Source organism: Rhodopseudomonas sp. G2_2311, assembly GCF_047501505.1.
GTDB lineage: Bacteria > Pseudomonadota > Alphaproteobacteria > Rhizobiales > Xanthobacteraceae > Rhodopseudomonas > Rhodopseudomonas palustris_H.
Map to the genome: position 1 here is coordinate 114,523 of NZ_JAZDRK010000008.1, position 56,349 is coordinate 170,871.

General features: G+C 64.4%; 51 protein-coding genes (2 of these 51 cut by a window edge). 20 read left to right on the forward strand and 31 right to left on the reverse strand.

Going from position 1 to position 56,349, the window contains the following annotated elements; translation table 11 throughout:
- The 5 genes in view from VRZ08_RS13335 to VRZ08_RS13355 are tightly spaced (at most 30 nt apart) and all read right to left on the reverse strand, a layout consistent with a single transcriptional unit that may run on beyond the window.
- Positions 1–19, reverse strand: partial view of a branched-chain amino acid ABC transporter permease gene (locus VRZ08_RS13335; RefSeq protein ID WP_107345466.1) — the start only. Its footprint begins 1,001 nt before the window's first position; 19 of the gene's 1,020 nt are visible here — the first part of the coding sequence; the start codon lies at positions 17–19; its stop codon lies off the left edge, out of view.
- 2 nt (positions 20–21) lie between these two features.
- Positions 22–900 (reverse strand): branched-chain amino acid ABC transporter permease, encoded by an 879-nt coding sequence (locus tag VRZ08_RS13340; protein ID WP_414532832.1) that lies wholly within the window; start codon positions 898–900, stop codon positions 22–24.
- Positions 901–910: 10 nt separating this feature from the next.
- Positions 911–1,624, reverse strand: a complete 714-nt coding sequence (locus VRZ08_RS13345; protein ID WP_012497117.1) for an ABC transporter ATP-binding protein — start codon at positions 1,622–1,624, stop codon at positions 911–913.
- Entirely contained in the window at positions 1,621–2,421 is an 801-nt protein-coding gene (locus VRZ08_RS13350) for an ABC transporter ATP-binding protein (RefSeq protein ID WP_107356485.1), read from the reverse strand. Before VRZ08_RS13350 ends, VRZ08_RS13345 begins: the two co-directional genes overlap by 4 nt.
- A gap of 30 nt (positions 2,422–2,451) precedes the next feature.
- Positions 2,452–3,318 carry an IclR family transcriptional regulator gene (locus VRZ08_RS13355; protein ID WP_011159256.1) on the reverse strand — a complete coding sequence of 289 codons (867 nt, stop codon included), beginning with the start codon at positions 3,316–3,318 and terminating at the stop codon, positions 2,452–2,454.
- A 132-nt stretch (positions 3,319–3,450) separates the two neighbouring features.
- Here VRZ08_RS13355 and VRZ08_RS13360 point away from each other — a divergent pair, with 132 nt between their 5' ends.
- The 6 genes from VRZ08_RS13360 (at position 3,451) to VRZ08_RS13385 (ending at position 12,316) form a co-directional block, all read left to right on the forward strand.
- The gene (locus VRZ08_RS13360) at positions 3,451–5,550 is read left to right on the forward strand and encodes a 3-hydroxyacyl-CoA dehydrogenase NAD-binding domain-containing protein (protein ID WP_264053032.1); all 2,100 of its coding nucleotides are present in this window, start codon (positions 3,451–3,453) and stop codon (positions 5,548–5,550) included.
- A 180-nt stretch (positions 5,551–5,730) separates the two neighbouring features.
- Positions 5,731–7,389 (forward strand): dicarboxylate--CoA ligase PimA, encoded by a 1,659-nt coding sequence (gene pimA, locus VRZ08_RS13365; RefSeq protein WP_107356483.1) that lies wholly within the window; start codon positions 5,731–5,733, stop codon positions 7,387–7,389.
- A 31-nt stretch (positions 7,390–7,420) separates the two neighbouring features.
- The gene (locus VRZ08_RS13370; RefSeq protein WP_264074259.1) at positions 7,421–8,608 is read left to right on the forward strand and encodes an acetyl-CoA C-acyltransferase; all 1,188 of its coding nucleotides are present in this window, start codon (positions 7,421–7,423) and stop codon (positions 8,606–8,608) included.
- 162 nt (positions 8,609–8,770) lie between these two features.
- A complete protein-coding gene (gene pimC, locus VRZ08_RS13375; RefSeq protein WP_011159252.1) occupies positions 8,771–9,961 on the forward strand; it encodes a pimeloyl-CoA dehydrogenase large subunit in 1,191 nt (396 codons plus the stop codon).
- Between the two features lie 168 nt (positions 9,962–10,129).
- Entirely contained in the window at positions 10,130–11,272 is a 1,143-nt protein-coding gene (gene pimD / locus VRZ08_RS13380; protein ID WP_414532834.1) for a pimeloyl-CoA dehydrogenase small subunit, read from the forward strand.
- A gap of 270 nt (positions 11,273–11,542) precedes the next feature.
- Entirely contained in the window at positions 11,543–12,316 is a 774-nt protein-coding gene (locus VRZ08_RS13385) for an SDR family NAD(P)-dependent oxidoreductase (protein WP_414532835.1), read from the forward strand.
- A gap of 179 nt (positions 12,317–12,495) precedes the next feature.
- On the opposite strand, the gene VRZ08_RS13390 is transcribed toward VRZ08_RS13385, so the two are convergent.
- The 6 genes from VRZ08_RS13390 to VRZ08_RS13415 form a co-directional block, all read right to left on the reverse strand.
- The gene (locus VRZ08_RS13390; protein ID WP_414532836.1) at positions 12,496–14,115 is read right to left on the reverse strand and encodes a sulfite reductase subunit alpha; all 1,620 of its coding nucleotides are present in this window, start codon (positions 14,113–14,115) and stop codon (positions 12,496–12,498) included.
- Positions 14,112–15,884, reverse strand: a complete 1,773-nt coding sequence (locus VRZ08_RS13395) for a NirA family protein (protein WP_414532837.1) — start codon at positions 15,882–15,884, stop codon at positions 14,112–14,114. Before VRZ08_RS13395 ends, VRZ08_RS13390 begins: the two co-directional genes overlap by 4 nt.
- Positions 15,885–15,926: 42 nt before the next feature.
- Positions 15,927–16,349, reverse strand: coding sequence for a globin family protein (locus tag VRZ08_RS13400; protein WP_264053026.1), 423 nt, complete (start codon positions 16,347–16,349; stop codon positions 15,927–15,929).
- Positions 16,350–16,706: 357 nt separating this feature from the next.
- Complete coding sequence (locus tag VRZ08_RS13405) at positions 16,707–17,147, reverse strand: globin domain-containing protein (RefSeq protein WP_012497109.1); 441 nt, start codon at positions 17,145–17,147, stop codon at positions 16,707–16,709.
- Between the two features lie 20 nt (positions 17,148–17,167).
- Positions 17,168–18,328, reverse strand: coding sequence for a CmpA/NrtA family ABC transporter substrate-binding protein (locus VRZ08_RS13410; protein WP_414532838.1), 1,161 nt, complete (start codon positions 18,326–18,328; stop codon positions 17,168–17,170).
- Positions 18,325–18,909: an ANTAR domain-containing response regulator gene (locus VRZ08_RS13415; RefSeq protein WP_047310094.1), complete on the reverse strand. Its 585-nt coding sequence runs from the start codon at positions 18,907–18,909 to the stop codon at positions 18,325–18,327. The genes VRZ08_RS13410 and VRZ08_RS13415 overlap by 4 nt, the downstream gene beginning before the upstream one ends.
- Positions 18,910–19,117: 208 nt before the next feature.
- On the opposite strand from VRZ08_RS13415, the gene glpK reads away from it, so the two are divergent.
- Positions 19,118–20,626, forward strand: a complete 1,509-nt coding sequence (gene glpK / locus VRZ08_RS13420; RefSeq protein WP_414532839.1) for a glycerol kinase GlpK — start codon at positions 19,118–19,120, stop codon at positions 20,624–20,626.
- Between the two features lie 308 nt (positions 20,627–20,934).
- Here glpK and VRZ08_RS13425 read toward each other — a convergent pair whose 3' ends face one another.
- From VRZ08_RS13425 to metF, 4 genes are all read right to left on the reverse strand, one after another.
- A complete protein-coding gene (locus VRZ08_RS13425) occupies positions 20,935–21,222 on the reverse strand; it encodes a GIY-YIG nuclease family protein (protein ID WP_414532840.1) in 288 nt (95 codons plus the stop codon).
- Positions 21,223–22,320: 1,098 nt separating this feature from the next.
- Entirely contained in the window at positions 22,321–26,202 is a 3,882-nt protein-coding gene (metH, locus tag VRZ08_RS13430) for a methionine synthase (protein WP_414532841.1), read from the reverse strand.
- A gap of 11 nt (positions 26,203–26,213) precedes the next feature.
- Positions 26,214–26,615, reverse strand: a complete 402-nt coding sequence (locus tag VRZ08_RS13435) for an endonuclease domain-containing protein (RefSeq protein ID WP_414532842.1) — start codon at positions 26,613–26,615, stop codon at positions 26,214–26,216.
- Between the two features lie 82 nt (positions 26,616–26,697).
- On the reverse strand, positions 26,698–27,585 hold the full coding sequence (metF, locus tag VRZ08_RS13440) for a methylenetetrahydrofolate reductase [NAD(P)H] (RefSeq protein ID WP_414532843.1): 888 nt from the start codon (positions 27,583–27,585) through the stop codon (positions 26,698–26,700).
- A 410-nt stretch (positions 27,586–27,995) separates the two neighbouring features.
- Between metF and VRZ08_RS13445 the strand changes: the two genes are divergently transcribed.
- Complete coding sequence (locus tag VRZ08_RS13445; protein WP_107345452.1) at positions 27,996–29,012, forward strand: LLM class flavin-dependent oxidoreductase; 1,017 nt, start codon at positions 27,996–27,998, stop codon at positions 29,010–29,012.
- A 115-nt stretch (positions 29,013–29,127) separates the two neighbouring features.
- Here VRZ08_RS13445 and VRZ08_RS13450 read toward each other — a convergent pair whose 3' ends face one another.
- Together VRZ08_RS13450 and VRZ08_RS13455 are read right to left on the reverse strand one after the other, a co-directional pair.
- Positions 29,128–29,970 (reverse strand): prephenate dehydratase, encoded by an 843-nt coding sequence (locus VRZ08_RS13450; RefSeq protein WP_107345451.1) that lies wholly within the window; start codon positions 29,968–29,970, stop codon positions 29,128–29,130.
- A 69-nt stretch (positions 29,971–30,039) separates the two neighbouring features.
- Positions 30,040–30,777, reverse strand: coding sequence for a 3-deoxy-manno-octulosonate cytidylyltransferase (locus VRZ08_RS13455; protein WP_414532844.1), 738 nt, complete (start codon positions 30,775–30,777; stop codon positions 30,040–30,042).
- A 199-nt stretch (positions 30,778–30,976) separates the two neighbouring features.
- On the opposite strand from VRZ08_RS13455, the gene VRZ08_RS13460 reads away from it, so the two are divergent.
- The 9 genes from VRZ08_RS13460 (at position 30,977) to VRZ08_RS13500 (ending at position 40,796) form a co-directional block, all read left to right on the forward strand.
- Positions 30,977–31,531, forward strand: coding sequence for a c-type cytochrome (locus VRZ08_RS13460; RefSeq protein ID WP_107356467.1), 555 nt, complete (start codon positions 30,977–30,979; stop codon positions 31,529–31,531).
- Between the two features lie 212 nt (positions 31,532–31,743).
- A complete protein-coding gene (locus tag VRZ08_RS13465; protein WP_414532845.1) occupies positions 31,744–33,639 on the forward strand; it encodes an extracellular solute-binding protein in 1,896 nt (631 codons plus the stop codon).
- A 14-nt stretch (positions 33,640–33,653) separates the two neighbouring features.
- A complete protein-coding gene (locus VRZ08_RS13470) occupies positions 33,654–35,522 on the forward strand; it encodes an extracellular solute-binding protein (RefSeq protein WP_414532846.1) in 1,869 nt (622 codons plus the stop codon).
- A gap of 1 nt (position 35,523) precedes the next feature.
- On the forward strand, positions 35,524–36,633 hold the full coding sequence (locus VRZ08_RS13475; RefSeq protein WP_414532847.1) for a microcin C ABC transporter permease YejB: 1,110 nt from the start codon (positions 35,524–35,526) through the stop codon (positions 36,631–36,633).
- Entirely contained in the window at positions 36,633–37,811 is a 1,179-nt protein-coding gene (locus VRZ08_RS13480; RefSeq protein ID WP_414532848.1) for an ABC transporter permease, read from the forward strand. Before VRZ08_RS13475 ends, VRZ08_RS13480 begins: the two co-directional genes overlap by 1 nt.
- A gap of 32 nt (positions 37,812–37,843) precedes the next feature.
- Complete coding sequence (locus tag VRZ08_RS13485; protein WP_263989236.1) at positions 37,844–38,071, forward strand: hypothetical protein; 228 nt, start codon at positions 37,844–37,846, stop codon at positions 38,069–38,071.
- A complete protein-coding gene (locus VRZ08_RS13490; protein WP_414532849.1) occupies positions 38,031–38,513 on the forward strand; it encodes a type II toxin-antitoxin system VapC family toxin in 483 nt (160 codons plus the stop codon). Before VRZ08_RS13485 ends, VRZ08_RS13490 begins: the two co-directional genes overlap by 41 nt.
- Entirely contained in the window at positions 38,513–40,150 is a 1,638-nt protein-coding gene (locus tag VRZ08_RS13495) for an ABC transporter ATP-binding protein (RefSeq protein WP_414532850.1), read from the forward strand. The genes VRZ08_RS13490 and VRZ08_RS13495 overlap by 1 nt, the downstream gene beginning before the upstream one ends.
- A gap of 7 nt (positions 40,151–40,157) precedes the next feature.
- Positions 40,158–40,796 carry an NUDIX domain-containing protein gene (locus VRZ08_RS13500; RefSeq protein ID WP_414532851.1) on the forward strand — a complete coding sequence of 213 codons (639 nt, stop codon included), beginning with the start codon at positions 40,158–40,160 and terminating at the stop codon, positions 40,794–40,796.
- Here VRZ08_RS13500 and VRZ08_RS13505 read toward each other — a convergent pair.
- Together VRZ08_RS13505 and VRZ08_RS13510 are read right to left on the reverse strand one after the other, a co-directional pair.
- Entirely contained in the window at positions 40,780–41,625 is an 846-nt protein-coding gene (locus VRZ08_RS13505; RefSeq protein ID WP_414532852.1) for a C40 family peptidase, read from the reverse strand. The two genes, VRZ08_RS13500 and VRZ08_RS13505, sit on opposite strands and share 17 nt — an antisense overlap.
- Positions 41,618–43,000: a leucyl aminopeptidase family protein gene (locus VRZ08_RS13510; RefSeq protein WP_414532853.1), complete on the reverse strand. Its 1,383-nt coding sequence runs from the start codon at positions 42,998–43,000 to the stop codon at positions 41,618–41,620. Before VRZ08_RS13510 ends, VRZ08_RS13505 begins: the two co-directional genes overlap by 8 nt.
- Before the next feature lie 115 nt (positions 43,001–43,115).
- Between VRZ08_RS13510 and VRZ08_RS13515 the strand changes: the two genes are divergently transcribed.
- Positions 43,116–43,910 (forward strand): tetratricopeptide repeat protein, encoded by a 795-nt coding sequence (locus VRZ08_RS13515; protein WP_414532854.1) that lies wholly within the window; start codon positions 43,116–43,118, stop codon positions 43,908–43,910.
- Positions 43,911–43,933: 23 nt separating this feature from the next.
- Here the strand turns inward: VRZ08_RS13515 and VRZ08_RS13520 are convergent, their stop codons facing one another.
- From VRZ08_RS13520 to VRZ08_RS13560, 9 genes are all read right to left on the reverse strand, one after another.
- Complete coding sequence (locus VRZ08_RS13520; protein WP_107345437.1) at positions 43,934–44,908, reverse strand: type II secretion system F family protein; 975 nt, start codon at positions 44,906–44,908, stop codon at positions 43,934–43,936.
- 8 nt (positions 44,909–44,916) lie between these two features.
- Entirely contained in the window at positions 44,917–45,891 is a 975-nt protein-coding gene (locus VRZ08_RS13525; RefSeq protein ID WP_346297528.1) for a type II secretion system F family protein, read from the reverse strand.
- A gap of 12 nt (positions 45,892–45,903) precedes the next feature.
- Entirely contained in the window at positions 45,904–47,358 is a 1,455-nt protein-coding gene (locus VRZ08_RS13530; RefSeq protein WP_414532855.1) for a CpaF family protein, read from the reverse strand.
- A gap of 18 nt (positions 47,359–47,376) precedes the next feature.
- Positions 47,377–48,648 carry an AAA family ATPase gene (locus VRZ08_RS13535; RefSeq protein WP_107345434.1) on the reverse strand — a complete coding sequence of 424 codons (1,272 nt, stop codon included), beginning with the start codon at positions 48,646–48,648 and terminating at the stop codon, positions 47,377–47,379.
- Positions 48,645–49,373 (reverse strand): CpaD family pilus assembly protein, encoded by a 729-nt coding sequence (locus tag VRZ08_RS13540; protein WP_107345433.1) that lies wholly within the window; start codon positions 49,371–49,373, stop codon positions 48,645–48,647. The genes VRZ08_RS13535 and VRZ08_RS13540 overlap by 4 nt, the downstream gene beginning before the upstream one ends.
- Positions 49,374–49,392: 19 nt before the next feature.
- A complete protein-coding gene (locus tag VRZ08_RS13545) occupies positions 49,393–50,835 on the reverse strand; it encodes a type II and III secretion system protein family protein (RefSeq protein ID WP_414532856.1) in 1,443 nt (480 codons plus the stop codon).
- A gap of 14 nt (positions 50,836–50,849) precedes the next feature.
- Entirely contained in the window at positions 50,850–51,419 is a 570-nt protein-coding gene (gene cpaB, locus VRZ08_RS13550) for a Flp pilus assembly protein CpaB (protein ID WP_414532857.1), read from the reverse strand.
- 124 nt (positions 51,420–51,543) lie between these two features.
- On the reverse strand, positions 51,544–52,071 hold the full coding sequence (locus VRZ08_RS13555) for a prepilin peptidase (RefSeq protein ID WP_414532858.1): 528 nt from the start codon (positions 52,069–52,071) through the stop codon (positions 51,544–51,546).
- 304 nt (positions 52,072–52,375) lie between these two features.
- Complete coding sequence (locus tag VRZ08_RS13560) at positions 52,376–52,561, reverse strand: Flp family type IVb pilin (protein ID WP_414532859.1); 186 nt, start codon at positions 52,559–52,561, stop codon at positions 52,376–52,378.
- A 784-nt stretch (positions 52,562–53,345) separates the two neighbouring features.
- On the opposite strand from VRZ08_RS13560, the gene VRZ08_RS13565 reads away from it, so the two are divergent.
- Complete coding sequence (locus VRZ08_RS13565; protein WP_414532860.1) at positions 53,346–53,879, forward strand: TadE/TadG family type IV pilus assembly protein; 534 nt, start codon at positions 53,346–53,348, stop codon at positions 53,877–53,879.
- A gap of 12 nt (positions 53,880–53,891) precedes the next feature.
- Positions 53,892–54,518 (forward strand): TadE/TadG family type IV pilus assembly protein, encoded by a 627-nt coding sequence (locus tag VRZ08_RS13570; RefSeq protein WP_414532861.1) that lies wholly within the window; start codon positions 53,892–53,894, stop codon positions 54,516–54,518.
- Positions 54,519–54,628: 110 nt separating this feature from the next.
- Here VRZ08_RS13570 and VRZ08_RS13575 read toward each other — a convergent pair whose 3' ends face one another.
- From VRZ08_RS13575 to VRZ08_RS13585, 3 genes are all read right to left on the reverse strand, one after another.
- On the reverse strand, positions 54,629–54,841 hold the full coding sequence (locus tag VRZ08_RS13575) for a cold-shock protein (RefSeq protein ID WP_011440687.1): 213 nt from the start codon (positions 54,839–54,841) through the stop codon (positions 54,629–54,631).
- A gap of 280 nt (positions 54,842–55,121) precedes the next feature.
- Entirely contained in the window at positions 55,122–55,400 is a 279-nt protein-coding gene (gene infA / locus VRZ08_RS13580) for a translation initiation factor IF-1 (RefSeq protein ID WP_011159210.1), read from the reverse strand.
- A 24-nt stretch (positions 55,401–55,424) separates the two neighbouring features.
- Positions 55,425–56,349, reverse strand: partial view of a DEAD/DEAH box helicase gene (locus VRZ08_RS13585; RefSeq protein WP_414532865.1) — the 3' portion only. It continues 497 nt past the right edge of the window; only the last 925 of its 1,422 coding nucleotides appear in the window; its start codon lies beyond the right edge, outside the window — the gene reads right to left on this strand; the stop codon is at positions 55,425–55,427.

A 56,349-nucleotide genomic window follows, 5' to 3' on the forward strand; every position in this document is an offset into this window, starting at 1 on the left:
TTTCCTGGAGTGCGCTCATGTTCAGACTCGCTTGACGATGGTGCGGCCGAACAGGCCAGTGGGTTTCACGACGAGCACGGTGACGATCAGCGCCAGGGCGATCGGCAGTTTGAGTTCGTTGCCGACACCCGGGATGTAGGTGCCCGCGAGGTTCTCGAACACGCCGACCAGGAAGCCGCCGACCACTGCGCCGAACGGACTGGACAGACCGCCGAGCACCGCTGCGGCAAACCCGTAGATCAGCACGCCGCCCATCATATTGGGCTCGAGGAACACCACCGGAGCGATCAGCATGCCGGCGATCGAACCGATCGCGGCCGCCATGCCCCAGCCGAGTGCGATCATCCACGAGGTGTTGATGCCGACCAGCCGCGCCGATTCAGGCTGCGCCGCCGCCGCCCGCATCGCCAGACCGATCCTGGTGTACTGGAAGAACAGGAACAGCAGGATCAGCAGCACGATGGTGACGCCGATCATCCCGGCCTGGTGGGTCGAGATCAGCTGGCTGCCGAGGAACGGCGAGGAGCCGAACGGCGACGGGAACTGCTTGATGGTGAAGTCCCAGGTCAAGCCCGCGACCGAGTTGATGATCGCGAACAGGGCGATGAAGCCCGCGACGTGGGTCAGCACCGGCGCGTTGCCGAGCGGCTTGAACAGCGCCCGCTCGATGATCACGCCGCCCGCGAACGAGAATGCCAGCGTCAGCACGAACGCGCCCCAATACGGCACGCCCCACTGCATCAGCTGCCAGGCGACGAAGGTCGAGAACATCGCCATTTCGCCCTGGGCGAAGTTGAGGTGGTCGATCGCCTGGTAGATCATCACCACGGCGAGCGCCATACAGGCATAGATCGCACCGGTGGCGATGCCAGCCAGGATTTGGTTCAGAAACAGATCCATGGCCGTCTCCTCAGTAGCCCAGATAAGATTTGCGGACGTCTTCGTTGCTGGCGATTTCCGCCGCATTGCCAGACATCACGATCCGCCCGGTCTCGATCACATACGCCTTGTCGGCGAGTTCGAGCGCGAGCTGGGCGTTCTGTTCGACCACCAGGATGGTGACCTTGTCCTCGCGGTTGATCTTGCCGAGGATCTTGAACAGATCCCGCACGATCAGCGGCGCGAGGCCGAACGAGGGCTCGTCCAGCAGCATCAGCCGCGGCCGCAGCATCAGCGCGCGGGCGACCGCGAGCATCTGCTGCTCACCGCCGGACAACGTGCCGGCCTGTTGGGTGTGGCGCTGCTTGAGCACCGGGAAGTGCGCGTACATCCGCTCGATGTCCGAGGCGATCGCCTTGGTATCCTTGCGGGTCATCGCGCCGAGCTGCAGATTCTCCTCCACCGTCATCGTGGTGAAGGTGCCGCGGCCCTGAGGCACATGGGCAATGCCGAGCTTGACGATGGATTCCGTCGAGCTTCGGTTGATGGCCTTGCCTTCGAACTCGATCGTGCCGGTCGAGCGCACCATGTTGCAGATCGCCCGCAGCGTGGTGGTCTTGCCCGCGCCGTTGGCGCCGAGCAGGGTGGTGAGGCTGCCTTCGTGCAGGTCGAATTCGAGCCCGTGCAGCGCTTGGACCTGGCCGTAATAGGCGCGCAGGTCGCGAACGTTGAGCATCGCGGTCATTGTTCGTCTTTGCTCCCCAGATAGGCCTTGATCACATCCGGGTCGTTCTGCACCTGGGTCGGCGTCCCCTCTGCGAGCTTGCGTCCGAAATTGAGCGCGACCACGTAGTCGGCTGTGGACATCACCATGCCCATGTGGTGTTCGACCAGCAGCACGGTGATGCCGCGGTCGTCGCGAATGCGGCGGATCAGGTCGCCGAGGATATAGACTTCCTCGTGATTGAGACCGCCGGCCGGCTCGTCGAGCAGCAGGATCTTCGGTTCAGCGGCGAGCGCGCGCGCCAGCTCGACGCGCTTCTGGGTGCCGAACGGCAGGCCCGACACCGTGGTGTGGCCGACGCTGCGCAGATCGAGATAGCCGAGGATATCGTCGACCTTCTTGTTCAGCGCCTTCTCGGTGCTGCGGATCCACGGCATGCGCAGCGAATCCGAAACGATGTCGCTGCTCGTGCGGCAATGCGCGCCGACGCGCACGTTGTCGATCACCGACATGTTCGGGAACAGCGCGACGTTCTGGAACGTGCGGCCGATGCCGATCTCCGCGATGCGGTGCGGCGGCCGCGTCAGAATGCTCTCGCCTTCGAGCAGGATGTCACCCTTGCTCGGCTGATACAGCCGCGACAGGCAGTTGAACAACGTGGTCTTGCCGGCGCCGTTCGGGCCGATCAGTCCGAGGATCTGGCCCTTTTGCATGTTGAAAGAAATGCCGTTCAGGGCGACGATGCCACCGAACACGACGCTGACGTCGCGCACCGCGAGAAGCGGCGACGCGGAAGAAGAAGACTGAGCCTGCATCATTTGCAGTGGCCCGGTCGAGGCAGCGTTTTGCTACCTGATCCCCTCGACGACACGCGCAACTTTCCCTCCTTTTGTTCTTTTGTTATCGGATTTTCTTGGTTGCGGCGCAGCTACTCCCCCGAGCGCCGCTTCGATTTTCCTTACCATCGCGACAAGGCGAGGTCCAATGTCGTTGATCAGCCGCTCTTCCGTGAAACGGAAAGCCGGCGCGCCACAGTTGAATGCGTAGGGGCCGGTACCATCGTTGAGTGTGAGTGCAACGCCCGCGGCGTGCACGTCGTCCTGCCACTCGCCGACCGAGATCGCAAAGCCGTGCTTGGCGACCATCTCCTCGGAGCGTTCGATGCCTTCTTTGATGCGCGGCCAGCGGCTGCCGTAGTATTCGCGCATTTCCTTCATTAAAACCGCGCGTTCTTCGCTTTGCAGCGCACACAAGTAAGCGCGGCCCATCGCGGTGGTGGCGATCGGGATTCGCGAGCCGACGTCGAGTTGCACGCCGACGGTGAGGCTCGATCGCGCCTGGCCGACATAGATCATGCTGATCCGGTCGCGCGCGCCGACCGCCACCGCGCCGCCGGTCTGCTGCATCAATTCGTCGCGGTAGGGCTGTGACAAATGCCGGACGCCGAGATTGGCGAGCGCCGCATAGCCGAGCGACATCGCGGCCGGCGCGAGTTGATACTTTTCGAAGCGCGGAACCTGCGTGAGATAGCCGAGCTTGGTGAGGGTGTAGGTCAGCCGCGAAATCGTCGGCTTGGGCAATTTGGTGCGTGCCGCCAATTCCTGGTTGCCGAGCAGCCCGTCATTGGGGCCGAATGCGCGAAGCACTTCCAGGCCGCGGGACAGAGCCACCACGAAACTGCGGTCGGTTGCGGGTTTCTTCGGTGGACGCTTCATCCCTGCACGGCTTTTGGTTTTATGGACGTCGTTGACAATCGACGCTCTTCAAAATAACCCTCGCTGTCAAGATGTGGAATTAATTTTCGCAGTGCGAAACAAACTAAGAAACGCAAACCCAAGGAGAACGGCATGAGCGAAGTAGTCACACGCGCAACGCAGGATCAGGTCGCGATCGTCACGGTCGACAGTCCGCCGGTCAATGCGCTCAGTGCGGCTGTTCGCCGCGGCATTCTGGAAAACGTCAACGCCGCCGTTGCCGATCCCGCCGTGCAGGCGATCGTGCTGGTGTGCGCGGGCCGCACCTTCATCGCCGGCGCCGACATCACCGAATTCGGCAAGCCGGCGCAGCCGCCGGCGCTCAACGACGTCATCGCCGCGCTGGAGAATTCGCCGAAGCCGACGATCGCTGCGATCCATGGCACCGCGCTCGGCGGCGGTCTCGAAGTCGCGCTCGGCTGCCATTTCCGCGTCGCCGTCAAGGAAGCCAAGCTCGGTCTGCCGGAAGTCAAGCTCGGCCTGCTGCCGGGCGCCGGCGGTACGCAGCGCCTGCCGCGCGCGGTCGGTCCGGAGCTCGCCGTGCAGATGATCGTCGGCGGCAGCCCGATCGGCGCCGCTGAAGCGCTCAAGCATGGCCTGGTCGAAGAGATCGTCGAGAATCTGGTTGCGGGCGCGGTGGCGTTCGCCAAGAAGGTACTGGCCGAGAAGCGCCCGCTGCGCCGGCTGCGCGACGATGATTCCAAGCTCGCGGCTGCCAAGGCCGATCGCTCGATCTTCACCAATGCGGTTGCGGCGATGACCAAGAAGGCGCGCGGCCTCGAAGCGCCGTTCGCCTGCGCCGACGCGATCGGTGCCGCGATCGATCTGCCGTTCGAAGAGGGGCTGAAGAAGGAGCGCGAGGGCTTCATGAAGCTCGTCGTGTCCGATCAGTCGAAGGCGCAGCGCTACGCATTCTTCGCCGAGCGTGAAGCCGCCAAGGTCGACGGCGTGCCGGACGGCACCAAGCCGCGCCCGGTGTCGCGCGTCGCGATCATCGGTGCAGGCACCATGGGCGGCGGCATCGCGATGTCGTTCGCCAATGCGGGCATCCCGGTGACGCTGATCGAGACCGGCGAGGAGCAGCTCAAGCGCGGCATGGGCATCATGCAGAAGAACTACGAAGCCACCGCAGCGCGCGGCGGCATTCCGGCGGACGCGCCCGCCAAGCGGATGGGCCTGATCACCGGCGTGGTCGGCCTGGAGAACGTCAAGGATGCCGACCTGATCATCGAGGCGGTGTTCGAAACCATGGCGGTGAAGAAGGAAGTGTTCACCGCGATCGACGCCCACGCCAAGCCGGGCGCGGTGCTGGCGTCGAACACCTCGTATCTGTCGATCGACGAAATCGCCGCCACCACCAAGCGTCCGCAGGACGTGCTCGGCATGCACTTCTTCTCGCCGGCCAACGTGATGAAGCTGTGCGAAATCGTGCGCGGCGCCAAGACCGCACCGGACGCGCTGCTCACCGCGGTGTCGATCGCCAAGAAGATCGCCAAGGTGCCGGTCGTGGTCGGGGTCTGCGACGGCTTTGTCGGCAACCGCATGCTCGCGGCCCGCTCCAAGCAGTCCGAGAAGCTGTTGTTCGAAGGCGCACTGCCGCAGCAGGTCGACGCCGTCGTCACCAAGTTCGGCATGCCGATGGGCCCGTTCGCGATGGGCGATCTCGCCGGCCTCGACATCGGCTGGCGCTCGCGCAAGGACCGCGGCATCAAGTCGGAGATCGCCGACGCGCTGTGTGAAGCCGGCCGCTTCGGCCAGAAGACCGGCAAGGGCTACTACAAGTACGAAGCCGGCTCGCGCGCCCCGATGCCCGATCCGGAAGTCGAGACGCTGATCAACGACACGCTCGCCAAGCTCGGCCTCAAGCGCCGCGACATCACCGACGAGGAGATTCTCGAGCGGATGGTGTACCCGATGATCAACGAGGGCGCCCGCATCCTCGAAGAGAAGATCGCGGCGCGTCCGAGCGATATCGACGTGGTCTGGCTGTACGGCTACGGCTGGCCGATCTATCGCGGCGGCCCGATGCACTACGCCGACAGCGTCGGCCTCAAGCACATCGCCGAGCGGCTGTCGGCGTACGCCAAGGCCACCAACGATCCGTCGCTGGAGCCCGCGCCGCTGCTCGCCCGCCTCGCTGCCGAAGGCAAGACCTTCGCCTCGCTGACGCAGCCGTCCAAGGCCGCGGCGTGATCGCTCCTCTCCCTCTCCCGCTTGCGGGAGAGGGCCGGGGTGAGGGCGCCTCGGGCATAGTGCCCGGGGCCCTCCACCCCCGACCTCTCCCCGCAAGGGGGGAGGGGAGAAATGACGTAATGCAATTCCTGCCAGAAACGAAGAGCCGTTAATTCACCCCCAAATCGCGAAGTGGCCCGCATGTCCCATCCCGGTGAGCAGTACTATCCGCCTGGCGTTCGCTGGGATGCGCCAATCGCGAGGGGGACGTTGCCGGATCTGCTGGCGCAGGCCGCGAAGGACTATGCGTCGCGGCCGGCGCTGGAGTTTCGTGATCGGCAGATCACCTACACCAAGCTCGAAGCGATGGCCGAGACCGCGGCGGCCGCGCTGCTCGCCGCAGGCTATGGCCGCGACTCCTCGGTCGCGCTGTATATCGGCAACACCCCGGACCATCCGATCAATTTCTTCGGCGCGCTGAAGGCCGGCGCCCGCGTGGTGCATCTGTCGCCGCTCGATGGCGAGCGGGCGCTGTCGCACAAGCTCAGCGACTCCGGCGCACGGGTGCTGATCACCACCGATTCCGCCGCGCTGTTGCCGATGGCCGAGAGGTTTCTCGCCAAGGGGCTGCTCGACCGCCTGATCGTATGCAGCGATGCGAGCTGGGGCGAGTCGGCCACGCCGCTGGCGCCGCTGCCCAGCGATCCGCGGGTGATTACTTACGCCGACTTCATCAAGGGCGCCTCCAAGCCCATGGCCTGGCCGGCGATTGTGCCGGACGATATCGCGCTGTTGCAGTACACCGGCGGCACCACCGGCCTGCCGAAGGGCGCGATGCTCACCCATTCCAACCTGACCTCGGCGGTGTCGATCTACGACGTCTGGGGTTTGGTGCGCGCCAATAGTGGCGGCATTCATCGCGTGATCTGCGTGTTGCCGCTGTTCCACATCTACGCGCTCACCGTGATCCTGCTGCGCTGCCTGAAGCAGGGCGATCTGATCTCGCTGCATCAGCGCTTCGACGTCGCCGCGGTGTTCCGCGACATCGAGGAGAAGCGCGCCACCGTGTTCCCGGGCGTGCCGACGATGTGGATCGCGCTCGCCAACGATCCGTCGCTGGAGAAGCGCGATCTGTCGTCGCTGACGATGGCCGGCTCCGGCGGCGCGCCGCTGCCGGTCGAGGTTGCGCGGCTGTTCGAGCGCAAGACCAATCTGAAGCTGAAGAGCGGCTGGGGCATGACCGAGACCTGCTCGCCCGGCACCGGCCATCCGCCGGAAGGGCCGGATAAGCCGGGCTCGATCGGCCTGATGCTGCCGGGCATCGAACTCGATGTCGTCGCGCTCGACGATCCGAAGCGCGTGCTGCCGCCGGGCGAAGTCGGCGAGCTTCGCGTCCGCGGCCCGAACGTCACCAAGGGCTATTGGAACCGGCCGGAGGAGTCCGCTCACAGTTTCGTCGGCGACCGTTTTCTCACCGGCGACATCGGCTATATGGACCAGGATGGCTACTTCTTCCTGGTCGACCGCAAGAAGGACATGATCATCTCCGGCGGCTTCAACGTCTATCCGCAGATGATCGAGCAGGCGATCTACGAACACCCCGCGGTGCAGGAAGTGATCGTGATCGGCGTGCCGGACGATTACCGCGGCGAGGCGGCAAAAGCCTTTGTCAAGCTGCGTGACGGGGCGCAGCCGTTCAGCATCGACGAGCTGCGTGCCTTCCTCACCGGCAAGCTCGGCAAACACGAACTGCCGACCGCCGTGGAGTTTCTCGACGAACTGCCGCGTACCACGGTGGGAAAACTGTCCCGCCACGAACTGCGCAGCCAGCAGACCACCACCAAGACACAGACCAAGTAATTCGTAACAGCAACCCCGCAGGAGCCTGCATATGACCGAGGCCGTTATCGTTTCAACCGCGCGCACGCCGATCGGCAAGGCGTATCGCGGCGCCCTCAACGCCACCGAGGGCGCCACGCTGCTCGGCCACGCCATCGAGCACGCGGTGAAGCGCGCCGGCATCGACCCGAAGGAGGTCGAGGACGTGGTGATGGGCGCGGCGCTGCAGCAGGGCGCCACCGGCGGCAACATCGCCCGCAAGGCGCTGCTGCGCGCCGGCCTGCCGGTGACCACCGCCGGCACCACCATCGACCGTCAGTGCGCGTCCGGCCTGCAGGCGATCGCGCTGGCCGCCCGCTCGGTGATCTTCGACGGCGTCGAGATCGCGGTCGGCGGCGGCGGCGAGTCGATCTCGCTGGTGCAGAACGACAAGATGAACAGCTTCCACGCTGTCGATCCGGCGCTCGAGGCGATGAAGGGCGACGTCTACATGGCGATGCTCGACACCGCCGAAACCGTGGCCAAGCGCTACAACATCTCGCGCGAGCGCCAGGACGAGTATTCGCTGGAAAGCCAGCGCCGCACCGCGGCGGCGCAGCAGGGCGGCAAGTTCAACGACGAGATCGCGCCGATCTCGACCAAAATGGGCGTCGTCGACAAGGCCACCGGTGCGGTGTCGTTCAAGGACATCACCCTGTCGCAGGACGAAGGTCCGCGGCCGGATACCTCCGCCGAAGGCCTTGCCGGTCTGAAGGCCGTGCGCGGCGAAGGCTTCACCATCACCGCCGGCAATGCCAGCCAGCTGTCGGACGGCGCCTCGGCCACGGTGATCATGAGCGACAAGACCGCGGCCGCGAAGGGCCTCAAGCCGCTCGGCATCTTCCGCGGTATGGTCTCCTACGGCTGCGAGCCGGACGAGATGGGCATCGGGCCGGTATTCGCGGTGCCGCGCCTGCTGAAGCGCCACGGCCTCAGCGTCGACGACATCGGCCTGTGGGAGCTGAACGAAGCCTTCGCGGTGCAGGTGCTGTATTGCCGCGACAAGCTCGGCATCGATCCGGAGAAGCTGAACGTCAACGGCGGCGCGATTTCGGTCGGCCATCCCTACGGCATGTCGGGCGCGCGCCTGGCCGGCCACGCGCTGATTGAAGGCCGCCGCCGCAAGGTGAAGTATGCAGTGGTGACGATGTGCGTCGGCGGCGGCATGGGCTCCGCCGGCCTGTTCGAGATCGTGCAGTAAGCCTCACGGGAGTCATTCCGGGGCGCGAGCGCAGCTCGCGAACCCGGAATCCCGATGTTGCTGCGGCACCACTCAACAGCTCGAGATTCCGGGTTCGCGCTTCGCGCGCCCCGGAATGACGAATGATAGTTTCGTAGACGAATTCGACCCAAGGAGGATCCGATGGATCTGAATTTCAGCAAAGAAGAGATCGCGTTCCGCGACGAGGTGCGGCAGTTCTTCAAGGACAATGTGCCGGCCAAGACGCGGCAGAAACTGATCGAAGGCCGCCACAACACCAAGGAAGAAATGGTCGAGTGGTACCGCATTCTCAACAAGAAGGGCTGGGCGGTGACGCACTGGCCGAAGGAATACGGCGGCACCGGCTGGAGCAGCGTGCAGCACTACATCTTCAATGAGGAGCTGCAGGCCGCGCCCGCGCCGCAGCCGCTCGCCTTCGGCGTGTCGATGGTCGGCCCGGTGATCTACACCTTCGGCAGCGAGGAGCAGAAGAAGCGCTTCCTGCCGCGCATCGCCAATGTCGATGATTGGTGGTGCCAGGGCTTCTCCGAGCCGGGCTCGGGCTCTGACCTCGCGTCGCTGAAGACGAAGGCGGAGAAGAAGGGCGACAAGTGGATCATCAACGGCCAGAAGACCTGGACCACGCTGGCGCAGCACGCCGACTGGATCTTCTGCCTGTGCCGCACCGATCCGGCCGCCAAGAAGCAGGAAGGCATCTCCTTCATCCTGGTCGACATGAAGACCAAGGGCATCACCGTCCGTCCGATCCAGACCATCGACGGCGGCCATGAAGTCAACGAAGTGTTCTTCGATGACGTCGAAGTGCCGCTGGAGAACCTGGTCGGCCAGGAGAACAAGGGCTGGGACTACGCCAAGTTCCTGCTCGGCAACGAGCGCACCGGCATCGCCCGCGTCGGCATGTCGAAGGAGCGCATCCGCCGCATCAAGCAGCTCGCCGCCCAGGTCGAGTCCGGCGGCAAGCCGGTGATCGAGGATCCCAAGTTCCGCGACAAGCTGGCGGCGGTCGAGATCGAGCTGAAGGCGCTCGAGCTCACCCAGCTCCGCGTCGTCGCCGATGAAGGCAAGCACGGCAAGGGCAAACCGAACCCGGCGTCCTCGGTGCTGAAGATCAAGGGCTCCGAGATCCAGCAGGCGACCACCGAGCTGCTGATGGAAGTGATCGGCCCGTTCGCCGCGCCCTACGACGTCCATGGCGACGACGATTCGAACGAGACGATGGATTGGACCGCCCAGATCGCCCCCGGTTACTTCAACAACCGCAAGGTCTCGATCTACGGCGGCTCCAACGAGATCCAGCGCAACATCATCTGCAAGGCGGTGCTCGGGCTGTAAGGCCCCGCCGCTGTCATTCCGGGGCGCTCACGAAGTGAGCGAGCCCGGAATCCATAACCCCTGCCGGGAGTATGGATTCCGGGCCTGCGCCCAAGAGGGCGCATCCCGGAATGACGAAAGGTGCGCGTTTCGCTCAGGATTACTTTCGGACTTCAAGGAAGCATCACGATGGATTTTGATTTGTCGGAGGAGCAGCGCCTCCTCAAGGAAAGCGTGGAAGGCCTGCTGAAGGGATCTTACGATTTCGACAGCCGCAAGAAGTACGCCAAGGAGAAGGGTGGCTGGAGCCGCGCGGTGTGGGGCAAGTTCGCCGAGCAGGGCCTGCTCGGCCTGCCGTTCGCCGAGGAAGACGGCGGCTTCGGCGCCGGCGCGGTCGAGACCATGATCGTCATGGAAGCGCTCGGCCACGCGCTGGTGCTCGAACCCTATCTGCCGACCGTGGTGATCGGCGGCGGCTTCCTGCGCCGCGCCGGTTCGGCCGCACAGAAGGCGGCGCATCTGCCCGGCATCATCGACGGCTCCAAGACCTTCGCGTTCGCCCAGCTCGAAAAGAACTCGCGCTGGGATCTCGGCGACGTCTCCACCACCGCCAAGAAGAACGGCGACGGCTGGGTGATCGACGGCGAGAAGTTCGTGGTGCTGAACGGCGAAGCCGCCGACACCCTGATCGTCACCGCCCGCACCAAGGGCGGCCAGCGTGACCGCGCCGGCATCGGCGTGTTCCTGGTGCCGGCCGATGCCAAGGGCATCACCCGCAAGGGCTATCCGACCCAGGACGGGCTGCACGCCGCCGACATCACCTTCACCGGCGTTCAGGTCGGTGCCGATGCGGCGATCGGCGATCCGGAGAACGCGCTCGAGCTGATCGAAGCGGTGGTCGACGACGCCCGCACCGCGCTGTGCGCCGAAGCGGTCGGCCTGATGGATGAATCGCTCACCACCACGGTCGAGTACATCAAGACCCGCAAGCAGTTCGGCGTGCCGATCGGCTCTTTCCAGGTGCTGCAGCATCGCGCCGCCGACATGTTCGTCGCCACCGAACAGGCCCGCTCGATGGCGATGTTCGCCACCATGGCGGCCGAGTTCGACGACGCCAAGGAACGCGCCGGCGCGATCGCGGCCGCGAAGGTGCAGATCGGCAAGTCCGGCAAGTTCGTCGGCCAGCAGTCGATCCAGCTCCACGGCGGCATCGGCATGACGATGGAAGCCAAGATCGGCCACTACTTCAAGCGGCTGACCATGATCGAGCAGACCTTCGGCGACACCGATCACCACCTCGCCCGCGTCAGCGCCGGCGGCGGGCTGATCTGAGGAAGGTCTCTCAACGGGTCATTCCGGGGCGTTCACCACAGTGAGCGAACCCGGAATCTCGGCCGCACAAACAACCTCGGGATTCCGGGTTCGCGGGCTTCCGCTCGCGCCCCGGAATGACGACAACATCCTCGTCATTGCCGGGCTCGACCCGGCAATCCATCCCAAGACGATGGATGCGCGGGTCAAGCCCGCGCATGACGTGGTCACGCGGGGCTGCCGCGTTCCGCCATAAGTAACAATCAACAACAAGTCCCAGGGAGCCTCGCCATGACCCTCAATCCGTTCGATCTCACCGGCAAGGTCGCCGTCGTCACCGGCTCGTCGCGGGGCATCGGGCGGGCGTCGGCGGAGCTGCTGGCCAAGCTCGGCGCCAAGGTGGTGATCTCGAGCCGCAAGGCTGACGCCTGCGAGGAAGTGGCTGACGGCATCCGCAGGGAGGGCGGCGATGCGCACGTCATCGCCTGCAACATCTCGCGCAAGGCCGAGGTCGAGGGGCTGATCGACGGCGCTACCGCCAAATACGGCAAGGTCGACATCCTGGTCTGCAACGCCGCGGTCAACCCGTATTACGGCCCGCTGCTCGATATCGCCGACGAGGCGTTCGACAAGATCATGGCCTCGAACGTCAAGAGCAACATCTGGCTGTGCGCCCGCGCGATTCCGCAGATGGCCGAGCGCGGCAGCGGCTCGGTGGTGATTATCTCGTCGATCGGCGGCTTGCGCGGCTCCACCGTGATCGGCGCCTACGGCATTTCGAAAGCCGCCGACTTCGCGCTGTGCCGCAGCTTGGCCGGCGAATGGGGCCCGAAGGGCGTCCGCGTCAACGCCATCGCGCCGGGCCTGGTCAAGACCGACTTCGCCCGCGCGCTGTGGGAAGACGAAGCTAACCTGAAGCGCCGCACCGCCGGCACCCCGCTGCGCCGGATCGGCGAGCCGCACGAAATCGCCGGCGCCGTCGCCTATCTGGGCTCCGACGCCTCGACCTTCATGACCGGCCAGACCATCGTGATCGACGGCGGCGTAACGACCGCGTCGGTGTAGGCCTTTCCATCGTCATTCCGGGGCGCTCACGAAGTGAGCGAACCCGGAATCCATAACCGCCGACGTTGCTGTGAAGCACAGCATTGCGATGCTGTGCGTGACGACGTGTTTCAGGGGTTATGGATTCCGGACTTGCGAGCTGCGCTCACAATCCGGAATGACGGGTGGACCGGCTGCGCCTAATACACATCCTGCTGATAGCGCCCCTGCTTCTTGAGTTCGGACACGAACGCCGTCGCCTCTGCCGCCGAGCGGGCGCCATGTTGGGCGACGATGTCGACCAGCGCGCGTTCGACGTCCTTGGCCATGCGCTTGGCGTCGCCGCAGACGTAGAGGCTCGCGCCTTCGGTGAGCCAGCCCCACAGGTCGCGGCCGACTTCGCGCATCCGGTCCTGGACATAGATCTTCTCGCCGCTGTCGCGCGACCATGCCAGCGTCAGCCGGGTCAAATGGCCGGCGTTTTTCATCGCCTTCAATTCGTCCTCGTAGAAGAAGTCCGAGGCCGAACGCTGATGACCGAAGAACAGCCAGTTCTTGCCGGGAGCTTGGATCGCGCGGCGCTCGTGCAGAAAGGCGCGGAATGGTGCGACGCCGGTGCCCGGGCCGATCATGATGATCGGCCGGCTGGAATCCGACGGCAACGCGAAATTGTGGGCCTTCTGCACATAGGCGCGCAGCGTCTCGCCCGGCTGCACCCGCTCGGCGAGGCCGGTGGAGCAGACCCCGAGCCGCTGCCGCTTGCCGATCTGGTAGCGTACGCAATCGACCGTCAGCGACAGCCGGCCGGGCGTGGTCTTCGGCGACGACGAGATCGAGTACAGCCGCGGCTGCAGCGGATCGAGCGCTTCGATGAAGGCTTCCGGATCGGGACGGAGGCCGGGGAATTTCTCCAGCGCGGCGAGCACGTCGAGCGTTGCGGCATCGCCGTCCGGATCCTCGCCGCTGGCGAGCGCGCGCGCCTTCTTCCGCTTGTCGCCGCCGGTGATGTAGCTGATCAGCTGGAACAGCATGTCGGGCGCGGGGGACAGAGAAACACTGTCGAGCAGCGTCTGCCGCAGCGTCGATTGCGCAATCGGAAATTCCGCCGGCGCACCGAGCGCGTGCAGGACGGCGTCGACCAGCGCCGGATCATTGGTCGGAAACAGCCCGAAGGAATCGCCGGCCTCGTAGCTCAGGCAATCCTCCAGCTCGAACTCGACGTGCCAGGTCTCCTTCTCCGAGCCCGGCGTGTTGAGCCGGCGTCGTGACAGCACCTTCGCGGTTGCCGGATTGTCGCGCGAGGTGCCGCGCGGCGGCAGCGCCGCGACCGGGGCTGCATCGGCGGCAAGTGAGGGGGCGCTATCCAGCGTCGGCGCGGTGCCGATCTGTTCGGCCAGCGTCTTCACCATCCGTGCGGTGTCCTTGCCGCCGGGGGCGCACAGGTTCAGCCGCGTCTCCTTGCCGTCGAAGATCGCGCCCGAATAGTTGCGGCAGTCGTAGCCGCATTGGCCGCAATCCTGCTGCGCCATCGCGGCCATCAGCTTCCAGCGCAGCGGCTTGCCCTCCGCAAGCTGCATCCGTTCGCCAATCGGCAGGCTCTGGTCGTGCCATGGCGCGCCGCCGTCGTCGTCTTCGGCTGCAGGCGCCGGCCCGCCGGCGAGCAATGCTGCGGCCTGATCGGCGGACAGGGCGGTGACGCCTTGCCCATCGAGCGATACCAGGCCGGCGAAGAAGCCGTTGAGCCAGGCGCGTTGCTCCTCGGAGAACGGCGCGGTCTCCGGCACCAGGAGCGGGATCGGCGGCGGCAGGTTCTGGCTCATGCCACGGTCTCCGGTGATGGCTCATAGGCGAACAGTTGCTGCAGCGCCGCCGCATCGTGGCAGCGGACGAAGGCCAGGAAGGTTTCGGCAGGCGACGCGCGCCGCGCCAGGTAGGTCTTCAGCATCCCCGCGATCACGCGTGGGACATCGTCCTGCTTGACGTCGCGCAGCACCTCGGTGCCGATCGCCGCATCAACGCCGAAGCCGCCGCCGACATGGATATGAAAGCCTTCGACGCTGTCTTCATCCGAGATCGCCACCTTGGCGCCGATCAGGCCGATGTCGCTGATGAAGTGCTGGGCGCAGGAGTTATGACAGCCGGTGAGATGGATGTTGATCGGCGTGTCGAGCGGCACGCGCGGCTCGCAATATTGCGCGATCGCTTCCGCGGTTTCCTTGGTATGCGCGGCGGCGAAGCGGCAGCCGCTGGCGCCGGTGCAGGCGATCAGTCCGGCGCGCAGCGGCGAGGCGGTGACCGCCAGTCCCAGTGCCTCGATCGCCGTGGTGGCCTCAGCCACACGCGCATCCGCCACGCCGGCGATCAAGAGGTTCTGCCACACTGTCAGCCGCAGATCGCCGTCGCCGAAGCTGCGCGCGACCTCGGCGAGCCCGCGCATCTGTGCTGACGTGAGATGACCGGTGGCGAGCCGGACGCCGATCCAGTTCAGCCCTTCCTGCTTTTGCGGATGCACGCCGAGATGCGCGGCGCGATCCTGCGCCGGGCGCGGGGATGCAGCTTCGGTGGGCACTCGAATCAGCTTGCGGCCGAGTTTCTCCTCGACAAGCTCCAAGTACTTGTCGAAGCCGAACGCATCGAGCACGTATTTCAGCCGCGCCTTGTTGCGGTCGGTGCGATCTCCGTGCTCGATGAACACCCGCACGATCGCGTCTGCCACCTCGGTCGCCTCGTCGGGCGCCACGATCACGCCGGTGTCGCGGGCGAAGTCCTTGTGGCCGGTGATGCCGCCGAGCGCGAGGCGAAACCAGATGCCGGGCGCGACGCCGTGACCGTCCGCGATCTGCACCGCCTGGAACGCGATGTCGTTGGTGTCCTCCAGCGTCGGGATCAGTCCGCCGCCGTCGAACGCGACGTTGAACTTGCGCGGCAGCCCGAACAGCGCGCGCTCGTTGAGGATGTGGAAATGCCAGTCGCGGGCGTAGGGTCGCGTATCGATCAGTTCTTGCGGATCGATGCCGGCGGTCGCCGAGCCGGTGACGTTGCGGATGTTGTCGGCGCCGGAGCCGCGCGCCCACAGCCCGAGGCTTTCGATGCCCTGCAGGAGCAGCACGGCGTTCTTCGGCGCGATCTCGCGCATCTGCAAATTGGCGCGCGTCGTGACATGCGCGTAGCCGCCGGCGAGGGTGTCGGCGAGATCGGCGAGGCCGGCCATCTGCCACGATGTCAGGATGCCATTCGGAATACGCAGGCGGCACATATACGAGGTCTGCGCAGGGGCGACGTAAAACAGCCCGTAGTAGCGCCAGCGGAAATTGTCCGCCGGCTTCGGCGCGGCGTTGTCGCGTGCCTGCTGCTTCAGCCGGCCATAGGCGTCGAACGGATGCTGCTCGCGCTTCCACTTCTCCTGGTCGTTGAGCTTCTTGCCCGACGCGGTGACGCGGTCCTGCGCTGCAATGTGGATCGCGTCCGGGCCGCTCGGCGCCGCGGCACCGCCGGCCGGCAGGCTGCCGCGCGCGGCGCGCGCCGCGGTGACGCCGGTGGCGAAGCCTTCGAGATAGCGCTTCTGGTCGATCGAGAATTCGCTGCCCATCGCCGCCTCACGCCGCTTGCACGGAGAGGGGCAGGGCGCGGATCAGCTCGGCGTGGTGTCGCCGTAAGCCGCCGCCAGCATCGTCTCGGACAGCATCGCGTAGGCGTCGCGCCAGGCCGCCGCCAGCTCCGGCGTCCAGTCGGCGCCGAGCTCGCGCTCCAGCGTCCACAGCAGCGCTGCGCCGAACGGCGTGTAGTGCGCGGCGCTGACGCCGTAAGCGATGTGCAGCCGTGCCAGCCGCCCCGTGGCCGGCAGGATGGTGTCGAGCGCGGTCAGCCCGGTCACCACCACGTTCAGCGTGCTCATCAGCTTCTTGCCCTGCCGGCGCATGTCGCCGTGAAACAGAGCCCGCAGCTCCGGCGCGGTCGCGAACAGCCGCTCGTAGAACAGCGTCGCGGTCTCGTCCGAGATCGGCGTCAGCCGCGCGAAGCTCTGTTGCACTAATGCGATCGCCTGCGGCGTCATCACGATCCTTGCTTGCGATGTGGTTTCGCCGACATCCGTACACGAAGCGCTGCATCGACCAATCCCCTTTGCACGGGGCGCCTCGAACCGACGAAAAAAAGCCGCTGCCTGGTTGCTCGCGGAGCGAGGCCAGGACAGCGGCGTTGCTGTCGGAGTTTCGATGACGCCAGGACGCCCCACCGGCATCCCGCAAAGATAGTTGAGCGAATTTCGTGCCAATCGCTGGCAGGAAGTGGATTTGCTCGGATTGTCAGTCGCTTAGCGGCTCGCGTGGGGGATGCCGGAGCCTCCTCGAAGCCGCTGTCCTGCGCTGCCCGGTTGAGCAGCGTGGCGACGAAATGTGCAGCGCAGCAGCGATCAGGCGGGGCGATGGTCGGGATAGGCGGCGCCGATCATCCGCGCCGAGATCACCGCATAGACCTTGCGCCATGATTGCTCGACATCATCGTTCCAGAACCCGGCGAGCTGCCGGCCGAGACTCCAGAGCAGCGCTTCGCCGACCGGCGCGTAGTGATCGGGGCGGACGCCGTAGCGGACGTGATCGACCGCGAGCTTGCCGGCGACCGCGTACAGACCGGTGAGATTGTCGAGGCTGCCGACCAGCACCGCCAGGGTCTGGATGAACTTATCCTTCATCCGGGTCATGTCGCTGCGAAACAGCGTCCGGCTATCCGGCGCGATCTCGAACAGCCGGGCGTAGAACTGATCGGCCATCTCGGTCGAGCGCGGCCACATCAGGTCGAACGAGGTCCGCACCCGGTGGATGTCGGCGGGACTGAGGGTCGCGAGCGGACTCATGACGCGGTCTCGTGCGGGGCTCAGCGCCGGATCGTCATCCGCGCCAGATAGCCGGCGATGTCGTCCGGATCGAACGGCGCGCCGGTGCACTCGCCGATGCCGTCGGCGGGCGCTTTCGGCAATGCAGGAGCCGTGCCGACCGCGGCGTCATACAGGTCCGGCCGAAACACCGCCTTAGCGGCGGCAAGCAGGTCGGCCGACAGCGGCGCCTGTCCCCAGCGCACCATCTGGGCGTAGTTCCACGCGCCCTGCACCGGATCGGGCCGCGCCGCGGCCTCGCGCCCGACCAGCAGATAGCGGTCGCTGCTGCGCAGCGTGCCGTCGGCCGCGACCTTGAGCCGGCCGTCGAGCGTGCGGCGGATCAGCTCCGGCGTCACCTCGATCCGCCCGGGCGCGGCGAGCAGGGCGCACACCTCGTCGCGGTTGGCGACGTCTTCGATGTAGTCGGCGGCGCGGACATGGGCGCGGATCAGCGCTTGCAGCACCTCGGGATGCTGCGCGGCCCAGTTCGCCCGCACCGTCAGCATCTTCTCGGCGGCGCGCTGAAACAGCTCGCTGGTGAAATGCAGGATGGTGCCGATGCCGAGATCGATCGCCACCGAATTCCACGGCGCGCCGACGCAGAAGCCGTCGAGATGCTTGCTGGCGAGGCTCTCCACCATGAATGGCGGCGGCAGCACCACCAGCCGCACGTCCTCGTCCGGATCGACGCCGCCGGCGCCCATCCAGAACCGCAGATCGTAGTTGTGGCTGGAGAACGGGAAGGTCATCCCGAAGGTCAGCGGCTCCTGGCCCTTGGCGCGGCGCTCGGCGACGACCCGTGCCAGCGCGCGTGCCGATACCACCGGATCGGCGACGTCGCCGTCGGCCATCGCGACGATCGCGGCATGCAAGTCCGGCGACACCGTGATGGCGTTGCCGTTGACCCCCAGTCCGAAGCCGGAAATCACCGGCACTTTGACGTGGCCGATGCCGAGGCTGGAAGCGACCGCCAGCGGTGCCAGCAGATGCGCGGCGTCGAACAGGCCGATGTTGAATTTATCGCGGACGTTGGCCCAGGAGATCTCGCGCACCAGCTCGACGTCGAGGCCCTCGGCGGCGCAGAAGCCCTTGTCGGCGGCGACGATCAGCGCGGCGGCGTCGACCAGCGGGATGAATCCGATGCGCAGCCGCTCGCTCATTTCAGCATCTCCGAAGCCGTGATCACCGACTGGGCGATCTCGGCGATCTTCTTCTTCTCGTTCATCGCGGTGGTCCGCAGCAGCACGTAGGCCTGCTCCTCGGTCAGGCCCTTGGCCTTCATCAGGATGCCCTTGGCGCGGTCGATCACCTTGCGGTCTTCGAGCGCCGAGCGGGCGTTGCTCAGCTCGGTCTCGAGCTTGGCGAAGGCATTGAAGCGCGAGATGCACAGATCGAGGATGTGCTTCATCCGCTCCTTCTTCAGCCCGTCGACGATGTAGGCGGAGACGCCGGCATCGACCGAAGCCTGGATCGAGGCGGTGTCGCTCTGGTCGACGAACATCGCGATCGGCCGCTTCACGATCCTCGAGACCTGGAACATCTGCTCCAGCATGTCGCGGCTGGGGTTTTCGAGGTCGATCAGGATCACGTCCGGATCGATCTGATAGATCCGCGCCAACAGATTGGTGGTGCCTTCGAGATGGGTGATTTCTGTCATCCCGGCCTCGCGCAGGCCCTCGGTGAGAATCGCGGCGCGCACCGGGTTCTCATCGACGATGACGATGTTGAGCGAATGGTCCATCAGTCGCGGCGGTACCTATGGAGGGTTGATGGCAGCACAAACCACATCCCGGTCGGCAATTGAAGCAGATTGATTGTGCACCGCCGGCGCTCCCAGGTTCAAACCCGGCAGCGGTCCCGGGCTGGTTTTTCAGCCGATATTGACGGCGAAACCGCGATCGGGTGGGGTGGGCAAAACCGTTCCGTCATCATCTCCGGGAAGAACGCTGATGCCTTTCGTCATGGCCATCGATCAGGGCACCACCTCGTCGCGGGCGATTCTGTTCCGCTCCGACATTTCGATCGCGGCCTCCGCGCAGCAGGAATTCCCGCAGCATTTCCCGGCGTCCGGCTGGGTCGAGCACGAGCCCGAGGATATCTGGGCGACGACTATCGCCACCTGCCGCGCCGCGATGGACAAGGCCGGGGCCACCGCCGCCGACATCGCCGCGATCGGCATCACCAACCAGCGCGAAACCGTGGTGGTGTGGGATGCTGTCTCAGGCCAGGCGATCCACCGCGCCATCGTCTGGCAGGACCGCCGCACCGCGGAGTTCTGCACCCGGCTGAAGGCCGAGGGGCTGGAGCCGATGGTCACCGCCAAGACCGGGCTGATCATCGATCCGTATTTCTCCGGCACCAAGGTCGCCTGGCTGCTCGACAACGTGCCCGGCGCGCGGGCCCGCGCCGAGCGCGGCGAGCTGAAGTTTGGCACCGTCGATTGCTATCTGCTGTGGCGGCTGACCGGTGGCAAGGTCCACGCCACCGACGCCACCAATGCCTCGCGCACGCTGCTTTTCAATATTCATGATGGCGCCTGGGACGACGGCCTTCTCAAGTTGCTCGGCGTGCCGCGCTCGATGCTGCCGGAGGTGAAGGATTCCTCGGCGCATTTCGGCGACAGCGTGCCGGAGCTGTTCGGCGGCTCGATCACCATCCGCGGCATCGCCGGCGACCAGCAGGCGGCGACCATAGGCCAGGCTTGCTTTACCCCGGGCATGATCAAGTCGACCTACGGCACCGGATGCTTCGCGCTGCTCAACACCGGTGCGACGCCGGTGAAGTCGAACAACAAGCTGCTCACCACGGTCGCCTATCAGCTCGACGGCAAGCGCACCTACGCGCTGGAAGGCTCGATCTTCGTCGCCGGCAGCGCGGTGCAGTGGCTGCGCGATGGCCTCGGCGTGATCAAGCACGCCTCCGAGACCGGGCCTCTCGCCGACAGATCGGATTCGGCGCAGAGCGTGTATCTGGTGCCGGCGTTCGTCGGCATGGGCGCGCCATATTGGAATCCGCGCGTCCGCGGCGCGCTGTTCGGCCTGACGCGTAACACAGGCCCGGCGGAACTCGCCCACGCCGCGCTGGAGAGCGTGTGCTACCAGACCTTCGACCTGTGGGCGGCGATGCGCGCGGACTGGCCGGATGCCGATGCTGCCACCACAGTGCTCCGCGTCGACGGCGGCATGACCGCGTCGGACTGGACCATGCAGCGCCTCGCCGATCTGCTCGACGCCCCGGTCGATCGCCCGGTGATCCAGGAAACCACCGCGCTCGGCGCCGCGTACTTGGCTGGCCTCAGTGCAGGCGTGTTCCCCGAACCGCAAAAATTCGCCGACAACTGGCGCCTCGACCACCGCTTCCGCCCCGCAATGAGCGCAGCGACGCGCGAGCGCAAGCTCGCAGGTTGGGCGAGGGCGGTGAAGGGGCTGCTGGCGACGGACGAGGGGGAGGGGGCTTAGCGGCTACGTAAGCGAGAGTTTAGAGGCTGATGGAGAAAATGTGTTTCGCCGGGGCAGCCTTTTGACAATGCTTCGGCACGCTGGAGTCCTCTCGTTCGTCATTCCGGGGCGCGCGAAGCGCGAGCCCGGAATCCATAACCCCTATGCCTGGTGTAAATTGAGGCCCATCCTCTGCGCATCACCGTAATTGAGAGCGCACGGCGTATAGAGCGCGCAATCCGGAATGACGAGAGAGGAGCTGTGTTTAACATTCCATCGTGACCTGCGTTGTCTCGGTATGACGTGGTGCGACGCCGTCGCGCTCCGCGCTAACTGCAAATCCCCGGATAAAGATCCACCCAGTCCGGGTTCTGGTCTTCGATCAGCCTGATCTTCCAATCACGCCGCCACTTCTTGAGCTGTTTCTCCCGCGTGATCGCGGTGACGGCGTCGTCGTAGATCTCGAACCACACCAGCCAATCGACGCCGTAACGCTCTGAGAATCCTGGCGCTGACTTGCTGCGATGTTCGTGTACGCGTCGCACCAAATCGTTGGTCACGCCAAGATACAGCGTGCCATGCTTTCCATTGGCGAGCAGATAGACGTAGTAAGGCATCGAAGCCGACCTAGATGCTGTTCAGCAAGCCTCTCGTTCGTCATTCCGGATTGCGCGCCGTTGCGCGCAAGTCCGGAATCCATAAGCGGTGTCGCCTCGGCTGCGATGATGCGCGGAACGGGGGGGCTCGGTCCATCATGAACGCGGTGGTATGGATTCCGGGCTCGCGCTGCGCGCGCCCCGGAATGACGAACGAGAGGGGATTCACCCTCGTCATGCGCGGGCTTGACCCGCGCATCCATCTTGCATCAGTCGCGACGTTTCGATCGTCGCATCAATCGCGCGATGGCCGCCGGCCAGCGGCGACGTATACGTTCGTGGGCCATATCTTGACAATATTCCTATAAGGACTATAGTCCGTGTCGTCCTGTCCGTGAGGGGCGCTTCTCGAGGGCGCTTGGAAGCGGGACAGATCGTCGGCCGGGAGACCGGCCGGTGAGGGTTTGGCGAAGCTGCATGGTGCAGCGGCGCCGAGCCTGACGCGGCGTCCTGCGCGAGCGGCCTCGCAAGCCGATCGTCCGGGAGGCAGAAGGTCGCCGTCCGCCGCTACTATGAGCGGCTGCCCCTCGCGTGGCTGGACGGGACGGAACGAGGCGGGAGAAATCCCCGTGCTCCCCGCGCCCGGAAGAACGGTCCCGATGCCAAAAGATCGCCGCTGGTGGGCGCGCCGTAAGGCGATGCGCGATGGATCGCAAGCCATCGCGACAAACCACCAACTTTGCGCCAAGCGGCGCGCCCCCGCCCCTCGCTGTGATAGCGACGGGCGCAAACCTCGGGCTCAGCGGAGCCGCGAGATCGCGACGCCGTGGCTGTTTGACAGGCTGAATCGGAACAACGCAGTTCGAGCCGAAGCTCGCGACAAGCCTCGCGATCACGCACGCGCTCGCCCGACTTTCCACCGTCATCGCCCGGGCCATACAACGAGCCGGGCGACCCAGTATCCCAGAGCGCCCGCTGCATCGCTTAAGGCCCACTACGCGCTCTCTGCCATACTGGGTCCCCCGCCTGCGCGGGGGACGACGGCCGAGGTAGGCGATGGCGCGGAGGCGGTGACGGCGGCTTGCGCAGGCGATCACGCCTGCAAGAAGTCCGCCGCTGTTACTTCGCCGCGACCTTCTGCTTGCGCCAGGCGAGGTGCAGCGCGCAGGTGCAGCCCTGCGGATGCGAGGCCAGCGCGGCGTCGTCGGCCGACAGCGGAGCGTCGGCTTGCGGCGCCAGCGGGGGCATACCGGTTTCGTCGGTGCCGCCCGTGCTGCGCGATGGGATGTAGTTCAGCACCGGTGCCAGCCAGCGTTCGGCGGTGGCGACGTCCCAGCCCTTGCGGGCGGCGTAGTCTTCGACCTGGTCGCGTTCGATCTTGCCGACGCCGAAATAGGCGCTCTGCGGATGGCTGAAATACAGTCCCGACACCGACGAGCCCGGCCACATCGCAAAGCTCTCGGTCAGCGTCACGCCGGCGGAGGCTTCGGCGTCGAGCAGCTCGAACAGCGTCGCCTTCTCGGTGTGGTCGGGCTGCGCCGGATAGCCGGGCGCGGGGCGGATGCCCTGATACTTCTCCAGGATCAGATCGTCCGCCGACAGGGTCTCATCCGGCACATAGCCCCAGAACTCGCGGCGGACGCGGGCGTGCATCCGCTCGGCGAAGGCTTCGGCAAGACGATCGGCCAGCGCCTTGACCATGATCGACGAGTAGTCGTCGCGCTCGGCCTTGAACCTGTCGGCGATCACGTCCTCGCCGATGCCGGCGGTGACCACGAAGCCGCCGATATAGTCGGCGACACCGCTCGCAACCGGCGCGATGAAGTCGCTGAGCGCGGCGTTGGCGCGGCCTTCACGCTTGTCGAGCTGCTGGCGCAGGCTGTGCAGCGTAGCGATCGGCGTGGTGCGCGCTTCATCCGCATAGACCAGGATGTCGTCGCCTTGCGCATTCGCCGGCCAGAACCCGATCGTGGCGTTGGCGGTGAACCAGTTCTCGGTGACGATGCGGTCCAGCATCTTGCGGGCGTCGGCATACAGCGACCGCGCCGCTTCGCCGACCACGCCATCCTCGAGGATCGCGGGGAAACGTCCGGCGAGCTCCCAGGCCTGGAAGAACGGCGTCCAGTCGATGTAGTCGACCAGCTCGGCGAGCGAATAGCTGCTGAAGCTCCGGGTGCCGATGAAGGAGGGCTTCACCGGTTTGGTCGCGGCCCAATCGATCTTGGTGGCATTGGCGCGGGCGGCGGCGAGCGTCAGCCGCTTCTTGTCGGCCTGGGCGCGGTGATGCGCCGCCGAGATCTTGGCGTAGTCGGCGCGAATCTCCGCCGCATAGGCGGCGCCCTTGTCCTTCGACAACAGCGAAGAAGCGACGCCGACCGCACGGCTGGCATCGTTGACGTGCACCACGCTGCCGGCAGGGTAGGCGGGGTCGATCTTCACCGCGGTGTGGACGCGGCTCGTCGTCGCGCCGCCGATCAGCAGCGGAACGTCGAAGCCGCTCCGCTGCAGCTCGCCGGCGAGGAAGCTCATCTCGTCGAGCGAAGGCGTGATCAGCCCGGACAGGCCGATGATATCGGCGTTCTCGGCCTTCGCGGTCTCGATGATCTTGGCGGCCGGCACCATCACGCCGAGGTCGATCACCTCGAAGTTGTTGCACTGGAGCACGATGCCGACGATGTTCTTGCCGATATCGTGGACGTCGCCCTTGACGGTGGCGAGCACGATCTTGCCGGCGGAGGAGCGCTCCCCGGAGTCTTTGCCCGCGGCGAGGTTGGCCGCCTTCTCGGCTTCCATGAACGGCATCAGATAGGCGACCGCCTGCTTCATCACGCGGGCCGACTTCACCACCTGTGGCAGGAACATCTTGCCGTCGCCGAACAGGTCGCCGACCACGTTCATGCCGGCCATCAGCGGACCTTCGATCACGTGCAGCGGCCGCTCGGCCTTGGCGCGCGCTTCCTCGGTATCAAGCTCGATGAACTCGGTGATGCCATGCACCAGCGCGTGGCTGAGCCGCTGCTCGACCGGCCAGGAGCGCCAGGCGAGGTCCTGTTCCTTCTGCTGCTTGCCCTGGCCGCGATATTTGTCGGCGAGCGCCAGCAGGCGTTCGGAGGCGCCGGGATCACGGTTGAGGATGACGTCCTCGCACACCTGGCGCAGCTCGGGATCGATGTCGTCATACACGATCATCTGCCCGGCATTGACGATGCCCATGTCCATGCCGGCCTTGATGGCATGATACAGGAACACCGAGTGCATCGCCTCGCGCACCGGCTCGTTGCCGCGGAACGAGAACGACAGGTTGGAGACGCCGCCCGACACATGCGCGTGCGGCAGGTTCTGACGGATCCAGCGCGTGGCCTCGATGAAGTCGACGCCGTAATTGTTGTGCTCTTCGAGGCCCGTGGCGATCGCGAAGATGTTCGGATCGAAGATAATGTCTTCGGGCGGGAAGCCGACGCGGTTGACCAGGATGTCGTAAGCGCGAGCGCAGATCTCGGTCTTGCGCGCGTAGGTGTCCGCCTGGCCGGTCTCGTCGAACGCCATCACCACCACGGCGGCGCCGTGACGCTTGGCGATGCCCGCCTCGTGAATAAACTTGTCCTCGCCCTCTTTGAGCGAGATCGAGTTCACCACCGGCTTGCCCTGCAGGCACTTCAGCCCGGCCTCGATCACGTTGAACTTCGAGGAGTCGACCATCACCGGCACCTTGGCGATGTCCGGCTCGGCGGCGACGAGGTTGAGGAAGGTGACCATCGCGGCTTCGGAATCCAGAAGCCCTTCGTCCATGTTGACGTCGATGATCTGGGCGCCGTTCTCGACCTGATCGCGCGCCACCTGCAGCGCGGCGGCGTAGTCGCCGGCGGTGATCAATTTCCGGAATTTCGCCGAGCCGGTGACGTTGGTGCGCTCGCCGACGTTGACGAACGGAATGTCCTTGGTCAGTTCGAACGGCTCGAGGCCCGAGAGCCGCAGCCGCGGCTCGATGGTCGGGATCACGCGCGGCTTATGCGGCGCGACCGCTTCGGCGATCGCCTTGATGTGGGCCGGCGTGGTGCCGCAGCAGCCGCCGACGATGTTGACGAGGCCGGCTTCGGCGAACTCGCCGACGAGACCAGCCATGTATTCCGGGCTCTCGTCGTACTGGCCGAATTCGTTGGGCAGGCCGGCGTTGGGATAGGCGCAGACCAGCGTATCGGCGACGCGGCTGATATCGGCGATGTGGGCGCGCAGATCCTTGGCGCCGAGCGCGCAGTTGAAGCCGATGGTGATCGGGCGGGCGTGCCGCACCGAATTCCAGAACGCTTCGGGCATCTGGCCCGACAGCAGGCGGCCGGATTTGTCGGTGATGGTGCCGGAGATCATCACCGGCACGTCGATGCCGCGGGCGTCGGTGATCTCGGCGATCGCGTACAGCGCCGCCTTGGCGTTCAACGTGTCGAAGATGGTTTCCAGCAGCAGGATGTCGGCGCCGCCGTCGAGCAGGCCGTTGATCTGTTCGCTGTAGGCGATGCGCAGATCATCGAACGTCACCGCGCGGTAGCCGGGATTGGCGACGTCGGGCGAGATCGAGGCGGTGCGGTTGGTCGGGCCGATCGCGCCGGCGACGAAGCGCGGCTTGCCGTCTTCGGCTTCGACCTTGGCGGCGGCATTGCGGGCGAGGCGAGCGCCGTCGCGGCTCATCTCGTAAGCGAGGTCCGACATGTCGTAGTCGGCCTGCGCGATCGAGGTCGAGGAGAAGGTGTTGGTCGCGACGATATCGGCACCGGCGCGCAAATACTGCGCATGGATGTCCTCGATTGCCTGCGGCTGGGTCAGGATCAACAGGTCGTTGTTGCCGCGCAGGTCGCGGTGGAAGTCCTTGAACCGCATCCCGCGGAACGCAGCTTCGTCGAGCTGCAGCTGCTGGATCATCGTCCCCATCGCGCCGTCGAGCACGAGGATCCGCTGCGCGGCGAGAGCACGAAGACGATCGGCGATCGGGCTTTTGGAAGTCGACATTTGCAAGTTACTCAGCGCGGCTCCCTCTCCCCGTCGGGGAGAGGGATGGGGTGAGGGGGATCGAACGCATGCGGTCTGATCGTTCGGGCAATCGTTTCGAGCACGCCGTCTGGATTGGACAGCACATCGTTGTTCCAGAACCGAACGACCAAATAGCCCATCGCGGAGAGTACCTCCGTTCGCGACGCATCCTGTTCGGTCTGCTGTTCATGCTGTCCGCCGTCGAGTTCGATGACGAGCCGCGCTTCGGTGCAGCAGAAGTCGACGACAAATCTGTCGATCGGAAATTGCCGCTTGAATTTCCAGCCATCGAGCTGGCGATTGCGGAGACGGCGCCACAGCAGAGCTTCAGCCTGCGTCGGCTGAGCCCGCAGGCGCCTGGCGATCGGTGTACGCGTGGTGCGGATGACCATCGGCGCCCGTGCCCCTCACCCCAACCCTCTCCCCGACGGGGAGAGGGAGCGCGCCCTGCGCGCGGAGAATTTGGTTGCAAATTCACGCGGCTTGCCTTGCCGCCTGCGGCCGGAAGCCCAGCAGATGGCTGATGGCGAACACCAGGTCCGCGCGGTTCATGGTGTAGAAGTGGAAGTTGTTGACGCCGTGCTTGGCGAGCTTGTGCACCTGGCCGGCCGCGACGGTGGCGGCCACCAGCTTGCGGGTGTCGGGATCGTCGTCGAGGCCTTCGAACTGCTTGGCCAGCCAGTCCGGCACGCTGGCGCCGGCGCGGGCCGCGAAGCCGGCGGCCTGCTTGAAGTTCTGCACCGGCAGGATGCCCGGAACGATCGGGATATTGATGCCGCGGGCGCGGACGCGGTCGAGGTAGCGGAAGTACAGGTCGTTATCGAAGAAGAACTGGGTGATGGCGCGCGTCGCGCCGGCATCGACCTTGGCCTTCAGGATGTCGAGGTCGGCATCGAAGCCGGTGCTCTCCGGATGCTTCTCCGGATAGGCCGACACCGTGACGTCGATGTCCGGATAGCGGCGCTTGATCGAGGCGACGAGATCGGCCGAGCTGCGATAGCCCTGCGGATGCGGCGTGTAAGTGCCGCCGAGACCGGTGGTCGGATCGCCGCGGAGCGCCACGATGTGGCGGACGCCGATGTCGTGATACCGCGCCACGACGTCGTCGACGTCGGCACAGGGGGCGTCGACACAGGTCAGATGCGCCGCCGGGGTCAGATCGGTTTCTTTGAGAATACGCGCGATCGTGGCGTGGGTCCGCTCCCGGGTGGAGCCCCCGGCCCCATAGGTGACCGAGACGAAGCTCGGATGCAGCGGCGCCAGCCGGCTGATCGCCTGCCACAAATTGCGCTCCATCTCTTCGGTCTTCGGTGGGAAGAACTCGAAGGAAATCGCCGGAAGCTGCTGCGGCAGGTCGCTCATCTGATGGTCATCCAGTTTGAAAGGGCGGTTCGGGTGTCCACAGGCGCGTGCGGCTGCCCAACGGTCAGGAACCTCCACGAACCGCGTTAAATTAGGCCGAACTGACTTCGGCGGCCAGCCCACTTTGGGCGATATCAGTTTGGGAAGTTGCCCAAAATAGTCCGTTTTGTGCGTTGGACGGAGCTGGGAGGTGTCCGGGGGTGGGCAAGGCGTATCCCGCGCCTGTTTCGAAAATCAACCGATCTGTCAGATGGTTGTGTGCGGTGCAGCGATTCTGGCGGAACCAGATGAGCCAGACCTTCCCAAGCAGACGGTCATTCTGCCCACTCCGAAAGAAACGGGCAGGGGATCGTCGAATTGCCTAGCCCAATACCTTTGCGCCCGCCTCGGTCGCGCACTAGGTTAGGCAAATGCTGCCACTCTCGATCCTCGATCTGTCCGTCGTCACCACTGGCACACCGCCGGCTGCGGCGCTGCGCAACTCGATCGACCTTGCGCGCCATGCGGATGTGCTGGGCTATGTGCGCTACTGGCTCGCCGAGCATCACAATCTTCCTTCAGTCGCGAGTCCGGCGCCGGACATCATGATTGGGCAGATCGCGGCGGTGACCGAACGCATCCATGTCGGCTCCGGTGGCGTGATGCTGCCCAACCACGCGCCGCTGGTGGTGGCGGAGCGCTTCAAGATGCTCGAAGCGCTGTTCCCCGGCCGGATCGATCTCGGCATCGGCCGCGCGCCGGGCACCGATCAGGCGACGATGCACGCGCTGCGGCGTCGGCTCGACGGCCGCGAGGGCGATGATTTTCTGGAGCGGTTGCAGGAGCTGACGCTGTGGGAAACGCGCGGCTTTCCGCCCGGCCATCCCTACAACAACGTTGTCGCGATGCCCGACGATACGCCGCTGCCGCCGATCTGGCTGCTCGGCTCAAGCGACTACAGTTCCGAGCTCGCCGCGCAGGTCGGCATGGGGTTCGCCTTCGCGCATCATTTCGCGTCGCACGATGCCGTCGAGGCGCTGACGCATTATCGCAGCAACTTCCGTCCGACGCGTTGGCGGTCGACGCCGCACGGCATTTTGGCCGTCGCCGCCGTTGTCGCCGACACCGATGAGGAAGCGGAGCGGCTCGCAAGTTCGATGGATCTCAGTCGCCTGCTACGCGATCGCGGCCGCTACGTGCCGCTGCCGAGTGTCGAAGAAGCTCTGTCTTATTCGTACACCGACGCCGACCGCGCCTCGATCGCGCGCAATCGCTCGCGGCTGTTCGTCGGCAGTCCGGCGACGGTGCGGCAGGCGTTGCAGCCGCTGATCTCCGCAAGCCACGCCGACGAGCTGATGGTGATTACCGCGGTGTACGATCACGAAGCGCGCAAGCGCAGCTACAGCCTGCTGGCCGACGCCTTCGAGCTGCAGCGCGCGGCGGCGTAGTTCGAAAAAACAGCTTTCGTCATTGCGAGGAGCGAAGCGACGAAGCAATCCAGAAGCTCAGTGCACCGAGCTGGATTGCTTCGCTTCGCTCGCAATGACGTGGCAGGGCTCTCGCCTAGCGCTCGCTGAACGTGTCGCGGAACGGGTGGCCCGGATAGACGCCGACGATGCGGAATTCGCGGGAGAAGAACTTCAGTTCGTCGAGAGCGAAGGCGAGGTTGCGGTCTTCGGGATGGCCTTCGACGTCGGCGTAAAACTGCGTCGCGAAGAAATTGCCGTCGACCATGTAGCTTTCCAGCTTGGTCATGTTGACGCCGTTGGTGGCGAAGCCGCCGAGCGCCTTGTAGAGCGCGGCCGGCAAGTTGCGCACCCGGAACACAAACGTGGTGACGAGCTTGCCCGAACCCTGCGCCGCCCAGCGCGGCTCGCGTGCCAGCACCACGAAGCGGGTGGTGTTATGCGCTTCGTCTTCGATGTCCTCGGCCAGGATGTCGAGACCATAGATCTTCGCCGCCAGCCGCGACGAGATCGCCGCGCAGGTCTTGTCGCCGCGCTCGGCGATGATCCGTGCAGAGCCGGCGGTGTCGCCGGCGACGATCGGCTTCAGTCCGAACTTGCGGATGATGCGGCGGCATTGGCCGAGCGCATGGACGTGGCTTTCGACCGTCTTGATGTCTTCGAGCTTGGCGCCGGGCACCGCGACGAGCTGATGCCGGATCGGCAGGAACCACTCGCCGACGATGAACAGCTTGGAGGTCGGCAGCAGGTGGTGGATGTCGGCGACTCGGCCGGCGACCGAATTCTCGATCGGGATCATGCCGAGATCGGCTTCACCCGAGGAGATCGCGCTCAGCGCGTCCTCGAAGGTGGCGCAAGGCATCGCCTCGGCGGTGGGATAAGCGTCGCTGATCGCGATGTGGGAATTGGCGCCGGGTTCGCCCTGGAATGCGATTTTCATGGTCTGATCTTAGCGTCCTGTGTCTGGCGCGCGTTCTAGCAGCCGTAGCGGTTTTCGCCAGTGGCGGGGTCAGCCGCCGATCACGCGTCGTGCAGTCTCGAGATCGGCCGGCGTATCGACCCCGCGCGGCACGGTATCCACGATGCCGACGTCGATCCGCATGCCGGCCTCCAGCGCACGGAGCTGTTCGAGCTTTTCGCGCAACTCGAGTGGGGAAGGGGGCAACGCCACGAACCGCTCCAGGGCGGCGCGGCGGTAGCCGTACAGGCCGATGTGGTGGTAGCGCGGCCCGTCGCCCCAGGGAGCGGTGGCGCGAGTAAAGTAGAGCGCCCGCAGCCGGTCCGGCGCGAGCGGCGAGCCGATCACCTTGACCACGTTCGGGTTGGTGGCCTCTTCCTCGGTGTGGATCTCGGCGGCCAGCGTGGCGATGTCGACGGCCGGGTCGGCGAGCGGGCCCAACACGGCGCCGATCTGCTCGGGGCGGATGGTCGGGAAATCGCCCTGCAGGTTGATCACGGTCTCGATCTTGCGCTCCGGATCCAGCGTCTGCAGCGCCTCGAAGATGCGGTCCGATCCGGAAGGATGATCGGACCGGGTCATCACCACCTCGCCGCCATGGGCAGTCACGGCGGCAGCGATCTCCGGCGTATCGGTCGCCACCGCCACCCGGCCGATCTCCGCCGCCTGCGCCCGCCGCAGCACCTGCACCACCATCGGCAGCCCGGCGATGTCGAGCAGCGGTTTGCCTGGCAGCCGCGTCGCGGCCATCCGGGCGGGGATCAGAACCAGAGTGGCAGGAGATGTCATGGGAGGATCGCTTGCAGCGGATGATGCACCGCAGCGAATGCCGGAACTGGTATCAGGCTGCCCGAAGCGACGCGTGTGAGGCGTTTATACGGGTTGCCAGCGCAGGGGCAAACCGATATCTCATCCCGACTAAAGTCGAGTTGAGAATGCCTCCGATGAACAAGTCCGGACGCGGGCTGGTTCGGAAACGCGAGCGAAAATGGATACTTTCGAACTCAACAAAATTGTCGGCGCGATCTTCGGGACCTTGCTGATCCTGTTGCTATCCAACTTCGCCGCGCAGGCGATCTTTTCCCCGACCAAGCCCGAAAAGCAGGGCTACGCCATCGCCGTGAAGGAAGCCGAGCCGGCCCAGGCGAAGGATGCTGCGCCGAAGGCGGACGAGCCGATCGAGAAGCTGCTGCAGACCGCCTCGGTCGACCAGGGCTCCAAGGTCGCCAAGAAGTGCGCTGCCTGCCACACCTTCGAAAAGGACGGCCCGAACCGCGTCGGTCCGAACCTCTACGGCATCGTCGGCGACCATCGCGGCGAAGGCCGCAACGGTTTCAATTTCTCGGCTGCGATGAAGGCCAAGGGCGGCGCCTGGACGTTCGACGAGCTCAACAAGTTCCTCGCCAATCCGAAGGGCTACATCCCCGGCACCGCGATGAGCTTCGCCGGCATTCCGAACGACAAAGAGCGGGCCGACCTGATCGCCTATCTCAACAAGAATTCCGACAAGCCCGAAGCGCTGCCGGCGACGGCAGAGAAGTAACGGTTTTCCAAGATTGGATTGTTGAACGGCCGGGATTTTCCCGGCCGTTTTGTTTTGCGAAACCGGGGCGGATTAAACATCGGTAACCGGGACCTTTCGCCGCAAGTCGGCCGTGCGTGGGGTGTTATCCTCCGCCAAAATCGCCATAATCGGACGAATCCTCGGACAGTCCGGTCTGGGCGAAGACCGCAGCGAACAGGGATTTCAGTATCGTGACGTTGACCCGACGACATCTTTTGCAGGGCGGCTTGTTGGCCGCAGCGACTCCGGTTTTGAGTTTCAGCCCCGGTCCCTTTGGGGCGAGCGCGGCGCGCGCCGAAACCGCCGTCGATGGTGCGGCCTGGCGCCACGGCCTGTCGCTGTTCGGGGATCTCAAATATCCGGCCGGCTTCGCGCAGTTCGATTATGTGAATCCGAAAGCCCCGAAGGGCGGTATCGCGCGGCAGATCGCGCTCGGCACCTTCGACAATTTCAATCTCGCGGTCGCCGGCGTGAAGGGCAACATCGCCGGTCCGGCGGGGTATCTCTACGAAACCCTGATGACGCCGTCGCAGGATGAGGTCGGCACCGAGTACGGTCTGCTCGCCGAGGGCGCCGCGCATCCCGACGATTTTTCCTGGGTGATCTATCGCTTGCGCAAGGAGGCGCGCTGGAACGACGGCAAGCCGGTCACCGCCGACGACGTGGTGTTCTCGTTCGACGCGCTGAAGAAGTACAGCCCCCGTTACGCCTCATATTATCGTCATGTCGTCAAAGCCGAGAAGCTCGGCGAGCGCGACATCCGTTTCACCTTCGATGCGCCGGGCAATCGCGAACTGCCGACCATCGTCGGAGAATTGATGGTGCTGCCGAAGCATTGGTGGGAAGGCACCGACGCGCAGGGACGCAAGCGCGACGTCTCGGCGACGACGCTGGAGCCGCCGCTCGGCTCCGCCCCCTATAAGATCAAGGAATTCGTCGCCGGCCGCTCGGTCGTGCTGGAGCGGGTGAAGGACTATTGGGGCGAGAAGCTGCCGGTGCGGATTGGCCAGAACAATTTCGACGAACTGCGGTTCGAGTACTTCCGCGACAACACGGTGGCGCTGGAAGCCTTCAAAGCCGATCAGGCCGACTGGATCATGGAGAACTCTGCCAAGCAGTGGGCGACTGCCTACGACTTCCCGGCGGTGAATGACAAGCGCGTCGTCAAAGAAGAATTCCCGATCAACGACTCCGGCCGGATGCAGGCCTTCGTGCTGAACACGCGCCGCGACATGTTCAAGGATCCGCGTGTGCGGCGTGCCTTCAACTACGCGTTCGACTTCGAGGAAATGAACAAGCAGCTGTTCTACGGACAGTACAAGCGGATCGCGAGCTTCTTCGAAGGCACCGAGCTCGCCTCCAGCGGGCTGCCTGAAGGGCAGGAACTGGCGTTCCTCGAAACCGTGCGCGACAAGGTGCCGGCCGAGCTGTTCACGCAGCCCTACACCAATCCAGTCGGCGGCAATCCGGAGGCGGTGCGCGCGAACTTGCGCGAGGCCATCAAGCTGGTGAAAGAAGCCGGCTTCGACATCAAGGATCGCAAGCTGGTCGATCCGTCCGGCAAGCCGGTTGCGGTCGAGATCCTGGTGCAGGACCCATCGTCGGAGCGGATCGCGTTGTTCTACAAGCCGTCGCTGGAGCGGCTGGGCGTTGCCGTCTCGATCCGCGTGGTCGACGACGCGCAGTACCAGAATCGGATTCGCGCGTTCGATTTCGACATCATCACCGATCTGTGGGGCCAGTCGCTGTCGCCCGGTAACGAGCAGCGCGACTATTGGGGATCGCAGGCGGCCAATGAGCAGGGCTCGCACAACACCATTGGCATCAAGAATCCCGCCATCGATGAGCTGATCGAGAAGGTGATCTACGCCAAGGATCGGGCCACGCTGGTTGCCGCCACGCGGGCGCTCGACCGTGTGCTGCTGTGGAACTTCTACGTCGTGCCGCAATTCACCTACGGTTTCATGCGCTACGCGCGCTGGGATCGGTTCGGGCACGCGCCGCTGCCGAAATACGCCCGCTCCGGTCTGCCGGCGCTGTGGTGGTACGATGCCGACAAGGCTGCCAACCTCGGCAAGCGCTCTTGAGGATTGCTTCGCGTATGGCGCAGCTCAATCGTCGCAACGTGCTCGCTCTCGGCGTCGGCGCGCTCGCCGCCGCGCAGCTGAGGGGCACCGCCGTCGCGGCCGACGGTGAAACGGTGTCCCACGGCATCTCGGCGTTCGGTGACTTGAAGTATCCGGCCGATTTCGTGCAGTTCGACTACGTCGATGCGAAGGCTCCCAAGGGCGGGCTGTTCTCGACCATTCCGTCGGTCCGCGCCTTCAATCAGTCGTTCCAGACCTTCAATTCGCTCAACGCCTTCATCCTCAAGGGCGACGGCGCGCAGGGGATGGGGCTGACCTTTGCGACGCTGATGGCGCGCGCGGGTGACGAGCCGGATGCGATGTACGGTTTTGCCGCGTCCAAAGTGGCGATCTCCGCCGACGGGCTGACCTATCGTTTCACGATGCGGCCCGAGGCGCGGTTTCACGACGGCAGCAAGCTGACCGCGCGTGACGCCGCGTTCTCGCTCAACATTCTGAAGACCAAAGGCCATCCGCTGATCACGCAGCAACTGCGCGACTTCATTGAGGCGAAGGCCGACGGCGACGCGACCTTGATCGTCACTTTCAAGCCGAAGCGCGCGCGGGACGTGCCGCTCTTCGTCGCTGCGCTGCCGCTATTTTCGGAAGCTTACTACGCCAAGCAGCCGTTCGATGAATCGACCATGGAAGTGCCGCTCGGCAGTGGGCCCTACAAGGTCGGCCGGATGGAATCGGGCCGCTATATCGAATTCGATCGGGTCAAGGACTGGTGGGGCGCCAAGCTGCCGGTGAATGTCGGGTCGTACAATTTCGACACGGTGCGGTTCGAATTCTATCGCGATCGCGACGTCGCCTTCGAAGGCTTCACCGGGCGCAGCTACCTGTTTCGCGAGGAGTTCACCTCGCGGATCTGGAACACCCGCTACGATTTTCCCGCGATCCACGACGGCCGCGTCAAGCGCGAGATGCTGCCGGACGACACGCCGTCGGGCGCGCAGGGCTGGTTCATCAACACCCGCCGCGACAAGTTCAAGGATCCGCGCGTCCGCGAGGCGCTCGGCTGCGCGTTCGATTTCGAATGGACCAACAAGACCATCATGTACGGCACCTATGCGCGCACGGTGTCGCCATTCCAGAATTCCGACATGATGGCGGTAGGCGCGCCGTCGTCCGAAGAGCTTGCGCTACTCGAGCCGTTTCGCGGCAAGGTGCCGGACGAGGTGTTCGGTGCGCCGTTCGTGCCGCCGGCCTCCGACGGCTCCGGGCAGGACCGCGCGCTGCTGCGGCACGGCGCGCAGCTCCTCAACGACGCGGGTTTCCCGATCAAGAACGGCAAACGCCTGACGCCGTCCGGTGAACCTTTCCGTGTCGAATTCCTGCTCGAGGAGCCGGCATTCCAGCCTCACCACATGCCGTTCATCAAGAACCTCGGCACGCTCGGCATCGAAGCGACCTTGCGGCTGGTCGATCCGGTGCAGCAGCGGGCCCGTCGCGATGATTTCGATTTCGATCTCGCGATCGAGCGCTACAGCTTCTCGACCGTGCCGGGCGACGCGCTGCGCAATTTCTTCTCGTCGCAGGCGGCCGCCACCAAGGGGTCGAACAACCTCGCCGGCATTTCCGATCCGGTGATCGACGCGATGATCGATCAGGTGATCGCCGCCGACACCCGCATCAAGCTGGTGGTCGCGGCGCGGGCGCTCGACCGTCTGATCCGCGCCGGGCGCTATTGGGTGTCGCAATGGTATTCGGCCTCGCACCGGCTCGCCTATTGGGACGTGTTCGGCCATCCGCCGAATCTGCCGAAATACGCCGGCGTCGGCGTGCCGGAACTGTGGTGGGCGAAGGATACGGCGGCCGCGGCCGACCGGGGGAAGAAATAGCATGGCCGCCTATATCGCTCGCCGCGTCCTGCTGATGTTTCCGACGCTGCTCGGCATTCTGTTCGTCTCTTTTGTCGTCGTGCAGTTCGCGCCGGGCGGTCCGGTTGAACGAGTGATCGCGCAGATTTCCGGGGCCGACACCGGCGCCTCGTCGCGCATCTCGGGCTCGTCCGGTGGTGACTTCGGTGCACGGCCGCAGGTCGCCGGTTCGACGGATGCGGTGAACTCGAAATATCGCGGCGCCCAGGGGCTCGATCCGGAATTCGTCAAGAGTCTCGAAAAGCAGTTCGGCTTCGACAAGCCGGCGCCCGAGCGCTTCGCGATCATGCTGTGGAATTTCGCGCGGTTCGATTTCGGTAAGAGCTACTTCCGCGATGTCAGCGTGCTGCAGCTGATCAAGGAGAAGCTGCCGGTCTCGATGTCGCTCGGGATCTGGATGACGCTTCTAACCTATCTGATCTCGATCCCGCTCGGCATTCGCAAGGCGGTGCAGGACGGCTCGAAATTCGACACCTGGACTTCTGCGGTGATCATTGTCGGCTTCGCGATTCCGGGCTTCCTGTTCGCGATCCTGTTGATCATCCTGTTCGCTGGCGGCTCATTCTTCAGTTGGTTTCCGCTGCGCGGGCTGACCTCCGACGGGTGGAGCCAGTTTCCCTGGTACTGGAAGATCCTCGACTATTTCTGGCACCTGACGCTGCCGCTGATCTCGATGGCACTCGGTGCGTTCGCCACCATGACGCTGCTGACCAAAAACTCGTTCCTGGACGAGATCCGTAAGCAATATGTCATGACTGCACGCGCCAAGGGCTGCAGCGAGACCCAGGTGCTGTACGGACACGTGTTCCGCAATGCCATGCTGATCGTGATCGCCGGCTTTCCCAGCGCCTTCATCCACGCGTTCTTCTCAGGCTCGCTGTTGATCGAGACCATTTTCTCGCTCGACGGGCTCGGCCTGCTCGGCTTCGAAAGCGTACTCAACCGCGACTATCCGGTGGTGTTCGGCACGCTCTTCATCTTTTCCCTGGTCGGCCTGGTGGTGAACCTGATTTCCGATCTCACCTATATGTGGATCGATCCCCGGATCGACTTCGAGGCGCGGGACGTCTGATGACGCTGATCGCACGCGAGCCGATCGAAACCACCACGCAGGCGCCGCTCGGCGAGGCGGTGCCGCCAACGCGCCACCGGCTGTCGCTGTCGCCGCTGAACAAGCGGCGCTGGCAGAACTTCAAAGCCAACCGGCGCGGCTACTGGTCGTTCTGGATCTTTCTGGTGCTGTTCGGCATCTCGCTGTTCGCCGAATTCATCGCCAACGACCGGCCGCTGCTGATCAAGCTCGACGGTCATTATTATTTCCCGGCGGTCGTGACCTATTCCGAGACCACCTTCGGCGGCGACTTCGAAACGGCGGCGGATTATCGCGATCCGTTTCTGCAGAAGCTGATCGCCGACAAGGGCGGCACGGTGATCTGGGCGCCGATCCGCTATTCCTACGGCACCCACAATCTCGACCTGCCGACGCCGGCGCCGTCGAAACCGACCTGGCTCCTGACCGGGCAGGAATGCGCTGCGGTGGTCGCCAAGAAGGGCGTCAAGAGCTGCCGCGATCTCGAATACAATTGGCTCGGCACTGACGATCAGGGCCGTGACGTGGTCGCACGGCTGATCTACGGATTCCGGATCTCGATCCTGTTCGGCCTCAGCCTGACGATCATCTCGTCGATCATCGGCGTCGCGGCCGGCGGCATCCAGGGCTATTTCGGCGGCTGGGTCGATCTGACCTTTCAGCGGCTGATCGAAGTCTGGACCGCAATCCCGTCGCTGTATCTGCTGCTGATCCTGTCGTCGGTGCTGGTGCCGGGTTTCTTCGTGCTGCTCGGCATCCTGCTGCTGTTCAGCTGGGTGTCGCTGGTCGGTTTGGTGCGAGCCGAGTTTCTGCGCGGCCGAAACTTCGAGTACATCACCGCGGCCCGGGCGCTCGGCGTCTCCAACGCCAAGATCATGGTCCGTCACCTGCTGCCGAATGCGATGGTGGCGACCATGACGTTCCTGCCGTTCATCGTGTCGTCCTCGGTGATGACCTTGACGGCGCTGGACTTCCTCGGCTTTGGCCTGCCGCCTGGCTCGCCGTCGCTGGGCGAGTTGCTGGCGCAGGGCAAGGCCAACGTTCAGGCTCCATGGCTCGGCTTCACCGGGTTCTTCGCCGTCGCCATCATGCTGTCGCTGCTGATCTTCATCGGCGAAGCCGTCCGCGATGCTTTCGACCCGCGCAAGACGTTCAGGTGAAGGTGTGGTAGGGTCGGCTAGGAGCAAAGGCCATGAACAAGATCGTGTTCGAGCATTATCCGGCCGCGAATCTTCCCGAGGAAATGCGGGTCAAAGTGGGGCCGTCGTCAACGGTGACAGTCGTTCTGACGGTCGAAGATGCACCGCCTGAGAAAGTCATGTCGCTAGAGGAGATTTTTGCGCTCCGTCGTCCTCCCTTCCGTACCAAGGAAGAGATCGATGCCGATCTTCGTCGCGACCGAGACGAGTGGGATGACTGAAACATCCTCACGCCGCATCTATCTCGATGCAAATGTCTTCATTTACGGCGCGGAGGCGCGTACCGAACTTGCCGAGCCCATACAGAACTTGTTTCGCGCCTTCAGTGTCCGACGTGGGATCGCCGTGACAAGCGAATTAACCCTGGCGGAAGTGCTTCCGAAGGCTGCCGACTTTCAAAGGCGTTACTATCTAAATTTGATCGTCTGGAGCGGAATTATTGATCTGTATCCTGTCAGCCGGGACGTTCTGGTCGAGACGGCTACTTATCGTCGAGCGGCTGGAATGCCGAAGTTGGCAGATGCGGTTCACGTCGTCACAGCCATTAAAGCCAATTGCGCCCGTGTGCTCTCGGCCGATGGCCGTATCAAGTTGCCGGAGGGAATGTCATTGATCGACGCTACCCCGCAGAATGTGGCGCGACTCCTCAATGAGCTCTCCTGATGGACGCGATCAACCAGCCTCTGCTTGATGTCAGCGACCTGTCTGTCGCCTTTCATCAGCCCAGCGGGACGTCGACGGCCGTCGATCATGTGTCGTTCCGGATCAAGCGTGGCGAATGCGTTGCGCTGGTCGGCGAGTCCGGCTCGGGCAAGTCGGTCAGTGCGCTGTCGATTTTGAAGCTGCTGCCGTATCCGAGCGCGTCGCATCCGTCCGGCCAGATCCGGTTCAAGGGACGCGAACTGCTCGGGATGTCCGAGCGCGAGATCCGCGGCATTCGCGGCAATGAGATCTCGATCGTGTTTCAGGAGCCGATGACCTCGCTCAATCCGCTGCACACGATCGAGGCGCAGATCGGCGAGATCCTGCAATTGCACGGCGGCGTGCGCGGCGCCCAGGCGCGGGCGCGGGTCATCGAGTTGCTGACGCAGGTTGGTATTCCCGAGCCGGAGACACGTCTCGCCAGCTATCCGCATCAACTGTCCGGTGGGCAGCGGCAGCGCGTGATGATCGCGATGGCGCTCGCCAACGAGCCGGATTTGTTGATCGCCGATGAGCCGACCACGGCGCTCGACGTCACCGTTCAGGCGCAGATCCTGGCGCTGCTCGCTGACATCCGCGCGCGGCTCGGGATGAGCATGCTGTTCATCACCCACGATCTCGGCATCGTTCGTCGCATCGCCGACACGGTGTGCGTGATGCACACCGGCAAGATCGTCGAGCAGGGGCCGGTCGAACAGGTGTTCACCAATCCGCAGCATCCCTACACCAAGGCGCTGCTGGCGGCCGAGCCGAAGCCAGACCCAGCGCCGCCGTGTCCTGATGCGCCGGTGGTAATCTCCATCGACGACCTCAAAGTCTGGTTTCCGATCCGTCGCGGCCTGATGCGCAAGACGGTCGGGCACATCAAGGCGGTCGATGGCGTGACGCTGGCGATCCGTAAAGGCGAGACGCTCGGCGTGGTCGGCGAGTCCGGCTCGGGCAAGACGACGCTCGGATTGGCGCTGCTGCGGCTGATCTCGTCCGACGGGCCGATCGTGTTTCTGGGCAACGATATCCAGGGCTTGAAGTTCAAGCAGATGCGGCCGTTCCGCCGCGATATGCAGATCGTGTTTCAGGACCCGTTCGGCGCGCTCAGCCCGCGTATGTCGGTCGGCGATATCATCGCCGAGGGGCTTAGCGTGCATCAGCCGCAACTCGGCGAGGCCGAGCGTGAAGCGCGGGTGATCAAGGCGCTGAAGGAGGTCGGTCTCGATCCGGCGACGCGCTTCCGCTATCCGCACGAGTTTTCCGGCGGCCAGCGCCAGCGGATTTCGATCGCGCGTGCGGTGGTGCTGGAGCCGAACTTCGTTGTGCTGGACGAGCCGACCAGCGCGCTCGACATGCTGTTTCAGGCGCAGATGGTCGATCTGCTACGCGAACTGCAGCGCAGGCGCGATCTGACCTATATGTTTATTTCGCACGATCTGCGCGTCGTGGCTTCCCTTGCCAGTCATCTGATCGTCATGAAACAAGGCAAAGTGGTCGAGGAAGGCCCGGCGGCCGAGCTGTTCAAGTCTCCGAAGACCGACTATACGCGGGCGCTGTTTGCCGCCGCGTTCCGGCTCGAGACCGCGCCCGGCGGCGCTGCGGCCCAATAGGTGTTTGATGAGCGAGAGCGACCAAACTGATCAGCTCGCGGACCACGCGGCGGATGTCACCGTGTCGGCGCCTGAGCTGATCGGGCAGGGGTTCATGTCCTATCAGCGTTTCGAGGTGTCGATCCGGCGCGACGGCGAGCCGCCGCTGTTGCAGCGGCGGGACGTGCTGCGCGCCAGCCGCGTCGCGGCCGTGGTCCCGATCGATTTGGCGCGGGATTCGGTTGTCCTGATCCGGCAGTTTCGCCTTCCGGCGCATCTTGCCACTGGGCGCGGCGACATGGTCGAGATCGTCGCCGGCCGGGTCGATCCGCACGAGACCGATGGGGATGCGGCACGGCGCGAATGCATCGAGGAGATCGGCGTCGCGCCGACGCAGCTTGCCGAGCTTTATCGCGTCCTGCCGACCCCGGGCCTCACCGATGAGCAGGTCATCTTCTTTGTCGGCCACGTCGATTCCAGCGCGGTGCTGCAACGCGCCGGATTGGCCGAAGAAGACGAGGACACCGAGCCGTTCGTCGTAACCATCGATGAGGCGCTGGCGGCGCTCAGCCGCGGCGCGTTCAACAATGCGCTGCTGGTCACCGCCTTGCAGTGGCTGGCGCTCAATCGCGCGCGGCTGCGCGAGTGTTTCAGCCAAGCCGCTTGATCGCAGTTAGCGTACTGCCGGAGGCTGCAATCCGCGCGATCGCCTGCTGCGTCGGTTCGATCGCCGTCGCCATGTGATAAGCGTTGGCGTGCACGATGCTGACGGCGTCGCGCGCGATCGCGACGTGGCCTTTCCAGAACAACAGATCCCCGCGCTTCAGCGCCACCTGCAGGTCGAGCGACACAGCCGTGCCGAGCGCGCCTTCCTGCATGTCGCTGTCGCGCAGCGCTGCGATCCCGCAGGCCGCCAGCGCGGTTTGCACCAGACCCGAACAGTCGATGCCGAGACTGCTCCGCCCGCCCCACAGATACGGCGTGCCGACAAAGCGCTCGGCAACCGCGACGAAATCGGCTTCGAAATCAGCGAGTGGCGCGACATGCCGGCGCGGCACGTGCCAGCCTTCCTGCGTCACCGCGAAACTCGCATCCTCACGCACGATCGCCAGCCGCGCGCCGAGCGGCAGCGTCTCCGCCGGCGGCAGTTTGATCGAAGGGCCGTGGAACGCGAAGGTGCGGAGCGCGGTCACCTTGTGGGTCGGCTCCGCGGTGGGCCTGTACAATGCGAGGTCCGGAAGCCAGCCGACATAGCCGTCGGTCATCAACTGGCCCCAGGCCCAGCCTTCTTCGGTCCGGTCATAGACGGTGACGCGCTCGCCTTTTAGTGCCTCGGTTTCCAGCATTGCGCCGGAAAACGGCTCGCGCCGCACCGGAGCCGCGCCGTAGCTGACTTCGAACACTTCGCCTTCGACGAACCGCGCCGCGGTGACTTGGCCTTCGAGATGTTTGGCGGCGAGGTCGGGCCGCGCCGGCGTCAGCCTGCGATCAGCCATAGCGCTCGCTCAACAGCGCGAAGATCGCGCGCGCGGCCTGGCATTCGCCGCCTTCGGGACGACCAGGCTTGGCCTTCGGCGTCCAGCCGTAGATGTCGACGTGCAGCCAGCTCTTGGCGGCTTCGACGAAACGCTGCAGGAACAGCGCGCAGGTGATCGAGCCGGCAAAGCCGCCGGACGGCGCGTTGTTGATGTTTGCGACCTTGGAGTCGAGCCACGAGTCGTACGGCCCCCATAGCGGCATCCGCCACAGCGGATCGTTCTCTGCGCTCGCGTGGCGCGCGACGTCGAGCGCCAGCGCTTCATCGTTGGTGTAGTAGGGCGGCAGATCGGGGCCGAGTGCGACTCGGGCTGCGCCGGTCAGCGTGCCGAGATCGATCAGCAGGTCCGGCGCGTCCTCGTCCGAATAGGCCAGCGCATCGGCCAGCACCAGCCGGCCTTCGGCATCGGTGTTGCCGATCTCGACGGTCGGCCCCTTGCGAGACGGGAAGATATCGAGCGGCCGCATCGCGTTGCCGGCAACGGAGTTCTCGACCGCAGGGATCAGCACGCGCAACCGCAGCTTCAACCCGGCGTCCATGATCATCGAAGCCAGCGCCAGGACGTTGGCGGCGCCGCCCATGTCCTTCTTCATGATCAGCATCGCGCTCGATGGCTTCAGATCGAGGCCGCCGGTGTCGAAGCACACGCCCTTGCCGACCAGCGTGACCTTCGGGTGGGACGGATCGCCCCAGGTCAGATCGATCAGCCGCGGTGCGCGGGTCGAGGCCATGCCGACCGCGCGGATCAACGGGAAGTTCTGGGTGGCGAGCTCGTCACCGACGATGACGCTGATGCTCGCGCCGAACCGCGTCGCCAGTGCATCCGCAGCGTCGGCGAGTTCGGCCGGGCCCATGTCGTTCGACGGGGTGTTGATCAGATCGCGCGCCAACGCCGCTGCTTCTGCGGCGCGGCTGATCGCGGCGGCATCGACGCCGTCCGGCGGAACCAGACGCACGGCCGTCGGCTCGGCCTTGCGATAGCGGCCAAACTTATAGGCGCCGAGCGCGAAGGCGAGCGCGGCAAGCCGCACATCGTGAGGCGCGTTAGCGAAACGATACACGCCGGCGGGCAGCAGCCCGGGCAGGGCGCCGGGGCGGAACGGGTCGTGGCTTTTCGCGCCCGGCTCGTCGAGGCCGAACAGCACATGTCCAATCTCGCCGTCGGCCGTCGGCAGCGCCAGGTACTGACCCGGCTTGCCGCTATAGCCGCTCGCCGTTGCAAAGCGCTGAGCTGCTTCGGACAGATCAGCCCGCACCGCATCCCAGCTGGATTTGGTGACGAACAGAATTGGCGTTGCGGACGGAGTGGGCTCGGTTTGGAAAATCGGATGCATGCGTTGCGGCTCTTTCGAATCTGGAGGCGGTGCCGAGGCCGGAAGGATTAACCCAACATTAGGGTTAACGCTCTATTGCTGGGCCAGAATTCGTCGGCTTTGTGAGTATGGTGCCATGCGCGACCTGCCTTGTCTTGCCCGGTTTGCCGCATCCGCGGCGCTGACCGTCAGCCTGGCGGCGTCGCTCGCGGGTTGCAAGACCATGGGCATGGCCGATGTCACCGGCTCGCTCGGCAGCCGCAACGAGGCCGCAGCCGATCCGAACCGCGCCGTCGAGATCGCCGGCGATCGCTACCGGTCACGCCCCAACGATCCCGACGCCGCAATCGCTTACGGCAACGCGCTGCGCGCGATCGGCCAGCGCGCCCAGGCCGTCGCGGTGCTGGAGAAGGCCTCGCTCGCCAATCCGGGCAACAAGGCAGTGCGGGCCGCGTATGGCCGCGCGCTTGCCGACAACGGCAATTTCCAGTTGGCGTTCGACACGCTGTCGCGGGCGCACAGCCCCGACAATCCCGATTGGCGGATCCTGTCGGTGCAGGGCACCGTGCTCGACCAGATGGGACGCAATGAGGAAGCGCGGCGTTACTACGCCAGCGCGCTGCGGCTCGCGCCGGACGAGCCCTCGGTGCTGTCGAACCTTGGCATGTCCTACGTGCTGACCAAGGAACTGCCGAAAGCCGAAGACACGCTGCGGCGTGCCTACGCAAGCGGCCGGGCGGACTCGCGGGTGCGTCAGAACCTGGCGCTGGTGATCGGTCTGCAGGGCCGCTACGCGGAGGCCGAGTCGATCGTCCGTGCCGACCTGCCGCCGGACGAGGCCGCCGCCAACGTCGCCTATCTCAAGGAGATGGTGAGCGGCCATGATGCCGCCCGAGCGGCGGGCCGTGGCGTGCTAGCCTCCGGCCGCTAAGCTGATCCTTTAAGCGGTCGACCTTACTGCATCGCCGCGATGCGAATTCCGGTCGGGCCCAAGATTACCACGAACAGCACCGGCAGGAAGAATACGATCATCGGCACGGTGAGCTTGGGCGGCAGTGCTGCTGCCTTCTTCTCGGCCTCGTTCATGCGCATGTCGCGGTTTTCCTGCGCCATCACTCGTAGGCTCTGACCGAGCGGCGTGCCGTATCGCTCCGACTGCTGCAGCGCCAGGCAGACCGACTTCACGCCGTCGAGGCCGGTGCGTAGTGCCAGATTCTCGTAGGCTTGCTTGCGGTCCTGCAGATAGGACAGCTCGGCGGTGGTCAGAGTGAATTCTTCGGCCAGCGGGATCGACTGCGATCCGATTTCGATGGAGACCCGTCGGAACGCCGTTTCGATCGACATGCCGGACTCGATGCAGATCAGCAGCAGGTCGAGCGCGTCGGGAAACGCTCGCTTGATCGACAATTGCCGCTTCTGGATCGCGTTTTTCAGAAACAGCATCGGCGCCTGCATGCCAAAGAAGATCGCGGCGACGCACATGCCGATCTTGACCGTCAGCGGCTGGTCGAAATTCGCGATCACGAACACGTACAGCGCCGAGGCCGCGCCGAACGCGATCGGCATCACCATCCGGAAGAACAGAAAGGTGACATAAGGCGCCTGGCCGCGGTATCCGGCCATCACCAGCTTGTCGCGCGCGGATTCTTGCGCCAGCCATTTGGCGAGGTTGAAGTCTTCCACCACACGCGCGATGAATTTCTTCGGCGCCTGGCGCAGCGACACCTTCTCCGCCTTGGCGAGACGATCGCGTTCGCGCTGACGCAGGCGCTCGCGTTCGCTGCCGACTGCCTTCATTCGCTTGGCGAGCGTCTCGCCCGCAAAGAACGGAATGATGAGGGTGTAGACCGTGGCGCTGGCCGCGATCGCCGCGAGCAGCGTCGCCATGAACCGCGCGTCGTGGAACTTCTCGATTAGAAAATCCAACATGGCCGCCCTCAGAAGTCGAAGTTGATCATCTTCTTCATCACGAAGATGCCCGCCGACATCCACAGCGCCGAAGCCGCGAGGAGAATGCGACCGGTCGGATGTGTCCACAGCAGAGAGATGTAGTCCGGGGTCGTCACATAGACCAGCAACATCACGATGATCGGCAGCGAACCGATGATCGCGGCCGATGCCTTGGCTTCCATCGACATCGCCTGGATCTTCTCGGCCATCTTTTTACGATCGCGCAGCACCTTGGACAGGTTTCCGAGCGCTTCGGAAAGGTTGCCGCCCGATTTTTGCTGGATCGAGATCACGATGCCGAAGAAGTTCGCTTCGGGAATCGGCATCCGCTCATACAGCCGGGCGCAGGCCTCGCCGATCGGCATGCCGATCGCCTGGGTCTCGATGATGGCATTGAACTCGCCCCGCAGCGGCTCAGGTGAATCGGCGGCCACCATCTTGATCGAGTCGAACAATGGCAGGCCGGCCTTGATACCGCGAACGATGACGTCAACCGCGTCGGGGAGGGCAGCCAGAAACTTCTTCTCGCGGCGGCGCTTGAGATAGCCGAGCGTCCAGCGCGGCAGTCCGAAGCCGGCGGCGAAACCAAGACCGGCCGCGGCCGGCAGTCCGGCGCCCAAGATGATCGCGATGCCCAGCACGAAGATGCCGAGCGAAGCCGAAACCACGCCGAATTTGCCGGGAGTCCAATCGAGACCTGCCTGCGACAGCTTGGCGGTCAGCGGGACGTTCTTCTGCTTTTCGTTGCGGGTCTCGATCTCTTTGAGAGAGCCTTCGATCTGCTCACGCCGTGACCGCTGCGTGCGATCGGCTTGACGCACGGTGGGCGTGGAGCGCGCGACGGAAGTCAGCCGCTGTTCGACGGTCTTCTCTCCGGACAGCAGCGGATAGACGAAAACCCATGCCACACCACCGACGGCGATGGCAGCGAAGAAGCCGAGTGCGAGCGTTTGCATTTCTATCGCTCCGGCCTCTTATGAGTTGGCCACGACCTCCGCGGCATCCAGCGCCGCGGCGAGTCGTTGCTCTTCGCCGTAATAGCGGGCGCGTTCCCAGAACCGCGGACGACCGATGCCGGTGGCGCGGTGGCGGCCGACGATGTGACCGTTGGCATCCTCGCCCAACAGGTCGTAGACGAAGATATCCTGGGTGATGATGGTGTCGCCTTCCATCCCCACCACCTCGGTGACGTGAGTGATGCGGCGGGAGCCGTCACGCAGGCGAGCCGCCTGGATGATGACGTCGATCGAGGCGCAGATCATCTCGCGGATCGTGCGCGAGGGCAGCGCGAAGCCGCCCATCGTGATCATCGATTCGCAACGTGACAGGGCTTCGCGCGGATTGTTGGCGTGCAGCGTGCCCATCGAGCCGTCGTGGCCGGTGTTCATCGCCTGCAACAGGTCGAACGCCTCTGGTCCGCGGACTTCGCCGACGATGATCCGCTCAGGACGCATACGCAGACAGTTGCGGACCAGATCTCGCATCGTGATCTGGCCTTCGCCTTCGATGTTAGGGGGGCGAGTTTCGAGGCGCACCACGTGCGGCTGCTGCAGTTGCAGTTCGGCCGCGTCTTCGCAGGTGATGATGCGCTCGTCGTCGTCGATATAGTTGGTCAGGCAGTTCAGGAGGGTCGTTTTACCCGAGCCGGTACCGCCGGAGATCAGCACGTTGCAGCGGACCCTGCCAATGATCTGCAGAATCTGAGCGCCCTCCGGCGTGATCGCGCCGAATTTGACCAGCTGGTCGAGCGTCAGCTTGTCCTTTTTGAATTTGCGGATGGTGAGGGCAGGTCCGTCGATCGCCAGCGGCGGCACAATCGCGTTGACGCGGGAGCCGTCGGCAAGGCGAGCGTCGCAAATCGGCGAGGATTCGTCGACGCGCCGACCGACTTGGCTGACGATACGCTGGCAGATGTTGAGGAGTTGCTGATTGTCGCGAAACCGAATGCCGGTGCGTTGAATCCGGCCTGCGACTTCGATGTAAACCGTGCCGGCGCCGTTGACCATGATGTCGGAAATGTCGTCGCGCGACAGCAGCGGCTCGAGCGGACCATAGCCGAGCACATCGTTGCAGATGTCGTCGAGCAGTTCCTCCTGCTCGGCGATCGACATCACGATGTTCTTGATCGCGATGATCTCGTTGACGATGTCGCGGATTTCTTCTCGGGCGGATTCGCCGTCGAGCTTGGCAAGCTGCGCCAGATCGATCGCTTCGATCAGCGCGCCGAAGATGGTCGCCTTGACTTGGTAGTAATTCTCGGAGCGGCGCGTCTCGACTGCCACCGGCGGCGCTGAAGGGGCGCGCGCTGGTGCCAGCGGTGGTGATGACACGACCGGCTTGGGTTCGACGGCGCGCATCGTCGGCTCCGGCGAGAAGCTCGCCGGTTTCAGGGCCCTGACTTCGTTTTCCGGTCCGCGCTTACCAAACACCTCGATACTCCAACACGCTTACTTGGCCCGCAACTTCTCCAGAATCGGCCCGAGGAACGACCCCTTCGGCTTCTTGGCTTCTCCGCGCCCCGTCAGCCGCTGGGCGATCTGGAGGAACATTTCCGTCGTCTTATGGTTCGCCGCGATTTCAGCGATCATCTGGCCGTTGTTGGCGGCAGCGCCGAAGATCTGCGGCTCGAACGGGATCGAGACGATCGGTGGGCTCTCAATCGCCTTGGCGAACTCGCTCGTAGAGATTTCGGGCCGCTTCGGCACCCCGACCTGATTGAGACAGTAGAGCGGGGGACGATCGTTCGGCCGTCCCGCCTTCAAGAGGTCGATCAGGTTCTTGGTGTTGCGCAGGTTGGCGAGATCGGGCGTCGCGACGATCAGGATGTCATCGGCGGTGATGAGGGACCGCTTGGCCCATCCGGTCCATTGATGCGGCACGTCGAGCACAATGCACGGCATCGTAGTGCGGAGCGTGTCGAAGACCGAGTCGAATGCATCGGCGCCGAAATCGTAGACGCGGTCCAGCGTCGCCGGCGCAGCCAGCAGGCTGAGATGGTCGGTGCATTTCGACAGCAGGCGATCGACGAAGGCGGTATCGACGCGGTCGGGTGCAAACACCGCCTCCGCGATACCCTGCGGCGGGTCCTGGTTGTAGTCGAGTCCGGCGGTGCCGAACGCGAGATCGAGATCGGCGACGACCGAGTCCAGCGCCAGGTCACGGGCGATCGCCCAAGCGACGTTGTGGGCGACGGTGGATGCGCCAACGCCCCCTTTTGCTCCGACCACTGCGATGATGCGGCCGACGGCTTTGGCTTCAGGGGCCGAGAACAGATTGCAAATTGAGCGCACGACGTCGATCGGCTGCACCGGCGCGATCGCGTAGTCGCTGACGCCGCGCCGGACGAGTTCGCGATACAGCGTCACGTCGTTGACTTTGCCGATCACGATCACGCGCGTGCCCGGATCGCACACCGTCGCGAGCTGGTCGAGACCGGCCAGCACGTCGCTGCGCGCGTCGGTTTCGAGAACGATGACGTTCGGCGTCGGGGCGGAGCGATAGGCTTCGATCGCCGCGACCACGCCGCCCATCTGGATCTTCAGATGCGCCTTGGCGAGACGACGATCTTCGCCTGCAGCTTGCACTGCGGCGGCAGTCTCGACGGTCTCGCAGAATGCTTGAACCGAGACGCGCGGCGCCGGCGCGATGTGATCCTCCGGCCCCGCATCCGGGGCCGCCGTGGCCGGTTCGTCCTGATTTTGCCGCGAGTAACTGATCATTGTCCGACGCCACTCAACTTGCTCTTGTCGCTCGTGTCCGGTTTGGTCGTGCGATAGGTGTCGTAGGTCACAGCGCGACGTGCGGTGTAAGGCGGCGTTTCAGGGCGCGGCTGGACCAGATCAGCGGGATTTTCGACCATCGCTGCGAGATTGCGCTGATTGGCGCAGCCGAGATTCCAGTACGGACGATTGTCGTAGTAGCCCTTGTTCTTGATGCTCGGACCGAGATCCTCCGGCCACAACCCGCAGGGGCCTGCCACGGCTGTCACCCTCGGATAGATCAGGCGGATGGTCGCGAACGTGCGCGGGTCGGCCGGACGATAGTGCTTCACCGTCACGCCGCGCGGCGGCACGCCGTTGGCCGCGAGCACCGACTGAATCTCTCGGATGGTGTCGGAGGCGGCGCGGGCGTTGGGCGTATCGGAGGGCACTTCGGCGATGATCGCGCCAGTGCCTTCACGCAGCCAGGTCTGCCCGAGCTCGGCGACTTCCGCGCGCTGCACGGGGGTGAGACCGCCCCGGCCGTTGCCGACGAAAACTTCGACCGTGCGATCGGCCTCGCGGATCGCGATCGGATGGCGCTGCCGATAGTCGGTCGGGATGCTCTGGGTGACTTCGACTTCCCGGCTGGTGTGGGTGCAGGCCCCGAGCGACAGCGAGAAACCGATCAAAGCGGCCCCGAGACCGAGGCCGCGTGCCACTTTGGCGGAGGTAGGAGATGTCATTGTGCTGTCCTCGCTCCGCCTAGTCGGTGATGAAGCCGAACCGGCCGCGATAGGTGCGGGCGGGCTCGGTCCGGCCGGGAACGCCGTAGAGCTTGTTGATGCTGCCGAGCAGGTCGGACTGCGGATCCGAGGCGTCGGCGAAGCCGTCGTCGGGCCGCGACAGATCCTTCTGGGCCACCGCGCGCACCACGTAGGGCGTCACCAGCACCATCAGCTCGGTCTGGCGGTTGATGTAGTCGCGGCTGCGGAACAGCGTCCCGAGGATCGGCAGTTGCGCGGCGCCGGGCATGCCATTGATGGCCTGCTTGGTCTGCTCCTGAATCAAGCCGGCCATCGCGAGCGAGCCGCCCGAGGGAATTTCCACCGTGCTCTCGACGCGGCGGGTCTTGATCGACGGCACCGACATGTTGCTGATGATGACAGAGTTGTCGCTCGACACCTCCGAGACTTCGGTCATCACCTTCAGGCTGATCCGGCCTGCTGTCATCACCACCGGCGTGAAGTTGAGCAGGATACCGAACTTCTTGAACGTCACCGACGGGGTGCAGACGCCGTTGGTGCAGGTCACGCCGCTCGGCACCGGGAATTCACCGCCGGCCAGGAAGGTGGCCGGCTCGCCGGAGATCGCCGTCAGATTCGGCTCGGCGAGGGTACGCACGACGCCGGCGCTTTCCATCGCTCGCAGCGTTGCAGTGACCGACGGCAGCGATCCGAATTTGGTGGTCAGTGCATTGGTCGAAACCAGCGGACCACCCGACTGGGTGAATGGATTGGAGTTGTTGAAGTTCACCACGGCGGTGCCGTAGGCCATGTTGGCACTGAGGTCGACGCCGAGCTGCTTGACGATGTCCCGCTGCACTTCGGCAACGGTGATCTTCAGCATCACCTGATCGCGGCCGCGGACCGCGATGTTGTTGACGACCTTCTTGTCTTCACCCACCAACCGCACGGCGAGGTCGTAAGCCTGCTGCGCGTCGATCGGGGAGGTCACCCAGCCGTTCAACATCACGCCGTCGCCAAGGCCTTCGACCTGGATTTCGGCGTTGGGCAAGGTCTGCTTGAGCGCAGTCCGAAGACCGTTGAGGTCGCGCGTGACTGCGATGTCGTAGGCGGCGATCTGCCGGCCGGCGGAATCGAAGAACACGATGTTGGTCTGGCCGACGGCGGCGCCGATGATGTAGGCGCGCTGTGCCGAACGGACCACCGCATTGGCGATCTTCGGATCCGCAACCAACACGTCTTTGATGTCGCGCGGCAGGTCGATCACCATCGACTTGCCGATGCCGAGCGAGACCGATTGGGCGTTCAGGCCGGACGATGCCGGTGGGACAGGTGCCGCACGGTAGTCGCTGGCGTGAACTGCGGTCCAGCTCGGGATCAGCGTCAGCGCCACAGCTGCGGATAGGGCGATCGCCGTGGTGCGCCAGAAGTGGGTCAATCGGGGGCCGGTATTGCGAGTCATCTCCCGTCCTCCGATCATCTCTGCAATGATGTCTGAGTGGTAATTTCGTAGCGCGCCACCTTGACGGAGCCGCGCTTGGCTTCGGTGGTGTCGTTCGAGGCAGTCTGCCGCGCGTCGGCAAGGTCCGATGCTAGCGACAGCGTTTCGCTTTGTTGTGCGTTAGCGGCGCCGGTCTCCAGGGAGATCTCAGTCGAGATGGCGCGCATGCCGGCAGGCTGGATCGCGGGCACGAGGCCAGAACCATCGGCTTTGACCAGCTTCTGTTTGCGGATCGGCTCACCGGCAATGAAGGGCGCGCGGGCGATCGAGCCGCCAACATCGGTGGTGGCGCTGGGCTGAGTGTCGCGGCGGATGAAGTTTGAGCTCGCGCTTGCGGCTTGCCAAGTCTGCCATTGTAGATCGCCAGGCGTCACGACTTGACCGAGCGGAATGTCGTTCTTGGCGACCAGGACTTCGATCGTCTGAAGCTTGGCAACCGGCGCAGCAGCGGCAGCCGGCTGCGGACCGGCGCTGCTGGCCAGATAAGCGGCGACGCCGCCGGCACCGACAGCGACGGTCAGCACGACAATGCGCGCGGGATTCATACGCTTCACTTTCCACATGACTCGGGCGGCGCACCCGCCGCAGTGAGGCGAGTTGACCAGCTATTCGTCAAAGCATGGTTAATGAGGCGTATCTAAATCGCGTTAACGGGAGGTTCCCGGGCAATCAGCCCAGAGCGAGACGGACGATATCGACCGCCTTGATCCATTCGGTGTCCGGGTAGATCGCCAGCGCGCCCATGGCCAGCGCAATACCGTAAGGAACGCCGGTTTGCTTTGCGTGTAGTCGCAGTAGCCAAGTGTGTCCAATAAATTGATAGGGGACGACGGGCAATTGTCGAAAGCACAGCATCAATAGCGCCAGCGAGCCACCAAACAGCGAAGCGTACAGTAAATAGTCCAGCAGATGGTCGAAGCCGAACCAAAGCGCCGCGGCGGCCACCATCTTGGCGTCGCCGCCGCCGATCCAGCCTGCCGCGAAGCAGCCGAAGGCGACCATAAGCACCAGCGCGCCGGCCCCGAAGTGCAGCAGGATGTCGTATGCGCCGAGTCCGGTGAGCGGCGCCAACACCAGGAATCCGGCGACGAGCAGCAGAGAAATCCAGTTGGAGATGGTCATCGTCAGCAAGTCGCTGGCTGCAGCGAACAGCATGAGCGCAGGGAACAGCAGGAGACGCAACAGATCGACGGTCATGTGGGAATCGCTGTATTGACGTTGCTCGATGCCGCTAACAGCCAGCGTTTAACCATATCAATCGAGGATTGTTGACTATTACCAACGTGCTGCGATACGGCCAGCAAGCGCAACAATCGCAAGAACGATGGCGCCTCCGACAAGGAATGGCGTTTCGTCAGGCCGATGTGGAACTGGATCTATAGCAGGGACAGTTGTGTTGCTTGTCTGACGGTCGCGCATATCCGAAAACAGGCCTCTGAGGCGATGAAGGTTCCGGTTGTTCCGGAACCTTCGTAAGACCGAAGTGCGCCTATTTATGGTATTACGGAGTAATAGTCGTACCGGTGCCAAGCTTGGTGGCGATGGCGCCAAATTTGGAGTTCAAGGTCGTACCGAGCGTTTGCACCCCCGCGATGATCGCCAGTGCGATGCCGGCAGCGATCAGAGCGTATTCGATCGCGGTGGCGCCGGATTCATCCTTAATGAAACGCGCAAGAATGTTCTTCATCGGGTAGCTCCATGTACACGTGGCTGTCGAACTCTGTTTGGTCTTGCCGGCGTTCTCAGCACCGTGACCATGGAGCTGAACATAGGTGGCGAGTATTTCATCGCAGTTAATTCGATTGCGTAAACATGGGGGCATCAAGTGTTTCATCGGCACTTCTGGGGGAGGGTAAATGTGCTGTTAATTTGAAGTAATTGAGTGGCGAGCGTCTTGTTCTCGGCACATTGATACCGTGGTTCAGGCCAACACTACGCAAGCTGCTTCAAAATCGGACAAGCTGCATCAGATTCGTCGGTTTCGATTTCCGCTTGATTCATAAATCGGCGGGCGCCTTTTCATTGTCGTGTGCCGATGCCGCCAAGAGGCGCATTCTTTGGTTCGTAAACCTTCCACGGTTGAGAGCGCCGTCGATCCATTTCACACGCTATTCGGCGAGCACACTCTGTTCCTCGGGGTGTTGGACGATTGGTCGTGCGTTGATTAGGAATCGTAAGGTGCGCGCCGATCTCGATCTAACCGCAGCGTGCGAAGCTGGGGCATCTGAACGCCGACTTCAGGTCGGCGACGGATCTGACCGGCGGCCTCGACGAGCAGGCGAGCCGTGTGTCGAGACTTGCAGGGACCTAAGTGTGGCGGTCGGCCGACACCTTTGGGGCCAGAACGTTGTGGTTGACGCGCGGTTAGCAGCGCGTCGCATTTCGTTTCAATACAGAGAAACACTTCCACAATGTGTTGCGATTAGGTTGCCTCGAACAGAGGTCGAATGACGGAAGAGGGTTACGGATCGATGCCGTCCATCGTTTCACCGGCGCGAGCAATGGCTCGCAAATTTCGTCGTAACCGGAACGGCTCTGCGGCAGTCGAGTTTGCGATCGTTGCCCCGATTTTCTTTGCGTTGTTGTTCGCGATCATCGAAGTGGCGATGATCTTTTTCGCCAGCCAGGTGCTGGAGACCGCGGTTCAGGATTCGTCGCGGCTGATCTTTACGCGGCAGGCTCAGAATTCTTCGATGACGCAGGATCAGTTTAAGACTGAGATCTGCAAGCGTCTCGTCTCGCTGTTCGACTGCAACGGCGTCCGCGTCGACGTGCAGAATTATGGCAGTGACTTCAGTACCGTGAACATCACTACCCCGATCGATACCAACAAGAATTTCGTCGACAACATGCAGTACAACATCGGCAAGGCCGGCGACATCATCGTGGTTCGCGCCTTCTATCAATGGCCATTGTTCGTCACCGGTCTCGGCTTCGACACCTCAAATCTTGCCGGTGGTAAGAGATTACTGTCGGCAACCGCCGCGTTCCGCAACGAGCCTTGAGCGAGTAGCGCGATGCGGTCCAGTTTCCAACGTCTTGTTTTTGTTCGATCGCTCGTGTTGCTGCGACGGCTGCAACGCGATCGCGGCGGCGTGGCCGCGATCGAGTTCGCAATCATCGTTCCGGTGATGCTGGTGATGTTTCTCGCAACCGTTGAAGTCACGTCCGGTATCGCCGTCGACCGCAAGGTGACGCTGGTGGCGCGGACGTTGTCGGATCTGGTGTCGCAGTCGACCAGCGTCACTGACAACGACCTGAAGAACGTGTTTGCCGCGAGCTACGGCGTGTTGACTCCGTATTCGGCGACGCCGGTCAAAGCGACCATCACCGAGGTCTTCGTCAACAAGAACCAAGTTGCTACGGTGCAGTGGAGCAAGACGGGGACCGTCACGCAAAGTGGTAGCTCGGCTACAGCGACGGTGACGAATTCGACCCGGCAGACGGGCGACACCATCACGATTCCGGATGGCCTCAAAGTCGCCAATACCTATTTGATCTTGAGCGAAGTCAGCTATCAGTATCAGCCGACGGTCGCGTACTTCATTCCCCAGGCTGGTATTAGCCTGACCGACCAGTCCTACACGCGGCCGCGACAATCGCTTTGCGTGTTGTACGGCACGACGGTGTGCCCGACGAACTAAGCCTCTTACTCTTTAGTGCTCACCCGCCGGCATTTGCCAAAGAGGCATCCCCAAAATGAAAGAGGCCGCGCTGTTAACGCGGCCCCATTCGGTTCAGAACCTAAATCTGCTCAGCTTGCAGCGCGCAGATTGTCGGCCGACGACTTGCCAGAGCGGCGATCGGCGACGATTTCGTAGCTGATCTTCTGGCCCTCGCGCAGGGTGCCGAGACCGGCACGCTCGACAGCGCTGATGTGCACGAACACGTCGTTGCCGCCATCATCCGGCTGGATGAAGCCGTAGCCCTTGGTCGCGTTGAACCACTTCACGGTTCCCATGCTCACGGGTGGTAGTCCCTTCTCAATATAGACACGGTCGATGCCCACTTTGTCTCGGTGGGCTGGTGAGATCGAATTTTTGGAAGGGTCGTCAGCGTTCTGAACCGGCTGTACCGGTGGATAGCTAATGTCGTCCGGCCGAAAATCGATTAACAGATATTATGCGAAGCCTGTCCCCAAAACAATCCTGGCATGCGCGATTTTTTGAGCCGCGGAGGTTCCGGAAGTAGGGGGCTGTCGGGCGCTTTGCCGGTCGGCAAAGCGCCTTGTTGTTAGGCAGTTTGCCTTAGCGACGGCGGAACTGACCGCGCGGCGGACCGCTGCGCGGCGGGCCACCCGGACGCTCGTCCTTATGACGGAAGATCAGCCGGCCTTTTTCCAAATCGTACGGTGACATCTCGACCGTGACCCGGTCGCCGGCCAGCGTCTTGATGCGATTCTTCTTCATCTTGCCGGCGGTATAGGCGACGATTTCGTGTCCGGTATCGAGCTGCACGCGGTAGCGCGCGTCGGGGAGAATTTCGGTCACCAGTCCTTCGAACTGGATCAGCTCTTCTTTGGCCATCGGTATCTCCAGATCGGCTGTTCGTTAGCGGTGCGGGCGGTGCTGATGAGCGGTCGGTGCGGGGCGGTTTTTGCGCTGCAAAAACGCGACGCCCTGCAGACCCTCACCGTTGCCACCGTGCTGGGAGCGCGGCGCTGCCTCGTGGCGGCTGGCGTCCGACTGGCGGGCGGGCCCGGCTGCGGGACCGTGGCGCCGACGATTCTTTCCCCGCGTCGGTGCATCGCCGCTGCGCGGAGAATGGCCGTGAGGCGCTTGACGGGGGCCGCGATGCGGCGGCGGGGTGGGAGCAGCGTGGGCGCCCGGGGTACGACGATCTTCCTTCGGCAACGACACCTTGATCAGTTTTTCGATGTCGCGCAGATACGCCATCTCTTCGCCGGCGCAAAGCGAGATTGCAGTGCCGTCCGCTCCGGCGCGCGCGGTGCGGCCGATGCGGTGGACGTAGGTCTCCGGAATATTCGGCAGGTCGAAGTTGACCACATGCGACACCCCGTCGACATCGATGCCGCGGGCTGCAATGTCGGTGGCGACCAGGGTGCGCAGCTCGCCGGTGCGGAATGCCGCGAGCACCCGCTCGCGATAGTTCTGCGACTTGTTGCCGTGAATCGCGTCCGCCGTAATGCCGGCGCGGGCGAGGCCCTTCACGACCTTGTCGGCACCATGCTTGGTGCGCGTGAACACCAGCGCCTGATTGACCTTGTCGTCCTTGAGGATCTGGGCGAGCGCGGCCGGCTTGGCGGAATGGTCGAGCTGGATCACCCGCTGGTTGATCCGCTCCACCGTCGAGGACACCGGCGTCACCGCCACGCGGGCGGGGTCACGCAGCATCTGCTCGGCGAGGTCGGCGATATCCTTCGGCATGGTGGCCGAGAAGAACAGCGTCTGCCGCTTGATCGGCAGCTTGGCGACGATCTTCCGGATGTCGTTGATGAAGCCCATGTCGAGCATG

What these genes read in the sequence shown, in the direction of transcription:
- VRZ08_RS13340 (WP_414532832.1), bottom strand. Translation starts at nt 900, where the DNA reads ATGGATCTGTTTCTGAACCAAATCCTGGCTGGCATCGCCACCGGTGCG.
- VRZ08_RS13345 (WP_012497117.1), bottom strand. Translation starts at nt 1,624, where the DNA reads ATGACCGCGATGCTCAACGTTCGCGACCTGCGCGCCTATTACGGCCAG.
- VRZ08_RS13350 (WP_107356485.1), bottom strand. Translation starts at nt 2,421, where the DNA reads ATGATGCAGGCTCAGTCTTCTTCTTCCGCGTCGCCGCTTCTCGCGGTG.
- VRZ08_RS13355 (WP_011159256.1), bottom strand. Translation starts at nt 3,318, where the DNA reads ATGAAGCGTCCACCGAAGAAACCCGCAACCGACCGCAGTTTCGTGGTG.
- VRZ08_RS13360 (WP_264053032.1), top strand. Translation starts at nt 3,451, where the DNA reads ATGAGCGAAGTAGTCACACGCGCAACGCAGGATCAGGTCGCGATCGTC.
- pimA (WP_107356483.1), top strand. Translation starts at nt 5,731, where the DNA reads ATGTCCCATCCCGGTGAGCAGTACTATCCGCCTGGCGTTCGCTGGGAT.
- VRZ08_RS13370 (WP_264074259.1), top strand. Translation starts at nt 7,421, where the DNA reads ATGACCGAGGCCGTTATCGTTTCAACCGCGCGCACGCCGATCGGCAAG.
- pimC (WP_011159252.1), top strand. Translation starts at nt 8,771, where the DNA reads ATGGATCTGAATTTCAGCAAAGAAGAGATCGCGTTCCGCGACGAGGTG.
- pimD (WP_414532834.1), top strand. Translation starts at nt 10,130, where the DNA reads ATGGATTTTGATTTGTCGGAGGAGCAGCGCCTCCTCAAGGAAAGCGTG.
- VRZ08_RS13385 (WP_414532835.1), top strand. Translation starts at nt 11,543, where the DNA reads ATGACCCTCAATCCGTTCGATCTCACCGGCAAGGTCGCCGTCGTCACC.
- VRZ08_RS13390 (WP_414532836.1), bottom strand. Translation starts at nt 14,115, where the DNA reads ATGAGCCAGAACCTGCCGCCGCCGATCCCGCTCCTGGTGCCGGAGACC.
- VRZ08_RS13395 (WP_414532837.1), bottom strand. Translation starts at nt 15,884, where the DNA reads ATGGGCAGCGAATTCTCGATCGACCAGAAGCGCTATCTCGAAGGCTTC.
- VRZ08_RS13400 (WP_264053026.1), bottom strand. Translation starts at nt 16,349, where the DNA reads ATGACGCCGCAGGCGATCGCATTAGTGCAACAGAGCTTCGCGCGGCTG.
- VRZ08_RS13405 (WP_012497109.1), bottom strand. Translation starts at nt 17,147, where the DNA reads ATGAGTCCGCTCGCGACCCTCAGTCCCGCCGACATCCACCGGGTGCGG.
- VRZ08_RS13410 (WP_414532838.1), bottom strand. Translation starts at nt 18,328, where the DNA reads ATGAGCGAGCGGCTGCGCATCGGATTCATCCCGCTGGTCGACGCCGCC.
- VRZ08_RS13415 (WP_047310094.1), bottom strand. Translation starts at nt 18,909, where the DNA reads ATGGACCATTCGCTCAACATCGTCATCGTCGATGAGAACCCGGTGCGC.
- glpK (WP_414532839.1), top strand. Translation starts at nt 19,118, where the DNA reads ATGCCTTTCGTCATGGCCATCGATCAGGGCACCACCTCGTCGCGGGCG.
- VRZ08_RS13425 (WP_414532840.1), bottom strand. Translation starts at nt 21,222, where the DNA reads ATGCCTTACTACGTCTATCTGCTCGCCAATGGAAAGCATGGCACGCTG.
- metH (WP_414532841.1), bottom strand. Translation starts at nt 26,202, where the DNA reads ATGTCGACTTCCAAAAGCCCGATCGCCGATCGTCTTCGTGCTCTCGCC.
- VRZ08_RS13435 (WP_414532842.1), bottom strand. Translation starts at nt 26,615, where the DNA reads ATGGTCATCCGCACCACGCGTACACCGATCGCCAGGCGCCTGCGGGCT.
- metF (WP_414532843.1), bottom strand. Translation starts at nt 27,585, where the DNA reads ATGAGCGACCTGCCGCAGCAGCTTCCGGCGATTTCCTTCGAGTTCTTC.
- VRZ08_RS13445 (WP_107345452.1), top strand. Translation starts at nt 27,996, where the DNA reads ATGCTGCCACTCTCGATCCTCGATCTGTCCGTCGTCACCACTGGCACA.
- VRZ08_RS13450 (WP_107345451.1), bottom strand. Translation starts at nt 29,970, where the DNA reads ATGAAAATCGCATTCCAGGGCGAACCCGGCGCCAATTCCCACATCGCG.
- VRZ08_RS13455 (WP_414532844.1), bottom strand. Translation starts at nt 30,777, where the DNA reads ATGACATCTCCTGCCACTCTGGTTCTGATCCCCGCCCGGATGGCCGCG.
- VRZ08_RS13460 (WP_107356467.1), top strand. Translation starts at nt 30,977, where the DNA reads ATGGATACTTTCGAACTCAACAAAATTGTCGGCGCGATCTTCGGGACC.
- VRZ08_RS13470 (WP_414532846.1), top strand. Translation starts at nt 33,654, where the DNA reads ATGGCGCAGCTCAATCGTCGCAACGTGCTCGCTCTCGGCGTCGGCGCG.
- VRZ08_RS13475 (WP_414532847.1), top strand. Translation starts at nt 35,524, where the DNA reads ATGGCCGCCTATATCGCTCGCCGCGTCCTGCTGATGTTTCCGACGCTG.
- VRZ08_RS13480 (WP_414532848.1), top strand. Translation starts at nt 36,633, where the DNA reads ATGACGCTGATCGCACGCGAGCCGATCGAAACCACCACGCAGGCGCCG.
- VRZ08_RS13485 (WP_263989236.1), top strand. Translation starts at nt 37,844, where the DNA reads ATGAACAAGATCGTGTTCGAGCATTATCCGGCCGCGAATCTTCCCGAG.
- VRZ08_RS13490 (WP_414532849.1), top strand. Translation starts at nt 38,031, where the DNA reads ATGCCGATCTTCGTCGCGACCGAGACGAGTGGGATGACTGAAACATCC.
- VRZ08_RS13495 (WP_414532850.1), top strand. Translation starts at nt 38,513, where the DNA reads ATGGACGCGATCAACCAGCCTCTGCTTGATGTCAGCGACCTGTCTGTC.
- VRZ08_RS13500 (WP_414532851.1), top strand. Translation starts at nt 40,158, where the DNA reads ATGAGCGAGAGCGACCAAACTGATCAGCTCGCGGACCACGCGGCGGAT.
- VRZ08_RS13505 (WP_414532852.1), bottom strand. Translation starts at nt 41,625, where the DNA reads ATGGCTGATCGCAGGCTGACGCCGGCGCGGCCCGACCTCGCCGCCAAA.
- VRZ08_RS13510 (WP_414532853.1), bottom strand. Translation starts at nt 43,000, where the DNA reads ATGCATCCGATTTTCCAAACCGAGCCCACTCCGTCCGCAACGCCAATT.
- VRZ08_RS13515 (WP_414532854.1), top strand. Translation starts at nt 43,116, where the DNA reads ATGCGCGACCTGCCTTGTCTTGCCCGGTTTGCCGCATCCGCGGCGCTG.
- VRZ08_RS13520 (WP_107345437.1), bottom strand. Translation starts at nt 44,908, where the DNA reads ATGTTGGATTTTCTAATCGAGAAGTTCCACGACGCGCGGTTCATGGCG.
- VRZ08_RS13535 (WP_107345434.1), bottom strand. Translation starts at nt 48,648, where the DNA reads ATGATCAGTTACTCGCGGCAAAATCAGGACGAACCGGCCACGGCGGCC.
- VRZ08_RS13540 (WP_107345433.1), bottom strand. Translation starts at nt 49,373, where the DNA reads ATGACATCTCCTACCTCCGCCAAAGTGGCACGCGGCCTCGGTCTCGGG.
- VRZ08_RS13545 (WP_414532856.1), bottom strand. Translation starts at nt 50,835, where the DNA reads ATGACTCGCAATACCGGCCCCCGATTGACCCACTTCTGGCGCACCACG.
- cpaB (WP_414532857.1), bottom strand. Translation starts at nt 51,419, where the DNA reads ATGAATCCCGCGCGCATTGTCGTGCTGACCGTCGCTGTCGGTGCCGGC.
- VRZ08_RS13555 (WP_414532858.1), bottom strand. Translation starts at nt 52,071, where the DNA reads ATGACCGTCGATCTGTTGCGTCTCCTGCTGTTCCCTGCGCTCATGCTG.
- VRZ08_RS13560 (WP_414532859.1), bottom strand. Translation starts at nt 52,561, where the DNA reads ATGAAGAACATTCTTGCGCGTTTCATTAAGGATGAATCCGGCGCCACC.
- VRZ08_RS13565 (WP_414532860.1), top strand. Translation starts at nt 53,346, where the DNA reads ATGCCGTCCATCGTTTCACCGGCGCGAGCAATGGCTCGCAAATTTCGT.
- VRZ08_RS13570 (WP_414532861.1), top strand. Translation starts at nt 53,892, where the DNA reads ATGCGGTCCAGTTTCCAACGTCTTGTTTTTGTTCGATCGCTCGTGTTG.
- infA (WP_011159210.1), bottom strand. Translation starts at nt 55,400, where the DNA reads ATGGCCAAAGAAGAGCTGATCCAGTTCGAAGGACTGGTGACCGAAATT.